This window comes from Desulfovibrio sp., assembly GCF_034006445.1.
Lineage (GTDB): Bacteria > Desulfobacterota > Desulfovibrionia > Desulfovibrionales > Desulfovibrionaceae > Desulfovibrio.
The window spans coordinates 1-57,671 of record NZ_JAVESS010000017.1 but is presented as its reverse complement, the minus strand read 5'-3'; the positions used below and the strand labels follow the sequence as shown (position 1 = coordinate 57,671).

The following is a 57,671-nucleotide window of genomic DNA, read 5'->3' as shown; positions in this document are numbered from 1 at the left end:
GCCGCGCCTTTTCCATGGCGTCCACAGCCTTGGCGCGCCCGACATAGTCGGGGTCTTTGCGCGACAAAGTGTATTCCGCCAGTTTGAGGGGGTTGGAGCGCAGCGACGATGTTTCGCCAGAGGGGATAAGTTCGTCCGTGGTGGTCACGGGATCGGTGATGACGCTGGCCACCTGGAGCAGCAGATGGTCGGTCAGGGCGCTCATGGCGGGCCAGTCCGCGATATTGGGGCCAAAGATCAGGGGCACTTCGGGCTTGGGATGGCCAAAGCCGTTGTAAACGCGGCGGTGGTAGATGAGCGGCTCGAAGCGGTAGTCGAGGTTCACGTCGGCAAGGCCGGACGCTGACCAGTCAAGGTCGGTGGCCGGGGTCAGGCGGCCGCCGTTGGCCGCCGTGGCGGCAATGGAGCGGGCGTCCATAAGGGCCACGGCTGAAAGCTGTCCGTTGGCGGGCTTGGAGCCTTCGCGGTTGGGGAAGTTGCGTGTGGTGTGCCGGATGGACAGCGCGCCGTGCGCCGGGGTGTCGCCCGCGCCGAAACAGGGGCCGCAGAAGGCGTTTTTGAGCACAGCGCCAGCGGCCATGAGCTTGGCCGTGGAGCCGTTGTTGACCAGGGCCAGGCCCTGCGGTTCGCTGGCAGGGTAGACGGACAGGCTGAAGGCCAGGTTGCCCGTGCTTTTGCCGTCAAGGATGGCGGCGGCCAGCGTGATGTTTTCAAAGCTGCCGCCAGCGCAGCCGGCGATAATGCCCTGATCCACCCACACGCCGCCGTCGCGGATCTTGCCGCAGAGGTTCAGCCCCCTGGCGGCGTCGCCAAACTGTTTGCGGGCTTCGTCTTCCACCTGGGCCAGCAGCTCGGGCGCGTGCCGCACCACTTCAACCACGGGGTAGGCGTTGCTGGGGTGGAAGGGCAGGGCAATCATGGGCACGATCTTGCCAAGGTCGATGCGGATAAGGCCGTCATAACAGGCCGGGCCTTCAAGGCGCAGTTCCGCGTAATCATCGGCGCGGCCGTGCTTTTCAAGGTACTGGCGCACCTTGGCGTCCGTGGTCCATATGGACGAAAGACAGGTGGTTTCCGTGGTCATGACGTCGATGCCGCAGCGGTATTCCACAGAAAGGCCTGCAACGCCGGGGCCCATAAATTCCAGCACCTTGTTTTTCACAAAGCCGTTCTTGAACACGGCGGCGATAAGAGCCAGGGCCACGTCCTGCGGGCCGACGCCGGGGCGCGGCTCGCCTTCGAGCCAGACGGCGATTTTTTGCGGATTGGTCACGTCATAGGTCTTGCCAAGCAACTGCTTGACGAGTTCCGGGCCGCCTTCACCAATGGCCATGACGCCCAGAGCGCCGTATCGGGTGTGGCTGTCGGAACCAAGAATCATGCCGCCGCATTTGGTCATCATTTCGCGCACGTACTGATGGATGACAGCAAGGTGCGGGGGCACGAAGATGCCGCCGTACTTTTGCGCGGCCGCGAGACCGAAGAGGTGGTCGTCCTCATTGATGGTGCCGCCCACGGCGCAGAGGCTGTTGTGGCAGTTGGTGAGGGCGTAGGGCACGGGAAATTCCGTAAGGCCGCTGGCACGGGCCGTCTGGACAATGCCCACGTAGGTAATGTCGTGGGAAGCCAGGGCGTCGAAACGGATGCGCAACACGTCTTCGCTCTGGTCAACGGTATTATGTGCGGCAAGAATGCGGGCGGCCAGGCTGTTTTTGCGCGCGGCTTCCACGTCCACACCCTTTGCGCGGGCCTCTTCGGCACTGCGGATGGTGTTTCCGTCAATGACAACGGCATTGCTTATGAGTTCAATCATGGTGGCAGACCTTCCTGCTGGGTTTTGGAGTCGCTGGCGCGACGCTGGTTAGCGGGACTGCGCCGCGGCCAGTTTGAGGCCGAAGGCTATGAAGATGAAACCTGTGAAGCGTTGCAGCCAGAGCTGAAAACGGCTGTTTTCAAAAATGTGGCGCACACGGCCCAGCATGTAGGCCAGGGGCACGAACCAGAAAAGGCACAGGGCCGACATGATGCCGCCAAGCTCCAGAAACTGGGGCGCCAGCGGGGCGTGGGGGTCAGTAAATTGCGGCAGAAACGTCAAAAAAATGATGACTGCCTTGGGGTTAAGGGCATTGGTCAAAAAACCCTGACAGAAAAACGACCACCATTGCCGGGACGAAAGGCGCGGTGCCGCAACAGGGTTTTCAGCCGTTCCGGGAGCAATTACGTGAACGTCTGCGGGAGCGCCTGGGCGGGCATCAGCGGGAGCAATAGCGCGGGCCGTTGCGGGAGCGCCTGGACGAACGTCTGCGCGGGCATCTCCGCCGTCGCGCGGCGCGGTCTTTACCACGGCGGCGCTGACGGCTCCGCTGTGGCGCAGGGCCTGGACGCCAAGCCAGATAAGGTAGGCCGCGCCCACATACTTGAGCACGCTGAACCACAGAATGGACTGGGCGATAATGGCGGATATGCCCAGCATGGCGGCGGTGGTGTGCACGCAGATGCCAAGGGCCACGCCACAGGCCGCAGCCTGCCCCTGCGGGCGGCCGTTGAGCAGCGATATCTTGGCGATGAGGGCAAAGTCCGGCCCTGGCAGCATCACCAGTATGGCCGCCATGGGTATGAAGAGCAGCAGGTTTTCCAGTGAAATCATGACAACAACCTTGGCGGTGAAAAGAAGGATGTACTGGTGCAAGGCGCTTTGCTCGCCCTGGTGTGCGCTGTAACGGGCCATGACGGGCGCGCTGTCAGCCATGAGCGTGTGCGCTGTCGGCCGTGCGCATATCTCCTCTCTGCGCTGCCCCGTTTTACCGCTGTAAAGAGAAGGGATGCCCCGGTTGCGGCCCTGCCGCAGCAGGGCCAGACATGGGGGCCTCCCTTCTCTGGTAGGGCCTGCTAGAGATATGCTCCGATGATGTCGCCGAATTCCTTGCAGCCCACCACGCGGGAGCCGGTGACCTGTGCGGCCAGGTCTTCGGTGACGGACTTGCCCGTGATGGCCTTGCCCACTGCCTCGCGTATGCGGTTTGCCGCATCGTGCTGGCCCAGGTGTTCCAGCATGAGCGCCCCGCACAGGATGACGCTGCCGGGATTGGCCTTGTCCTTGCCTGCAATGGTGGGAGCTGTGCCGTGGGTGGCCTCGTAAAAGGCGAGGGTGTCGGACATGTTGACGCCGGGGGCCAGGCCAAGGCCGCCCACCTGCGCTGCCAGCGCGTCGGAGATATAGTCGCCGTTGAGGTTGGGGGTGGCCAGCACCTGATACTGTTCAGGACGCAGCAGGGCCTCCTGGAACATGGCGTCGGCTATGCGATCCTTGACCACCAGACGGCCGGGCACGGGCTCTTTTTCAGTGCAGGTGAGGTCGCCGAATTCCTGCGCGGCCACATCGTAGCCCCACTGGCGAAAAGCGCCTTCGGTGAACTTCATGATATTGCCCTTGTGCACAAGGGTGAGGCTTTCCTGCTTCTGGTCCAGGGCGAAACGCAGGGCGCGGCGCACAAGACGCTTGGAACCGGCTTCGGTCATGGGCTTGATGCCCACAGCGGCATTGTCGTTCACCTTGGTCACGCCAAGCTCGTCACGCAAAAAGGCGACAAGCTTGCGGGCTTCGGGGGTGTTGGCGGCAAATTCCACTCCCGCGTACACGTCTTCGGTATTTTCGCGAAAGATGACCATGTTGACGCGTTCGGGGTGCTTGACCGGGGTTTCCAGGCCCTCAAAGTGCCGCACCGGGCGGATGCAGGCATAGAGGTCAAGGGTCTGGCGCAGGGCCACGTTAAGGCTGCGCATGCCCGTGCCCACGGGGGTGCCCAGAGGGCCCTTCATGGCGAGTTCGGCATGGCGCAGGGCTTCAAGGGTGGCGTCGGGCAGGGGGTGGCCCGTTTCTTTCACGGCTTTGTCGCCGGCCAGCAGTTCCACCCAGTCAAGAGTAAGGTCGGCTCCGGCGGCGCGGATGGCCCCTTCGATAACCGGGCGGGCGGCCTGCCAGATTTCCGGGCCGATGCCGTCGCCTTCAATCCAGTACACTGTCTTGCGCATGTTCCCCTGTCCTTTTGAGTGTCAATAAATATAAGGCAGGCCGGGCACCTTGAATCAGAGTAACTTTGAGAATGTTCATTCTCAAAGTTCAAGACACGCTCGCTTCGGTGCTTAACCGCGCAAGTAAATAGCGCTGGCACCTTTGCGGCGGGCGTCTGCTCCCGCAGCCGCCAGAGCAGTTTTAAAGTAAAACTGCTCTTAGCCCGGCCCATCTGAATAACGCTAGTCGCCGTCGTCGTGCTCGTCCACTTCGTGCTGGAGAGAGCGCGCACGCTTGAGCAGTTCCTCGAGCTGGATGTCCACGCCGATGACGCCCACAATCTTGTCCTTTTCGTCAGTGACGGCGCAGGACACGGTGATGATGAGCTTGCCCGTGAAGTGCGACTGGTACACGTCCATAATGTGCAGGTCGCCGCTCTGCATGGGCATCTTGAACCACTGGCGGCCGGAGAAGTCGTAGCCGATGGGCAGGGCTTCGTAGGTTTCCTTGTACACGGGGTCGGTGATGGCCGAGCACTTGAGGCGGCCCTGGGCGTCCGTGAGGTAGCAGTACTGGATAAAGGGATATTCGCGTACGAATTCGTCCAGTCTGCCGCAGGCCTTTTTGCCGAAGTCCAGCAGATCCTTGTTGCGCACGAGCCGCACAATGATGTTGGCGGCCAGTTCGCCCGCCAGCTGCTTCATGTGGTCGAATTCCGAAGCAAAGAGTTCGGGCATGAACTTTTGCACCAGCGCTTCCATTTCTTCGTGCGAGAAGTGGGTGGTGCGCCCGGTCTCTTCGTAAACGGCCATGATGGCGTCGTAGATGCTGCCCACGGCAGGATGCTTTTTGGAGACCTGCTGGTCTTTTTCAAGATGGAGATTGGTGTTGATCCAGTACGCCACGCCGGCGCGGCCCGTCTTGTCGGTGATGATGATGGGCACGGGACGGCCGAGCAGATGGTTGGTGTCGAAGATATTGTAGATTTCTTCGTTCTTGGCCAGGCCGTCGGCGTGTACGCCCGCGCTGGTGGCGTTGAAGTCGCGTCCCACAAAGGGATAGTTGTGGGGGATGCGGTAGTGCAGTTCTTTTTCAAAAAACTGGGCTACTTCGTCCAGAATGGTGGTGTCTGCCGCAGCATCGTCGCCCGTGAGGGAGATGTACTCAATGAGCAGGGCTTCCAGCGGGGTGTTGCCGGTGCGCTCGCCAAAGCCGAAAAGCGTGCTGTTGACCGCGCCGCAGCCGTGCAGCCACGCGGTGACGCCGTTGACCAGCACCTTGTGGAAGTCGTTGTGGCCGTGCCATTCAAGCCACTGGCCGGGTACCCCTGCCTCATCGGTAAAGGCGCGCACGATGCGCTGCACCGAGCGGGGCAGCGCCGCGCCGGGGTAGGGCACGCCATAGCCCATGGTGTCGCACAGGCGGATTTTGACAGGCATGCCGCTCTGGCTCGAAAGTTCCATGAGCCGCTGGGCAAGGGGCAGGCAGAAGCCGTAAATGTCGGCCCTGGTGATGTCCTCAAAGTGGCAGCGGGGTATGATGCCCCACTCCAGCGCCTGTTCGGCCATGCCCACATACATGTCCATGGCCTGCTGGCGGGTTTTGCCCAGCTTGAGAAAAATATGGTAGTCCGACACGCTGGTGAGCATGCCGGTTTCGTCAAATTCCATATCGCGGGCCAGCTTGAGGTCGTCCTTGGTGGCGCGTATCCAGGCCGTCACCCGGGGAAAGCGGTAGCCCCTGGCGCGGCACACGTCGATGCACTTGCGGTCCTTGGCGGAATAAAGAAAAAATTCCGAGGCGGTGATGAGGCCGGTTTTGCCGCCAAGACGATGCAGAAAGTCAAACATCTTGGCCACCTGCTTGACCGTATAGGGCGGGCGCGCCTGCTGGCCGTCACGAAAGGTGGTGTCGGTAATGCGCATCTGTTCCGCAGGGCGCGGAGCGAGCAGCACTTCGTCAAAGGACGTGCGGCAAATACTGGTATAGGGAAAAAGTTCGCGGTAGAGCTGGGGTTTTTCAGGCTCCTGCATGATCAGGGTGCGGCTGCCTCCGCTTTGATGGATGATATTGCTCATATGCTCCCGCCGGCTCGCGCTGTGCGCGCGGAAAAAAGTTGTCCGTGGAGCACTTTTATAGCGGCTTCGCGATTCCCCGTCCAGTATGCGCGGGGCGCGCCATTTCGTGGGTAGTGCGCGCCAGGGCCGCCATAATGAGGCAATTTAATTAAAGTATATTATTCAGCATGTTGTGTGCATGCGCGGCCGCCCAAGGCGGGTAATATCCGCATGCGTCCGTGTATGGCGCAAGTCGGTAAACGGGCGCTTGCGGGCTTTTCAGGTAAAATACGCATTAAAATGAGAGTCGTATGGCGGTGTCGTTACGCGGGCACTTGCCAGAAAAGCAAAAATAAAGGATTGTCCCTCTCGAAGGCGCGCGGCGGTAAGGCTTGTCTGGCGCGACTTCTGAAGGAGCAGGCATGTCGGATTGTGTGCGCTACCCAGCGCCGGGCTGCGTGGTGGAATATATGGAGGGCAATGCTGTTCAGATTGCCCTGATTACCGAAGAGGCCGGGGGGCGTTTGCGCCTTCTTTTGCCCAACCGCCGTGAAACGCGGCTCAATGCCTCGCGTCTGCTGCCCTGGCTCGGCCCCTTGCACGGGGCGGATCTTGGCCGCGACGAGGCTGTGCGCCTGCTTGAACAGCATAAAAAATGCCGTGAGGATCTGGCCAGCGACGTGCCCGTCATGGACGTGTGGGAGCTGGCTCAGGGCGAGGTAAACGTGGCTCCTGCCACGTGGTTTGCCGAGCTTTTTACCTCCGACCCCTCTGCGGACCAGGTGTCCGCCTATGGCCGCGCCCTGCTGGCGTGTAAAAGCCACTTTCGCTTTCAGCCGCCGGACTTTCAGGTCTTTCCCGCTGACATGGTTGAAAAACGCCTGGTGGAAGAAAAAACCCGCCTTGAACGTGAAGCCCTCATAGCGGGCGGCGCGGCCTTTTTGCGCATGCTCTGGGACGTGGCCTGTCGCAAGCGCGAACTGCCGCCGCCACCGGCGGAAGGCGCGAGCAGCGGCGAGTGGCCGTCCGCAGACGTTGCGGAAAGTCTTGAAGAAGTGCTGCGTTCCCGCATGGTTGATCCTGAAGGGCAGGAGTTCGATGCCCTGTGGCGCACCCTTGGCAAGGGGCTGCCCGATGTGCCCCATTTGCCCCTGCAACTGCTGGTGGCCTGGGGCAAGGTGCCGCCGCACTACAATTTCTGGCTGGACCGCGCTGGCTTTGCCCCCGGCGACGACTGGTGGACGGCGTACCGCGATGAAGTGGACGCGCTGGTTCACGCCGCCGAGAGCGGCCAAATGCCCGATGCGGCGCTTTTTACGCCTGCCGCGCCGACGCCGTGCATGTGCGACGATGCCGCCGCGTCCATCCCTGCTGCCGCCCCGGCGATTTCCCTGCTTTTTGAACCCGGCCCGCTGCCCGAAAGTCCCCTGCCCTTTGTCAGCATAGACAGCGCCAGCACCCGTGACGTTGACGACGCCTTTCATGTGCAGTCCACGGATGACGGCTATCTGTTGACGTTGGCCCTGGCCTGCCCCGCCCTGTACTGGCGCTTTGGCGGCGCTCTGGACAGAGCGGTGCTGCACCGCGGCACCAGCATCTACCTGCCCGAAGGCGACTGCCACATGCTGCCGGAAGTTCTGGGCACGGCCGCGTATTCGCTGCTGGCGGGCACGCCGCGCCCTGCGCTGTGCGTGGAGATTCCGGTGGACGCCCATGGCCGTTACGGCTCGTGCCGTACCTATCTGGCCCGCGTGCGCCTTGCCGCCAACCTGACCTACCGCGACAGCCAGGCCGTGCTCAATGCCCAGTCCGAGGGCGTTGCCCTGCCCGACAATCCTGCTGCCGCGCATGCCGGGCAACTGTCCGTGGGGCTTGAACTGGCCCGCAAACGACAGAACGCCCGCATTGAAGACGGGGCCGTGGTGATGGACAGGCCCGATCCCGTCATATCGCTTGAGGGCGAGGGGGCCGACGTGCGCGTGCATGTGGGGCCCGACTACTGCGCGCCCGATGCGCAGATGCTGGTGGCGGAAATGATGATTGTTGCCAGCGCCGCTGTGGCCCACTGGGCCAGGGAGCGCGGCATGGCCATGCTGCACAGGGTGCAGGACGTGGTTTTGCCCCGTGAATACGCTGGCGTCTGGAGTACCCCGCAGGACATGACGCGCATAATGCGTGCGCTGACTCCTTCGGGGCTTGAAGTGCAGGCCCGGCCTCACGCGGCTCTGGGGCTTGATCGCTACACGCCCGTGACCTCGCCCCTGCGCAGGTATCCTGATCTTGTCAACGAGGCTCAGGTAGTGCATTTCTTGTGTACAGGACAACCCCGCTGGAGCGAAGACGCGCTTGTGAGCCTTTTGCACGCGCTTTCGCCCGCACTGGACGGCGCCGGACAGGTGCAGCGCTTCCGCCCGCGTTACTGGAAGCTGCTGTTCTTTCGGCAGCAGGGTGACAAGGTGTGGTGGTCCGGCGTGATCACGGAGGAAAACGACGCCTTTGTGAGCGTGAGTCTTCCGGATCAGGGCATGTTTGTGCGGGGCAGGCGTAAGCTTTTTGACGACAGGGCGCACCCAGGATTGCAGGTGGATGTGCGCATCGGCAAGGTACACCCCCTGTATAACGAGATCATGATTCTGGAAGCGGCCACCACAGGGTAGCGCGAGGGCGCTTGCCCCGCCTGTGTGGAATGCCCGTTGTCCGGGCGGCTCGTGGCGAGGTTATTGACCGTGTGCCTTGCGCGCCGCCGGAGAGCTTTACGGGTGATGACAGCGATGCTGGTAAACAAGCCCCAAGGAAACGCTGATGTATTCCGTTTGGCGGTTTTGCTTCACTTTTTTTTAAACAGTCGAGGACGGAAGAGTCCACTTCTGCTTGAAAAAAGATCGCGCCTTGCCAAAGAAAATACCTGCGCGTTTCCAGGATGCTCTTTAATCAGTGCTTCCCTAACAGCATATGGCGGAGAGAACCATGCTGGAAGTTTTATGGATTGCCCTGGCCTATGTACTCGGCTCCGTACCGTGGGGACTGGTCATTGCCAGAACATTTTGCGGCCTTGACCCCAGAGAGAGCGGCAGCCGCAATACCGGAGCAACCAACGTGGCGCGCCTGTGCGGCTTCAAGTGGGGCGTGGTCACGCTGTTGTGCGACGTGCTCAAGGGCGCAGTGCCCGTGTGGCTGGCCTTCAGAGTCAACGCCTCCCCGGTTTTTGTCAGCATTGTGGCCCTGGCCTGCGTGCTGGGCCATGTTTTTTCCTGCTTTATGAAGTTCAGGGGCGGCAAGGCGGTGGCCACAAGCATTGGCGTGTTTCTGCCCCTCGCCTTATGGCAGCTGCTTGCGGCTTCGGTGCTGTGCCTCCTGGTGATCTGGCGCAGCGGCTTTGTGTCCCTGGGTTCGCTGACGCTTGTCACGGCCCTGCCTGTGGCATTGGCCGTCAGCGGCCAATGGACATGGCTGCCTCTGGCCCTTGGCGTCTGGGCTGTGGTGGTCTGGAAGCACAGGGAAAATATCGCCCGCCTGCGCGCCGGAACAGAAAAAAGCTGGCAGAAAGGCAAGAGCCAGTGTGACGCTCCCTGCGCTCCGCAAGGCAAAGGCCAGGACGAAAAATAGCGCCCCGCCCGTAGGGCTGGAGCGCCGCATATTTTGGATTGCCCCGCGCCTTTTGCGCAGGGCGGGTAAAAAGCCTCGGAAAGCGGCTTCGGCAGCAAGCGTTTTTGCAGCCGAAGGTGGGGGAAGAAAGGTTTTTTACGCAAAGTCTCTCTTCCTCCGGCTTGCCAAGAAGGAGTTCGTCTTATGTCCCACGCGGATTTTCCGGCCTATCGCGGCCGCATGGAGTATGTCTGCCTTGACTGCGGCGCGCGCTACCCCGGCGACGACCTGCTATACACCTGCCCCCAGTGTGGCGGTGTTTTTTTGCTGGAAAACCTCGATTTCGCCAAGCTCAAGGAGCGCAGCGGTCAGGAGTGGCGGCAGGTTTTTGATGACCGCTGCGCCACCCGCGTGACGGCCCTCAAGGGCATTTTTCGCTATTACGAACTACTGGCCCCGCTGCTGGACCAGGACGACATCGTCTATCTCGGCGAAGGCATTACGCCCATTGTGGAGGCTGCCCCGGCCCTTCGTGATCAGGTTGGCGTGTCCTTTGCCTATAAAAATGACGGCCAGAACCCCAGCGCGTCCTTCAAGGACAGGGGCATGGCCTGCGCCTTCAGTTATCTGAAGTGGCTCTGCCGCCGCAACAAGTGGGACGAAGTGCTCACGGTCTGCGCCTCCACGGGCGACACGTCGGCGGCCGCCGCCCTGTACGCCTCCTATGTGGGCGCTCCCTTGAAGTCCGTGGTGCTTTTGCCCCACGGCAAGGTGACGCCGCAGCAGCTTGCCCAGCCTCTTGGCAGCGGCGCTACCGTGCTGGAACTGCCGGGCGTGTTCGACGACTGCATGAAGGTGGTGGAGCTGCTGGCTGAAAACTACCGTGTGGCCCTGCTCAACTCCAAGAACGGCTGGCGCATTCTGGGGCAGGAATCCTATGCCTACGAAGTGGCCCAGTGGTATGGCTGGGACATGACCGACCAGTGCCTTTTTGTGCCCATTGGCAATGCGGGCAACGTCACGGCCATCATGTGCGGGCTGCTGAAGATGCTGGATCTTGGCATCATTACCAGCCTGCCGCGCATTTTCGGCGTGCAGTCCGAGCATGCGGACCCCGTGTGGCGCTACTATGACGCCCCCAAGGGTTCGCGCCACTGGCAGCCCGTGACCGTGCAGCCCAGCGTGGCCCAGGCGGCCATGATTGGCAATCCCGTGTCCTTCCCCCGTGTGCGCATGCTGGCCGAGCGCTTTATTGAAGCTGGCGGCGAGCGTGCTTTCCAGGTGGTGCGCGTGACCGAGCAGCAGATCATGGACGCCATGATTGTTGGCAACCGCCACGGCCATATCGCCTGCACCCAGGGCGGCGAATGCCTGGCTGGCCTGCGCAATGCCCGTGCCCTCGGACTTGTGGGCGACCACGAGCATGCCGTGCTGGACGCCACTGCCCACGCGCTCAAGTTTGCCGGTTTTCAGGATATGTACTTCAATGACGCCTTCCCGCCGGAATACGGCGTCACGCCTGACAAGAGCCTTGCCAACATGCCGGAACTCCTGTTGCCCCAGAGCGCCAGGGTTGGCCGGGAAGTGGCGGAATTTGCCAGCATGGGCGCGGATGCCGTAGTGCGAAGGCTCAATCTGCAAAAAAAATAGGTATTTTAGATCTTGTTTGATGAAATGCGGTGGCGTAACAGTAGTTGTGCCACCGCATCTCTTTTTGTTTGTACTCCGGATCGACAGAACCGGAATACAGGCATGAACTTTAGAGCAGTTAGCCCATGTAATTGGTTAACTGCTCTAGATCATAGTAACTTTGAAATGCTTTACATTTCAAAATGTTTATTCAGCAGAGCTTTATCCGTGGCTTTCTCCGTCGCAACGGCTAAAGCTCGGCTGCATCCACCCCACGTTGTGGCGCTGCACGAACGTGCAACGTCAGAGCAGAGGCATGAACGCTGCCAACTTCTATAAAGAGAGGAAAGGATGTTTTCCAGTATCAGGACGGCAATGCTGCTGCTTGTGGGAGGGGTTGTCATTGTAATCCAGTCCCTGCTTATAGGCGTCGTGGTCAAGCTCAGTCACGACTCCAGTCTGGAAGTGCGCACGCACGAGATGTTCCTCATGGCCCAGACCATTTCAAAATCCTTGTCCGACTTCGGCCAGCAGCAGGCAATGCTGGTGCGCGGCGTGGCAAAGGCCCCAAGGGTGAAGGATTTTCTGCTTTCTGGCGCGGGCATCGAAGGCGCGGCCACCTTTCTTTCCGTCATGTCGCAGGCGTCATCGGATGTGAACACGCTGTACCTCTTTGACCGTCAGGGCAAGCAGCTGATCGTCCGTGCGCAGGGCAAGGACGGCAAACTCAGCGATCTTGCCGACCGCGCGTATGTTCAGGCGGCCCTGGCTGGCAAGGACGGCTTCAGTTCCTCCGCCACCACGAGCTATGCCACGGGCAAGCTCATTGTCAGCGTGACCGCGCCGGTGCGCGATGACAGCGGCAAGGTCATTGGCGGCGTGGGCATGTCCTACGCCATTGAAGGCCTCATGAAGAACTACATTCAGAGCATCAGGCTGGGCAGCGCGGGACATCCCTTCGTGATCTCGCCCGAAGGCATCGTGATCGGGCATCCCGACAATGAGCTTGTTCTCAAGAATCTCGCCGCCGAGTCCGGTATTGCCGACATGCTCAAAAGCCCCTCGGGTCAGGGCCTCACCTACACGGACAGCAGCGGCCAGCCACGTATGCTGGCCTGGGCCAGCGTGTCCAACTGGAACTGGATTGTGGGCGTGACCATGACCACGGCTGAAATTGAGGCCCCTGCCCTTGAACAACGCAATATCATGCTGCTCATGGGCGGCATTGCCGTGGCGGCGCTGATCATCATCACCCTCATTGCCCTGGACAGGATAGCTGTGCGCCCCCTGCGCCAGTTGCAAGGCTATGCGGCCGAGGTGGCCGAGGGCAGGCTGGACAAGACCTTGCTGCTCAGATCGCGCAACGAGATAGGCAGACTGGCAGAAAATCTGCGCACCATGGTGGCAAGCCTCAAGGACATGATAGCCCAGGCTGAGGAAAAAACCAGCATGGCCAAGCTTGAGTCCGACCGCGCGGCACAGGCTACGGTAGAAGCGCAGAAAGCCCGCGCCGCCGCAGAAAAAGCCAAAGCCGAAGGCATGCTGCATGCCGCTTCCAGTCTTGAGGGAGTTGTGAAGGCCATTACCGATGCTTCCGGAGCGCTGGCGGCCCAGGTTGAGCAGTCCAGCAAGGGGGCCGAGCAGCAGAGCGCCCGCGTCAGTGAAACGGCCACCGCCATGGAGGCGATGAGCTCTACCGTTACCGAGGTGGCCCGCAATGCTGCCGAGGCCGCTACCTCGGCGGATCATGCCAGATTAAGGGCCACGGATGGGGCCGATGTGGTTTCACAGGTCGTCAACGGCATCGGACATGCCCAGGCGCAGGCCACGGAACTCAAGGAAGACATGAACGCCCTGGGCAAACAGGCCGAAAGCACGGGGCAGATACTCGGCGTTATTTCAGACATTGCTGACCAGACCAACCTGCTGGCCCTCAATGCCGCCATAGAGGCCGCCCGCGCTGGCGAGGCCGGGCGCGGCTTTGCCGTGGTGGCGGACGAGGTGCGCAAACTGGCCGAAAAAACCATGAGCGCCACCCGCGAAGTGGGAGCGGCCATTATTGAAATACAGAACGGAACCCGCAAGAATGTGGGCCACGTTGAGCAGGTGGTGAACAGGATAGACGAAGCCACGGCCCTGGCCGGAGCCTCGGGCGAGGCCCTGCGGGAAATAGTGTCCCTGGTGGAAACGACGTCCAGCCAGGTGCGTTCCATCGCCACGGCGGCGGAACAGCAGTCCGCCACCAGCGAGGAGATCAACCGCTCGGTGGATGAAGTGAACCACATCTCCGCTGCAACCTCCGAAGCCATGCGCTTGTCGACGTCGTCTGTGGCCGAGCTTACACGCCAGGCGCAGGTGCTGCGCGAACTCATCGAAAGCATGAAGAGCGAAGGCAGGGGATAGCGCCAATATGGCGTAAGCCTGCTCTGGCGTCGCAAATACTGTCAGCCCCTTCAGACTGAATGTGCCCCGGCCTGCGTACAAAAGCGCATGCCGGGGCGTTTTTTTGCGTGAGAACAGCTGTGCCGAGGCCGTGGAAGGCGGGGCCGACCGCGACGGCATATAGCCGCCTGCCGACCCTTCCGCAAATGTTCATAGGACTGTCCCCGTCGGGACATGCCCGTGGGGACATGCCCTCAGGCTTAGGCCCGCAGGCGTAGGCCCTCAGGTTTGGCCCCTCAGGCTTGGGCCCTCAGGCGTAGGCCCGCAGGATCAGGCTGGCTGCGCTGCCGGGGTGCAGGTCATTTCCTCGCCATAGGTGTGGGTGCGGTTGCGCCCGGTGGATTTGGCGTCGTACAGGGCCGCATCGGCGTTGCGTACCAGCAGCTTGCCGTCGCTGCCTGCGTCCTTGCCGGGCACAAGGCTGGCCACGCCCAGGCTTACGGTCACAAAACCGTTTACCGGGGAAGCGGGGTGGGGCAACTGCTCGCGTTCTATCTCATTGTGTATGCGCAGGGCCACGGCACGGGCCGTGTGCGTGTCTGCTCCCGGCAGAAGCAGCGCAAATTCCTCGCCGCCGTAGCGGGCGCACACGTCTGTGGAGCGGGCGGCCCGCGTCATGGCGGCGGCCACGCGCTTGAGGCATTCGTCGCCAGCCTGATGGCCGTAATTGTCATTATATATCTTGAACTTGTCCACATCCAGCATGATGAGTGCCAAGGGCTGCTGCCGCTCCTGCGCAAAACGCCAGAGGCCGCGCAGGCTGTCGTCAAAGGAGCGGCGGTTGCGCACGCCGGTGAGGCCGTCCACAAGCGACATCTTCTGAAAGCGGTCATGCTCGGAAACCAGCTTGTTGGACTGTATGGTGGCCTTGCTCAGATAGGTGCTCAGATTGTCCAGTGCGGAGGCGATGTTGCGTATCTCCACAATGCGGCTGCGTGGCAGAAGCAGCTTTTTGACGCCTGTGCCCAACTGATCGAGATAGGCCATGATGCCGCGCAAGGGGCGCGCCAGTTGCAGGCGCAGAATGGCGTAGAGCGCGGTCATGCCCGCGCCGAGAAAAAGAAAGCCCAGCAACAGCCTGTTTTCAAAATCGTGCGCCAGGGCGGCGGTACGCCGCAACTGCCCGTGCATTTCATCAGCAAGGGGGTTACGCGCCTCGATGCTGGCCAGAGCAGTGGTAAAGTCGGTCAGGGCCGCGTCCATGGCCATGCGCACAGCAACAAGACGTCCTGCGGCATACGACGTGGCGCTGACGTTGGCGGTCTGGTCGCCGTGGTCGCCGTCGTGCCGCAATCCTGTTTTCTGCGCCACAGGCGGGTGGTTAAGCGCGGCTTCCAGATCGTGCGCCTGGGCGTGCAGGACAGCCAGCCGTTCAAGCGCGTTCACGGCTTCCTCCCAGTGCTGGCGCTGCACAATGGCCCCCTTCGGCGGCGCTTTGCGCAATTGCGCTATGGCCGCCTGCACGTCCTCACGGCTCTGCGTGCCGGACTCTGCAAGCACCACTTCGCCCAGAAGACGCCACAGGTCTTTTTTCTGCCTGTCCACCTGATCAAGGGCTTCGGTAAGGGGCAGGTACGCGCCGTAAATTCTGGTGCTGGCCACGCTGATGTCGCGCGCCATGTTCATGTAATAGAAAAAACTGGCCGAAAATATGAGGCCCAGCACAACGATGCCGCTGCTGAGAAAAGCGTTGATGCCTATGCAGGCGTCCTTTTTGTCGTCGGGAGCCATGTCAGTTTCCCATCCAGGCGCAGTAGGTCTGGTAAATGCCCACGGCCATAGCGAAGGCCAGCAGGGTATTGAAAATGATGCTGAAGAAAACCCATTTCCAGCTGCCGGATTCCTGTCGTATGACCACAAGGGTCACAAAGCAGGGCGCGTACAGCATGACGAAAACCAGCAGGGCCAGTGCCGAACCCTGATTCCAGCTTGGGTCCTTGCGCAGAAGCTCTGCCAGCGAAACGTCGTCGTCAGGATCCTGCTTGCCAAGGGCGTACGCCGTGCCCAGGGTGGAGATGATGGCCTCCTTGGCGGCAATGCCGCCGATGAGCGCCACGTCCGTGCGCCAGCTGAAGCCCGCATGCTGCGTCACGTCCTCAAGCCATGTGCCCAACTGCCCGGCGAGAGAATGGCGGAGCCTTTCGGCGTTCAGGGCTTTCTCGGCGCTGGCCAGCCTGTCCGCAAGGTCGGCGTGCGCGTCTTCGGCAAGCTCCGGGTTTTCCAGGGCCGCTGACAGCCGGGCCATATCGTTTTCAAAGGGCAGGGCCAGTTGCGGATCAAGGGCGGGAAAGGTCATGCCCGCCCAGATGAGCATGGCCAGGGGCACAAGCACTGTTCCGGCCTTTTTCAGGTACATCCAGGTGCGCTCCCAGCAGTGGATGCAGATGCCGCGCACTGTGGGCAGGCGGTAGGGGGGCATTTCCATCACAAGGGGGGTGGCCTCGCCCCGCAGCACGGTCTTGCGCAAAAACAGCGCCACAAAAAAGGCGAAGGCCCACGAAAGAAGGATGATCATGAACATCATGTTGGCCGCGTTTTCAGGAAAAAACGTGCCCACCAGCAGCAGGTACACGGGCAGTTTGGCCCCGCAGGCCATGTAGGGAAGGGTGAGCATGGTGGCCAGTTTTTCCTTGGGGCTGCGCATGGTGCGCGTGGCCATGACGCCGGGGATGGCGCAGCCCCCGGCAATGCCGCCGGAAATGATGTAGGGCATCACCGACGCGCCGTGCAGGCCGAACATCTGAAAAACCCTGTCCGCGATATAGGCCATGCGGGCCATGTAGCCGCTGTCTTCCACAATGGCGATAAGGGCGAACATGATGAGCACCAGGGGCACAAAACTGAGAACGCCGCCCACGCCAGCGATAAGGCCGTCAATGATGAGGGACGACAGCAGACCTTCGGGCAGGGCCGAACCGACCATCTCGCTCAGCAGGGAAAAGCCGGATTCCAGCCATGCCTGCGGGTAGGAACCGACCACAATGGTTATCTGAAACATGGCGTAAAGCACGCCCAGCATGATCAGCGCGCCCCAGAGGGCGTGCGCCAGCACCTTGTCCAGCCGGTCGCTCATGCCCAGGCGCTGGCGGTTGCCGGTTTTGCTGATGCAGGCGCTGGCCACCGTGCGCACAAAGGCGCTGTGCCCGTCTGCCACAAGACCTTCAACGTCCATATCCTGTGTGCGCAGGGTCTGGTGCAGGTCGCGGCAAAGGGCTTCAAGCCAGTCAGCCAGGGTAGGATCCGCGGCGTGTACGGCCCGGAGAGCCTCCGGGTCGCTCTGGGCAAGGTTCAGGGCCAGCCAGCGCGGCGCGCAGTGGGCGTAGGGGGAAGCGGCCATGCGGCTGCTGCCCGCGATGAGTTCTTCCATCTGGGCCAGGGCCGGGTCCAGCACGGGGCCGTAACTGATACGTAGGGCTTGTGTTTTCAGGCGGGGGCAAAGCGCGTCCTGCGCTCCGGCCAAGGCTGGTTCGGGGTAAGGAGCGGGGCCGGGGCAGGGAGCGGGTTCGGCGGGGTCGGGTTCCGCGTCGGCCAGGGCGCGTCCGCGCGCCGCATCAAGAGCCTCGTGCAGGCCCTTGCCGCTGGTGCCCACCGTGGGCAAGGCGCTTGCGTCCATCATGCTGGAGAGCCGGGCAAAGTCTATTTCAATGCCTGCGGCTCTGGCCTCGTCCATCATATTGCAGGCCAGTACCACGGGCAGGCCCATTTCGCGCAACTGGGCCGTGAGCAGCAGGCCGCGCTCCAGGATGCCCGCATCCACCACATTTATGACGGCCTGCACCGTTCCGCTGAGCAGCACGTTGCGTGCCACCACCTCTTCCTGCGAGTAGGCCGAGAGCGAATAGGTGCCCGGCAGGTCCACAAGCACCAGCTTTTGCCCCTGATGGCGGATAATGCCCTCTTTTTTTTCAACAGTGACGCCGCTGTAGTTGCCCACATGCTGGCGCGCGCCGGTGAGGGCATTGAAAACCGTGGTTTTGCCGCAGTTGGGATTGCCCGCAATGGCGAACCGCAAAGCATAGGTAAGGCCGCCAATATTGGCGCGCGCGCTGGCTGCTGAAGGCAATACGGCATCAGCAGAATAGGATTCCGACATTATGGCGCTCCTGTGGTTGCCTGTGGCCTCCGCAGTGCGAAAGTCGCTGACAAGAAGCTGGTGGGGTATTTTTCGAAATTGAAATCTATTTTCAAAAATGGACGAAGTCAAGCAATGCTTGCGGGAAAGGAAAAAATCGCGGGGGGCAAAGTTGGCGGCTGCATTGGCCACATTGACGTTTCGTCCACCTTTACGGTAGATGTCTATACTTAAAAAAACACGGGAAACCATTGCCCTTTCCCGCATCCCCTTGCACGCCCGCAAGGCAGACATCTGCTTTCATCGGTGTACGGGCCATATGTGGTTTCCAGGGCTTATCCGCTGGGGCGTCTGGTAGTTGAAAGTATTCATTGGCACTGTTTGCAAGTGCCCGTGGCACTCGCCAGGGTATTTTACAATCAAAGCTCAGGAGAGCATATGCGTAAGGTGGTTGTAACTGGGTACGGCATCATTTCACCTTCAGGAAATGACGCCGAAACGCTTTGGAAGAACATCTCGACCGGCACGTCCGGCATAAAAAAAATTGAAGACCCCGCCTTTGCGGAAAGCGCGTCACGGGTTGGCGGCGTTATCGGGGACTTTTCTGCCGAGGCCTATCTGGAGGCCAAGGAAGCGAAGAAGTACGACCGCTACATCCAGTATGCCTACGCGGCGGCAAAGCAGGCCCTTGATATGGCCAATCCCGGCGACGACTGGGACGCCGAACGCGCGGGCGTATATGTGGGATCGGGCGTTGGCGGCATAGAGACCATCATGCGCAACCATGAGGCCTTTCTTGCCAAGGGCGCGCGCCGCGTGTCGCCCTTTTTGGTGCCGATGATGATCAGCAATATGGCCTCGGGCGTCATTGCCATCAAAACGGGCTTCAAGGGTGCGAACTACGCGCCGGTTTCGGCCTGCGCCACCGCGAACACCGCCATTGGCGAGGCATTTTTGAGCATCAGACACGGCTATGCCGACATGATGCTGGCCGGTGGGGCCGATGCGGGCATCCATCCCTTTCTGTTTGCCGGATTTTCAAGCATGAAGGCCCTGACCACCAATAACGACCATCCGACGCAGGCCAGCCGTCCCTTTGACCGCGACCGCGACGGATTCGTCATGTCCGAAGGGGCCGCCGTGCTCCTGCTTGAAGACCTTGAGCACGCCACGCGGCGCGGGGCCACCATTCTGGGCGAAGTGGCGGGCTACGGCGCTACCTGCGACGCGGGCCACATCACCTCGCCGGATTTTCACGGTGCGGCCCGGTCAATGAAGATCGCCATCAAACAGGCCGGAGTGACTCCCGGCGACATTGGCTATATCAACGCCCACGCCACCGGCACGCGGGAAGGCGACAAGTCTGAAGCCAAGGCCATTGGGGATGTTTTTCAGCAGTGCCTGGACAGCGCCCGTGTGAGCGCCACCAAGTCCATGACGGGCCATCTTTTTGGCGCGGCGGGCGGCATTGAGGCGATCATCACCCTGCAGGCCCTGCGGCACGGGTTGCTGCCGCCCACCATCAATCTGGACAATCCCGACGACGAGTGCGGCCTGAACCATATCCGCAACGTGGCTGTGAAGTCCGACATTACCTACGCGCTTTCCAATGCTTTTGGCTTTGGCGGGCACAATGCCTCGGTGGTTTTCAAAAAGCACGAGGGATAGAGCCTTTTTACCCCCTGAATTTGCTCCGGCCATTGCCACAGCACCGTTCAGGATACAACATCTCTGCGATACAAAAGGGCGCAGCCGTGAGGCTGCGCCCTTTTGCGTTAAATTACGATAAAAGTTTTAGGGGGAGGGGGTGTGGGGGAGGAGACCCTTTTGCAAAAGGGTCCCTCCCCCACAAAGCATTCCAGCACATCCCAACAACACCTCTCAAACCAAGCCCGCTCTAACCTTCGCCTTGTAAGGCGGCGCGGATGCGGCAGACGCCGCAGGTCTCGCCGGAGGACGTGGGGTAGCCGCAGAGGGTGCAGGGGGCCAGTTCCAGGCCTTCTTCGGCCTCACGGCGGGCGAAGACGGGCCGTCCGCGTGCGAGAAAGCCCTGATAGAAATCGAGTTTGCGGCCGGGCATGGCGGCTTCGAGGTTCTGCATCAGTCCCTTGAGGGTGGTGAAGCTTGCTCCGGGGCTGTAGGGGCAGGGCGCGTAGTGGTTTTCGATGCCCATCAGGAAGGCGTAGTTGGCTGTTTCAAATTCCGAGAGCCGCCAGAGGGGTTTGACCTTGCGTGAAAAGCCGTGCTCGCTGTCCAGCAGTGGCCCCTGGTCGGAAAGGTAGGCTGTGTCCCAGCGCAGGGTATTGCTGAACAGGCGGGCCACCTCGTCATCGAGGTTATGGCCTGTGGCCAGGGCGTCAAAGCCTTCATCCAGGGCGACCTTGTTGAAAAAATGGCGTTTGATCTTGCCGCAGGCGGAGCAGACGGGGCGGTTCAGGCGTTCTTTGACAGCCGGAATGGGCAGGCCTTCGGCGACCATTTCCTTGACCATCAGATTGAGGCCGTGCTTGGCGCAGAAGCGCTCCACCACGCCGCGCGCGGCTGCGGAGGAAACGGGAATGCCAAGGTCGATGTGCAGGCCCGTGACATTGTAGCCCTGAAGCGACAGCTCGAGCATGAGGGCCAGCGAGTCCTTGCCGCCTGAAAGCGCCACCAGCACGCGCTCGTCGCGGGTGAAAAGCTTTTGGCCTTCAATGCCCCTGGCAACCTGGCGGGAAAAAAACGTCTTGTAGCAGTCGGGACAAAAGGCGGCATTGTGGCTGCGCAGGGCAACCACGGCCTCGGCTTTACAGATCTTGCACTTCATCGCTGTTCCTGGGCTGTATGTAAAAATTAGATGTCACGGTATTTCAGTAGAGAAATCTGTTCACGTCCGGGGATTGCCTGTGACGGGCATTGCCGGATCCAGCCAGCCAAGCTGGCGGCACCAGTGCTGATACAGGGTGCAGGTTCTGACAGCAAAGGATTCAAGTCCCACATGGTCGCGCAGGGACTGGCTGGCTTCAACGAGCCTGCGCCGCAGGGGCGCATCCTGCATGATGTCGATCATGGCCTTGGCAAGGGCCTGGGGATCGTTTTCTTCCACCAGCAGCGCCACGTCAGCCGGGTCATTGTTGTCAAGGCGCAGGCGTTCGCGGTGCAGGGGGCTTGCGCTGCACACTGTGGGCAGAAAGGCCGCCACGCCCGCCCAAAGGTTTTCGGGCAGTTCTTCTGGAGAAGATCCTGGCGCTATCCAGGCATGGCAGTGCCGCAGAACCTCTGGCAGGGACTGCTCGTTGAGCAGGCACAGGCGCGAACTGACGCCGAGGTTTTCGGCCTCTTCCAGCAGTTCGGCATAGCGTGGGCCGCCCCCCAGCGCACGTACTTCCCAGGTGGGCAGATCGCCGCGCTGCCAGATGGCCGCCATGGCGCGCGTCACCAGTTGCGCGCCGGAGCGCGGCGTCAGGGCGTCGGCCAGGGCAAAGATAAAGCGTTGCTCGCGGGATTGCGCCGTTTTTTCTGCAATGGGTTCAGACGATTGCGTCTGCTCCCAGGGCGAGGAGGGCGCAAAGTCGTCCAGGCTCATGCCGGGGGCAACCAGGGTGAGGAGGTCGCCGTCAAGGCGCAGCGTCCGCCCTTTTTCGCCGTATTCCGCCAGCGGGGCGGCATTGTCGGCATCTGCACGAGCCTTGTTGTCGGGAGAGCAAGCGCCCCTGTTTGCCACTGCTTCCGGCATGATGTGGGCGGGCATGCGCTCCAGTATGTGCTGTGAGCCGCAAAGGGTTTTATGCGCGGCCAAAAAGGGCTTGCCCGTCATGCTCTGGGCTGCGGGCGGCCGCAGCAGAAAAGCGTGCGCCAAAAGGGTTGCGCCGGGTTTACGCATGCGCAGGACGCTGCGGCCGAGGGCCATGGCGTCCTGACCGAGCGTCTGCACCAGCAGGCGGGCATGCCTGCGCTGCCAGCGCCACAGCTTCCACAGATTGAGGGGGTTGCGCACGCTCGCGCCGCTGACGGGAATGACGGGCAGATTGAGTTGCACGGCGCGGCTATGCAGGCTGGAATGCTCAATGCAGACCAGCATGGGGGCAAAGTTGCCGCCGTCGCGCATGCTGCGGGCCAGCGCAAGGGCGTGTTCCTCTTCCATACGGGCCGTGCGCATGGGCGAACCAATCTCGGCCCAGCGCGCCTGTTCGTCAGGGGTGGCGGGGCCGGGTGTGGTGTTTTGCAGGGCTATGAGCAGAACACGCATCAGAAGGGAGTGCCTTGTTGCAGCAGGTGGTCGAGCAGGGCCGTATGCAGCCATTGGGCCACGGGGCCGGGTTTGCCGCGCCATGCGCCATGACCAACGGGGATGCCGTCAAAATGCGTAACGCCCACGCACAGGGTGGAACTGGTGAAAAGCAGCATTTCACGGGCAGTGGCGATTTCGTCCTTGTGGATGGGCCGTTCCAGTACGGGCAGGGGGTCGGGAACGCGCCGCGCCGCCAGTTCAAGGGCCGCCAGCATGGTGGTGCCGGGCAAAATGCGCCTGAGTTCGGGGCAGAGCAGGCTGCCGTGGGCGTCCACAAGGCCCACGTTGGCTGTGGCGGCCTCGCCCATGAAGCCGTTTTCGTCAAAGGTCACGGCCACGTCCATGCCTTTTTGCGCGGCTTCCATCGCCATGAAGACATTGGGCAGATAGTTGGTGTTCTTGATGCGGGCGAGGTATTCCTGCTTGGGCGGAATGTCGCTGGTAAAGGCGGTGAGGCCCTTTGCATAAAAGGCTTCGCCCGCGAAGTTTTTGCGCAGGGCCACAATGTAAAGCCCGGCCTGCGGGCATTCCGACGGGCTGATGCCGAAACCGCCGGGGCCTCGGCTCAGGAACACGCGCATGTCGCCCTGCTCGTTTGCTGCGGCGCGGGCAACATCCAGAATGATGGCGCGCACTTCGTCCCAGGAGCAGGGCGGCGTGATTTTCAGGGCGGCTGCGCCGTCCTTGAGGCGGGTCAGGTGCTGGTCAAAGCTGAACAGCCTGCCCTGGCGGTAACTGATGCTCTCAAAAAGGCCGTCGCCCCTGTGGCAGATGTGGTCGTCCAGAGGCAGGAGCAGCAGGCTGGCGTCTGTGCAGATATGCCCCACCCTGTGGTCATAGAAGGCCAGCACGTTCTCTGTTCCGGGTCGGGGGGCGGCCAGCAGGGCCGCAAGGTATGTCTGGGCATCCACTGCTTTCAAGGGGGGTCTCCTCAATGGGCGGACGGGATTTTCCCCGCCCGCCCGCTGAAGGCGTATTTGTATCTGGCGATGCGAACGCGCGTATAAACGCAGCCGTTCTACGCCATGAAGACGTTTTTGTCCGCCACGCGCACAAGTTCGCGCTGCACAAGCGCTTCGGCGATCTGCACGGCGTTGAGGGCCGCGCCCTTGCGGATGTTGTCGGCCACAATCCACATGTTGAGGCCGTTTTCAATGGTTTCGTCCTCGCGGATGCGCCCCACGTAGGTGGCGTCCTCGCCCACGCAGTAGCCGGGCATGGGGTACATGAGCTCGCGGGGATTGTCGAACACGCGCACGCCGGGGGCCTGCGAAAGCATGACGCGGGCGTCGCGGGCCGATATTTTCTTCTCCGTCTCGATGTTGACGGATTCCGCATGGCAGTAGAACACGGGCACGCGCACGCAGGTGGCCGTAACCTTGACCGAAGGATCGTTGAAAATCTTGACGGTCTCGTGAACCATCTTCATTTCTTCCTTGGTGTAGTCGTTTTCAAGGAAAACGTCGATGTGCGGCAGGCAGTTGAAGGCGATGCGGTAGGGATAGGTCTTGTTTTCGGGGTCGCGGCCGTTGAAAAGGTCACGCACCTGCCGTTCCAGCTCTTCAATGCCCTTCTGCCCCGTGCCGGAAACCGCCTGATAGGTGGAAACCACGATGCGCTTGATTTTCGCCGCGTCGTGCAGGGGCTTCAGCGCCACAACCATCTGGATGGTGGAGCAATTGGGGTTGGCGATAATGCCCTGGTGCGCGTCCAGCGCGCTGGCATTTACTTCGGGCACCACCAGAGGGCAGCGGTCGTCCATGCGCCATGCTGCGGAATTGTCCACTACAACACAGCCCGCATGGGCCGCATGGGGGGAGAATTTTTGCGAAGCGGCGCCGCCAGCGGAGAAAATGGCCAGATCAATGCCTTCAAAGACGTCTTCTTTCAGCTCTTCAACAGTTAGCTCGCGCTCGCCAAAGGGCACCCTGGTGCCAGCCGAACGGGCGGAGGCAAAGGCACGTACTTCGGTAGCGGGAAATTCGCGCTCGTGAAGGGTCTTGAGCATTTCACGGCCTACGGCGCCAGTGGCGCCCACAACGGCAACAGTCAGCTTCTTGCTCATGGTCTTTCGCTCTCCTTGGGGCAATGCCCGGCGACCTTACGGAGCCGCCGATAAAAAGGGCGCGGCGTGTGCGCGCGGTGAGGCGGAAGTATAGCCTCCATTGCGGCAAAAGTGAAGGGCGGGCTTGCTGCAAAAACCGTTACGCTTGAAGTTGTGTTCTGGAGCTGTTGTGTTCTGGAGTGATGGTATCTTGAAATGCCTTGTGGGGGAGGGACCCTTTTAAAAAAGGGTCGCCTCCCCCACGCCCCCACCCCCTAAAATTTTTATTGTTTCTTAGTATGTTGCAAAAATTTTTAGGTTTAAAGCGGGGGGCGGGCGGCTGGCCCGTGGTGTGCAAGAGGCGGGGGGGGGACGAAAAAGAGCGCATTGGCGGCATAACACCGCAAAGTTTATCTGCTCCCAGCAAGGGACACGGCGGCGGCAAACAGCGGCGGCAAACGGCGGCGGCAAACAGCGGCGGCAAACAGCGGCGGCAAACGGCGCATGCCCCCTTACGGCGCGCGCCAAATGCCACAGCCGCCAGAGCAGTTTTATGGTGAAACTGCTCTGGCGGCTGTGAGTGTCGGTCTTTTGTCCCTGTCAGGGCCGCATTGCCGTGGGGTTGGCCATGTTCGTGACGAAGCGTGGCGCATTCCGTAGAGTGGCGCGCCCTGGGCGCGTTGATCTTCCGGGCAGGGCCTAGAATTCCAGATTGCCCGGCGTACGCGGGAAGGGAATGACATCGCGGATATTGGTGATGCCCGTGAGCATCATGAGCAGGCGCTCGAAGCCCAGGCCAAAGCCCGCATGGGGTACGGTGCCGAAGCGGCGCAGATCAAGATACCACCAGTAATCCTCGGGGTTCTGCCCCATTTCGCGGATGCGCGCCTCAAGCCTGTGGAGGCGCTCTTCACGCTGGGAACCGCCGATGAGCTCGCCAATGCGGGGTACCAGCATGTCCATGGCGGCCACGGTTTTGCCGTCCTCATTTTGCCGCATGTAGAACGCTTTGATATCCTTGGGATAATCGTAAACGATCACGGGCTTTTTAAAGTGCTCTTCGGCAAGATAGCGCTCGTGCTCGGTTTGCAGGTCAGTGCCGAAGGACACGGGGAAGGTGAAATCCTTGCCGCATTTTTGCAGAATTTCAACAGCCTCTGTGTAGGGCACGCGGGCAAAGGGCGCGGCCAGCATGTGTTGCAGACGTTCGCGCAGGCCCTTGTCCACAAAGCTGTCAAAAAGGTTCACGTCGTCTTCGCAATGCGTCAGTACGTGGTTCACCACATGGCGCGTCAGGCCCTCGCCCAGTTCCATGAGGTCTTCGATGTCGGCAAAGGCCATTTCTGGCTCGATCATCCAGAATTCGGCGGCGTGACGCGGGGTATTGGAGTTCTCCGCCCGAAAGGTGGGGCCAAAGCTGTATACGCGGCCAAGGCCCGTGGCCAGGGCTTCGGCCTCAAGCTGACCGGAAACCGTGAGGTTGCACTGGCGGCTGAAGAAATCCTCGCCAAGATCCTTTGCGCCGGGCTCAAGCGTGGTCACGCGGAACATTTCGCCCGCGCCCTCGCAGTCCGCTCCGGTAAGCACCGGGGTATGGACAAGGGAGAAGCGGCGGCCGCGAAAAAATTCGTGCACGGCAAAACCGGCCTCGGAACGGATGCGGAACATGGCTCCGTATTTGTTGGTGCGCGGGCGCAGGTGGGCGATGGTGCGCAAAAATTCGTCCGAATGCCGCTTTTTTTGCAGAGGAAAGCTCTCCGGGTCCGCAAGGCCGTATACCTCAACGTGCTGCGCGCGCACTTCCCACTTTTGCCCCTTGCCGGGCGAGGGCACAAGCTCGCCCGTGATGCGCACGGCCGCGCCAGTGGCCGCGTCGCCAAGGCCTTCATGGGCTGGCGTGCCCGTGTCCACTATGCACTGCATGTTGGTGAGGCAGGAGCCGTCGTTGATTTCAACAAAACTGAAATCCTTGGCGTCACGGCGCGTGCGTATCCAGCCGCACAGGGCAATGGCGGGCTGTGCCGCTTCGGAATTGAGAGCGTCAATAATCAGGGTTCGCTGCATGGCGGGGCTCCTCGGTGGGAAAAGAATTTGCGCAAGTGTAGCGCTTCCGGGGGACGGGCTCAAGAGCGTATGCGCGGGCCGGGCCAGAGCAGACGCGCGGCCGACCACATGCGGCGGGTGTACGGCGGGCGTGCGGCTGGTGTATGGTTGGTGTACGGCGGGCATGCGTCCGAAAAATACTGCGGATATGCGCCCTACATGCGCCCGACATGCGGTAAATCTGCGCCCGACATGCGCCTGCGTGTGCCCGACGTGTGCCTGCGTGCGCCCGACATGCGGCAAATGTGCGCCTGCGTGTGCCCGACGTGCGGCGGGTATTGGCGGATGTTCCACAGGTGGGACGGTTTTGCGCGCCCCGCCTGTGGATCTCTCGTTGAGGCGGATTTTGCCTGAAATATTTCAGAATATTCTTACAAGAACGGCCCCGGCGAACAGCATGGCAACCCCCAGCAAGCGCAGCAGCGACGCCGGATGCTCGGGAAAGCCCACCAGAGCGAAGTGGTCAAGAATGACAGAAACCGCAAGCTGCCCCAGCAGCATAAAGGCCGTCATGGTGGCGGCCCCCAGTTTGGGGCCGAGCATGATGGTGCAGGTGACAAAGACCGTGCCGAACAGGCCGCCAATCCACAACCACCAGGGCGTGGCGGCTATTTCGCTGATGCCCGGCCAGCTTTGGCGCGTGACGAGGCTGTATATCCAGAGAGCCAGCGTGCCCACGGCAAAAGACACAAGGGACGCCTGCATGGGGTCGCCCAAAAAGCGCCGTAAAAGATTGTTGATGCCTGCCTGTACGGGAATGCACCCGCCGCCGACGACGGCCAGAAGAAGCAGTAGACTTTTCATGCTGGCTCCTAGAGCAGTTTACGAATGAAATGAGTTAATTGCTCTGCAAGGATTTTTCTAAAATCCTTACCACGAAATGCGAGCAGGCGGGCTTTTGCCTGCCGTACGCGAGTATTTCAAGTGTTACATGCTCCGGAGCAATTTCACTCTGATGGCTGGCGCAAACCACGTTTTTCGCCAGAATGACGCGTTGAAACAAAGAGTGTTTCAAAAGCAAAATGCTCCAGTTTGATGCTAACGGAAATACGGGGCTGATGCGTGTTGCACGGCTTTGCAATATGGGCAAATTGGACTACGGTACAGAGCCATTAATAAAAAATCCATTGGGCCATTATGAGCAAGCAAAGCATTACAACCGAACTGGCGGTTCTGGGCGGCCTGTCGCTCAAGCCGGGCAGCATGGGCCGTCAGTTGGCCGCCCGCCTGCGTGAAGCCATTGAAACCGGCCAGCTTTGCCCTGGCGACAGGCTGCCCGCCAGCCGTATTCTGGCGCGCAAGCTGGGGCTTGCACGCGGTACTGTGGCTGATGTCTACAGCCAGCTTGTGGCCGAAGGTTATCTTGAATCCCGCGTGGGCGCGGGCACGTATGTGGCCCGTGATCTGGGTACAACGCCCTTTGCGGCAATCCCACAAGGGCTTGCCCGGAGCAGGGCGGATATGGCTGTTCCGCCGCACTGGCCCACGGCCCGTCCGCCGTTCCGTTTTCCTGAACATCTGGAAAGGACGCAGGCCGACATGCCGCCCAATGCGCGGCGTTTTGCCGCCTTTGCCGGGCGCTTCGCCCCACAGCCGCTGGTGCCCTTTTCAGTGGCTGTGCCATTGGCGGGTATTGCCCCGGATCATACCTGGCGGCGGTTGGGTAACCGCGTTCGATCCGGCATGGAGGCCGCCCCCACAGGATATGAAGACCCCTGCGGCCTCATGCCCTTGCGGGAGGCCATTGCCGCCTATGTGCGCAAATCCAGGGCCGTGATCTGCGGGCCGGAAAATGTGATCATCACAAACGGTGCACAGCAGGGGCTCTATATCACGGGGCGTATCCTGCTTGGGCCGGGTGAACCCGTGTGGGCGGAAAATCCGGCCTATCCCGGACTCATGACCGTGCTTGAGGACGTGCAGGCGCGTATATTCCGTATTCCTGTGGACGGGCACGGCATAGACGTGTCGGCCGGAGCGGCCCTGTGCCCCGAGGCCCGCGCGGCTTTTGTCACCCCTTCGCACCAGTTTCCGCTGGGAATGGTCATGAGTATGACCCGCCGTATGGAGCTTCTGGCCTGGGCGCGCACCTGCGGGGCCTGGCTTGTGGAGGACGACTACGACAGCGAGATGCGTTTTTCCGGCCAGCCTTTTCCCGCGTTGCAGGGGCTTGACCCGCAGCGCGTCATCTATCTCGGAACCATGAGCAAGGTGCTTTTTCCCTCCCTGCGCATAGGCTATGCCATTGTGCCGCCGGATCTGGTCGAGGCCTTTGTGGGCGCGCGCACGCTTATGGACAAGCAGTCGCCCACGGCAGAACAGCATGTTCTGGCCGCCTATATGAGCGAGGGATATTTTGAGGCGCATGTGCGCCGCATCCGCAAGCTCTATGCCCAGCGCAGGCAGGTTCTGCTGCATCTGCTGCGTGCGCGCCTTGCGGACTGGGGCAGCCCGCAGTCCGGGGAGCAGGGCATGCACCTTGTTTTCTGGCTGTCCGCTCAGGTGGACGACGTGGCCGTGGCGCTTGCGGCGAGTCAGGCTGGGTTGGCGGTGCGTCCGCTTTCTCCCCTGTACGGGCGGGAAACCGGCAGGCCCGGCCTCATGCTGGGCTTTGGGGGATTCAGCGAACAGCAGCTTGAACAAGGGGTGGAAAAGCTGTGGTCGGTGCTGGAGCGCTATTGCGGGCGGGCCTGATCCGCTGAACGCGCATATTTCAAAGGCAATCCGCTTTGGCCGGATGCTGGCGCTTTTCTTTTTTCTAAACTTTATATAGACTCAAGAAAGATATGTCCTGACGCCGCGTCCGCATGGGCTGGCAGGGTCAGAAACTGTCATACACTCCGCATGTTGAGGTGAAAGGCATGAAGAAATTTTTTGGCATTCTGGCCCTGTTCTGCGCATTGACGATGGCTGGTGCAGCGATGGCCGCTACGCCTCAGGCGGGCAAGCCCGTTCAGGACAAACCCGAAAAAGGCGCGGACCGCGTGACGGTTGTAAGCGTGACCCTTGATGGCACGGACAGCATTGGCGCGCGCCTGGGCACAAATCTGAAGGAACGCTTCAATAAAAGCAGCCTCTTCACCCTGAATGATGATGAAGAAAAAGACGTGCCCAAGCTCTACGTCATGGTTGAAACCAAGCCGGAATTTTCCAGCCGCCCCGGTGTGGGGTCAGTGTATTCCGTGTGCTGGGTTTTCAAGCAGGGCAAGGGGTATCTTGGGTATCTGCTGGCCCGTGATCTTGGGACCATCAACTATGAAGATGTGGACGGGCTCGTAGACAGGCTTGTGGAGCGCACTGACGGCATTGCCGCCAAGTACAGCAGTTTGTGGAAATAAGCGCTCCGCGCTGGCATAGAAAAGTTTTTTGTTTCGAGTGATTGTTTGTGCCCCGTAGGGGTGGTACCCCGCAGGGGGTGTAAAGGCTCTCCGTTGGGGGGCCTTTTTCTTTTTATGGTGTTTTGGCCACCTAGGCAGGTGTTCTGAGGAAAGCAAAGCAGAGCTTGTCCATTGAAAGGAGGCTTCTGTGCCCTGCGGGCACGGGAGCTTTTCTTTTTATACTGTTTTGGCCGCCTGCGCGGCGTGCGGCAAGGCGGGGACTCGCGCAGCGGGCACTCTAAAGACAACTAAGCAGGGCTTGTTCTTTGAGGTGCGGTTTGTGTGCCCTGCGGGCACGGGGGCTTTTCATTTTTGTTGTTTGGGCCGCCTCCGGCGGGGGCAGAGGGGGCCTGTGAAGGGGGCTGCGCCCCCTGGCGAGGCCCCCTCTGCACTCCCCCCGTTTACCCCCCAGAGCTTTCCAATGACCGCAGATTGGCGAGGGCTGCACGGCTTTTGCTCCGGGAGCTTCCTCGCTGCGCTCGGGGATCTCCCTGCGCGCCGTGCAATGCCAGCGTGCGCCTTCGCGCTGAATGAATATCCGCAAAGGCGTATTGTCGGCTGTAGGGAGTCTCAAGTATGATGCCTGGTTGTTAAGGACGCCACGTAATGATGGAAGGGTTGAGCCTTGGGGCTGGCTTTGAAAAAGTCTTCTGTGCCCTGCGGCACGGCGCTTTTTCTTTTTTGTTGTTTTGGCGCCTTGGCGGGCGACGTTGAGATGAGGTTTTTGTGCTGGCGCAGCTAGAGAAAGTCAGGGCTTGTCCTTTGAGAGTTGTCTTCTGTGCCCTGCGGGCACGGGGACTTTTCATTTATTTCGTTTGGGCCGCCTCCGGCGGGGGCAGAGGGGGCCTGTGAAGGGGGCTGCGCCCCCTGGCGAGGCCCCCTCTGCACTCCCCCCCGTTTACCCCCCAGAGCTTTCCAATGATCGCAGATTGGCGAGGGCTGCACGGCTTTTGCTCCGGGAGCTTCCTCGCTTCGCTCGGTGATCTCCCTGCGCGCCGCGCAATGCCAGCGTGCGCCTTCGCGCTGAATGAATATCCGCAAAGGCGTATTGTCGGCTGTAGGAAGTCTCAAATATGATGCCTGGTTGTTAAGGACGCCACGTAATGATGGAAGGGTTGAGCCTTGGGGCTGGCTTTGAAAAAGTCTTCTGTGCCCTGCGGCATGGCGCTTTTTCTTTTTTGTTGTTTTGGCCGCCTCGGCGGGCGATGTTGAGATGAGGTTTTTGTGCTGGCACAACTAGAGAAAGTCAGGGCTTGTCCTTTGAGAGTTGTCTTCTGTGCCCTGCGGGCACGGGAGCTTTTCTTTTTATGCTGTTTTGGCCGCCTGCGCGGCGTGCGGCAAGGCGGGGCCGGTTATGGGGCTGCGCCCCCTTCTCGGCCCCCCTTGCATCCCCCCCGAAGCACCCCCCTGTCCAACCCTGACCAACAATTTCCTTTTTTCGGGGGCGGCTACGCACGAACCTCGCCGACGTGTCGGCTTCGGTTCTTTATGACGCCGCCCCCGGCATTCGCCCGCGCCCTGCCTGAGAAGCAGCACAGACTTGAGTGCGTTGCCCGCGTGACAGCAATATTAGAGCATTTTAGCTTTGAAAAAGTGTAAATGCTCTAAGGCTGTGCGGACGTGCAGCGCGCCACAACGTAGCGCGGATTCAGTCGCATGTCGTATTTTTCGGAGGAATGAAAACTTTGAAATGTGAAGCATTTCAAAGTTAATCTGTCCTAGCCACGCGGCAAAATCATCAGCACAACGACCTATTACCAGCAGTCGGACGTCATCCTTAAAATTCAATACAGCCAACGAAATGCACTCACTGGCTCTCATTCAGGGCGAGACCTTACGCTGGCATTGCGCGGCGCGGAGGGAGATCGCCGAGCGTAGCGAGGAAGCTCCCGGAGCAAAAGCCGCGCAGCCCTCGCGGAATGTTGGGAGATGGAAAGCCCTTGAGGGCTATCCCGTGGGAGTGGGGATATACGACAAGCCCGGCGGGGTCGTCCGGGGGGAGTGCAGAGGGGGCCTCGGAGGGGCGGCAGCCCCTAACAGGCCCCCATCTGCCCCCGCCGGAGGCGGCCCAAACACCATAAAAAGAAAAGCCTCCGTGCCCGCAGGGCACAGCAACCTCCTCTCAAAGGACAAGCCCTGCTTTGCTTTCCTCAGCGCGCCCGTCGCGCCTACCCCAAACACTCCACCCGCCGGAGGCGGCCCAAACAACATAAAAGAAAAGGCCCCGTGCCCGCAGGGCACAGCAACCTCCTCTCAAAGGACAAGCCCTGCCTTACTTTCTCCAGAGCGCCCGCCGCGCCTACCCCAAACACTCCACCCGCCGCAGGCGGCCCAAACAACAAAAAAGAAAAGCCTCCGTGCCCGCAGGGCACACAAGCCTCCTCTCAAAGGACAAGCCCTGCTTCATTCTCTCAAGGAATACCAACAGCGCAAGCCCATCCATCTGCCGCCCGCCGCAGGCGGCCCAAACTAAAATAAGGAAAAGCCTCCGTGCCCGCAGGGCACACAAGCCTCCTCTCAAAGGACAAGCCCTGCCTTACTTTCTCCAGAGCGCCCGCCGCGCCTACCCCAAACACACCGTCCCCTGCGCGGGCGACCACACAAAAATTCAAAAATATAAGTGCCTTGGAGCGGATTGACCTAGAAAAAGCGTAGCTACTCTAAAAACCAAAGCCGTCCAGCTCATCCCCTCGTTGCTGCGCTGCCGCCAACTCTTCAAGCGTCAGAGGATCATCATGAAAAACATAGCGATTCTTGCCAAGCTGCTTGGCCCGGTATTGCGCGTTATCCGCTTTTTGCAGCGCGTCTTCGTAGGTGGTCTCGCTGCCGTCAAACACATAGATGCCAATACTTGCGGTGATGTCCACGGCCTTGCCGTCCTGCTCAAAATGCATTGAAAGCGCTTGCAGCACGGATTCTGCCCGCGCGGCTATGGCGTTGCGGGTAATGCCCATGGCAAAGACGCAAAATTCGTCGCCGCCAAAGCGCCCCACGGCATCGGCATTGCGGAAGATACGCTTGAGGGCATCGGCGGCTTCGGCCAGGGCGGTATCACCCACAATGTGCCCCAGGCTGTCGTTAAGGGCCTTGAAGTTATCCAGATCCAGAAAAAGCAGGGCGTATGTTTTGCCGTCCAGGACGGTGGCCGGCAGACTCTGCATTACCCGTTCGCGGAAGGCGGTTTTGTTATAGAGATCAGTCAGGCTGTCGCGTTGCGAAAGACGCTCCAGCTCCGCCCTGCGGCGCACCTCCTCGTCAATATCCACGATCTTGCCAACGATGCGCAATGGGGCGTCGTTTTTGCTGATGCGGGTGGTCTGCACCCGACACCAGATATAGCGCCCCTGGGCTGTGGGAATGCGCATAACGCCAAAGACCGTGCGCTCGCGGGAACGGACGCGCCGCCGCATTTCCGCGAGGGCGGGCAGGTCGTCGGGATGCACGACCTGATCATTGCGCGGGCGGCCGTCAGGAGCGAACAGCGGCGTGCCTTCGCGCCCGAACTTGCTGAAAAAATTTGGCGAACAGGTGTACTGCCCTTTTTCCGTGTCCACATCAAAAATGATGTCCTGCGATTGCTCAAGAATGATGCGGTACCGTTCTTTTTCCTGCTCCAACTGCTCGTTCATGCGCTTTTGTTCGGTGATGTCAACGACAACGCAATCAAGACATGGCTGCGCGGCGTCATGCGCATCGCAGGCCCATGTGCACCGTAACAGCGCGGGCAACCACAGGCCATCTTTGCGGCGCAGGTTCAGTTCCATGCTTATGGTTGCGTTTTCCTGCCGCTGCTGCTCAAGCCGTTGATACAGATGCTCGGCTTCGGCCGGAAGCATAAAATCGGCAAGACTCGGTTTTTCCGGCGGATTGTCGCCATAATCCAGCAAGTACCAGAAGCCGCTGTTGGCATTGCGGATGTCCAGCCGTTCATTGGCCGCAAGGCTGATAACGCCGCCGTTGATATTGTTGGTAATATTGGTCAGGCGACGTTCACTCTTTTGGGCGAGGCTTTTATTTTTGCGGCGCAGGTACAGAACATAGGCAACAAAGGCCAGGGGAAAGAGCAGCAGTTCACCAGTGACCGCCAGCAGCGTCCGGTGTTCGTAGGCCATGTCTTTAAGGCTCAGAGGCCCTGCCACGGCAGAAATGTTTTCGGAAATGATCTGGCTTTTGCTTTTTTCGTCCACCTCCATGATCTGCTTGTTGATAAGACTCAGCAGGATAGGCGGCACGGTCGCGTTAATGCCCACCCGGGCTTCTTCAATGCCGCTGCACCCTTGCAGGGCGGAGATGTCTTTAAAGCGTGGCCTGGTCAGAAGGTAATCCACTTCAAGCGTGTTTTGCAGCAGCAGGTCCGCCTTGTTTTCGACAACCGCATTCAGGCAATCTTCTGTGCTGTCAAAGAATTGCAGGCGCGTGGAGGGATAGTATGTTTCCATATACGCGCGGCCGCCAAGCCAGTTTTGCGGCAGGGCAACGGCCAGGGACGTAGCGGGCGGGATTTCAAAAAAATTTTTGCCGTACAGGTTGAGCCCACTGCGCAACAGGGGCGCGGACAGCGTATAGACGGGGTTGCCCTTGGCACAGGGGTCGAACAAGGCCCCGACGCACAGGTCTATCTTGTCGCGCACAAAGTACTCGTCAAGATTTGCGTCCCCCAGGTTCATAGGCACAAAGGTGAAGCGCAGGCCGCTGGTGCGGCCAATGAGGCGCAGAATATCCGGCAGAATGCCCCTGGCTTCGCCAGTTGCAGGGTCAAACCAGGACATGGGCTTGCGGTTCGGGGGAAACCCCACCCGCAGGAGGGGACTTTCTGCCACAAAGTCGCGTTCCGCCTTGGTCAGAGGGGTCTGGTAGCTGCGCCACATGTGGGTATGGGCCAGCCGGCTTTCCAGGTCGGGCTGCTCCAGCTTCAACTGGGCCATGGCCTGTTCCAGTTCGTCCATCAGGGCGTGATTGGAGCGGTTGCCGATAAAGAAAAAGGGCAGGGGATTAAACTTGGCAAGAATGACTTCGTCATCCCGAAGGGCGGTCACTGTAGTGAGTATGGCGTCCAGCTTTTGCTCAGCCAGGGCTTGCCGGAGTGCGGTAAGGTCCCTGAACGGAAGGAGCGGCGGCGGCGTGAAGCCGTGCTGCCTGGCATAGCTGGCAAAGTTTTTGTGCCACGGGGTTCCTGCGGCAATGCCTATGCGCAGATCTGTGAAGTTATTGAAGTCTTCATAGGCAAAAGGAGTGCCTTTGGGTGCGATGAGGGCGGTGTAGGTGGTGCCGTTGGCGTAGGGGGAGTACAGGAAGCGCTTGCCGCGTTCAGGGGTGAAGAGGGCGCCGCCCATAAGATCGATATGCTCTTTTTCAAGAGCATCAGCAGCCTCCTGCCAGTTGTCGAAGTGAACGTATTCCACCCGCCAGTTGGCATATCTGCTCACCTGCTCAAGATAGTCAACAGTGTAGCCAACGGCATGGCCGTTTTCCATGCGGTGAAAGCCTGCAAGAGGAAAGATGCCTACCCAGACTGTGCGTGAGGCGGCATGGGACAGCAGGGGCGCGGCTGCCTGCAACAGGCAGAAAAACACCCAAGCGAGAAGCGCCAGGACGCGGGAGTTCCTGTGCATGTGCCCTTGTCCCCCATTGAAGCCTGCGTACCCGGCCGGTTGCCTGTGCGCCGGTGCAGTGTACATTTATTCTGGAAAGACGTGTTGTCACGCGCCAGTCGCTGGAGCAGTTTACGGATGAAAAAGGTAACTGCCCGGCAAGGAATTTCTTGAAAGTCCTTGCCATGAAATGCGAGCAGGCAGGCTTTTGCCTGCCGTACACGAGCATTTCAAGTGAATACCTGCTCACGCAGCCGCCAGAGCACGAGGAGTACAATTTACAAAGTAAATTGTCCTAAGCCCCAAGGCGCAGCGTGTGTATACGCATGGCCAGGGCTTCAACGGCCCGTGCGGGCGTAAGTCCGTACTGCAGAGCGTCCTGCGCTTCGGTCAGCCATTGGCAGACAAGCGCCAGGCCCTGCGATCCCAGAGAAGACAATGCAGAATCAAGTGGAGAAGATACGTTGTCATGTAATGTTTCTGACATTAGCCGGTTTATGGATTTCTGGCAACAGAGCATGAGACGCCCGGCCGTGGCGGCGTCCATGGCTCCCTTGGCCGCCAGGGCGTCAAGAAGCCCCTGGCCGCTGACAAGAAATTGCGCCAGCTTTTCTTCCCATGGGCGCATGTCTTCGTCCGTGGCGCGGCTGTCGGGCCATGGCAGGGTGAGGCAAAAGGAGCGGGAAACCAGGGTGGGCAGGAGTTGCTCGCGCTGGGGGGCAAGCAGGACAAAAACAGTGGTGGCGGAGGGTTCTTCAAGGGCCTTGAGCAGGGCATTGGCGGCTTCATCACGGGTAAGGCTCAGGCCCGCAAGCACGACAACCCTGCGCCCTGCGCCGTGTGGCGCGTCGCGCAGGCGGCTTTTAAGCTCCCGCACGCGCTCCATGTTGAAGGCGCGTACGGGGCCGGGATTTTCTTCGTCCTCACGGTTGCTGATGCGCCCGTCATAGGCGGCAAGGTCAAGGTGCTCGCCCGTTGCCGTTTGCAGGCAGCAGGGGCAGGCGAGGCAGGGCGAGCCCGTGGCCGAAGCCTGGGGGCAATTGATGCGCGTCGCCCAGTACAGGGCCATGTCGCGCCGCTGGGCTTCGCTGCCGCCTTCAAGCAGCAAGACCTGTGGCGGTGCGGCCCCAAGACGGTTCAGCACTTCCTTGAGCCGGTCAAAGGCCGGAGCGGCAATGGCCTGAAGCAGAGGGCCGTTCATGAGCGCACGGCGACCGCGCCTCAGCGCACGATGGTCTGCGTGCGTTCGGCGCCCACAGAGACAATGCTCACCTTTACGCCGGTAAGCTCCTCAATACGGGCGATATAGGAACGCACGGTTTCGGGCAGATCGTCATAACGGGTGCAGCCGGTGATGTCTTCTTCAAAGCCGGGCAGGTCTTCATATATGGGGGTGACCCTTTCCAGCGCGCCTTCTTCCTGCGGCGTATAGTCGAGCTTGCGGCCATCGAGTTCATAGGCCACGCAGATGCGCAGGCCGGGCAGGTTTTGCAGCACGTCCAGCTTGGTCAGGGCAATGTCCGTCATGCCGCACAGGCGCACGCTTTCACGCAGGATAACGGCGTCCAGCCAGCCGCAGCGGCGGGGACGGCCAGTGGTGGCCCCGAATTCGTGGCCCTGGGTGCGCAGGTAGCTGCCCGTGTCGTCAAGCTGCTCGGTGGGGAAGGGGCCGGAGCCCACGCGGGTGGTGTACGCCTTGACGATGCCCACCACGCGATCCAGAGCCGAGGGGCCGACGCCGCAACCGGCGGAAGCGTTGCCCGCCACGGTATTGGACGAGGTCACAAAGGGATAGGTGCCGTGGTCGATATCCAGATGGATGCCTTGAGCGCCTTCAAAAAGAATGTCGCCGCCCTCGGCCTGCACTTCCTGCAGGCGGTCTTCCACTTCGGTGAGATAGGGGGCAATGCGCGGGGCCAGAGCCAGCAGTTCTTCGCAGACAGCGGCTTCGTCCATGGGCTCAAATTTGTAGAGGTCGCGCAGCAGGGTGTTTTTTTCCTGCAGGGCGTGGGCCACCTTGGCGCGCACCAGGGCCGGATTGGTGAGGTCGCCAGCGCGCAGACCTATGCGGGCGGCCTTGTCTTCATAGCAGGGGCCGATGCCACGGCCGGTGGTGCCGATTTTGTGGGCGGCGCGCTTGGCTTCGCGGGCTTTGTCCAGGCTTTTGTGGTAGGCCATGATGAGGTGGGCTTTCTTGCTGATGCCGAGCCTGGCAGGGGAAACGTCAATGCCCTTGGCGGCGAGATGGTCCACCTCTTCAAGAAATACAAAGGGATCAAGCACCACACCGTTGCCGATGAGGCAGATTTTGCCTTCGTGCAGGATGCCTGAAGGGATCAGGTGCAGAATGGTTTCCTTGCCCTGAACCTTGATGGTGTGACCGGCGTTGTTGCCGCCCTGAAAACGGACGATGGCCCGGCTCTGGGCGCTCAGCATGTCAACGATTTTGCCCTTGCCTTCGTCGCCCCACTGTGCGCCGATGATTACCGTATTAGCCATGGTATTACCTGCCTGAAACGCCGCGGCCGGGGCGGCGTGCTGTCATGAGGAAAGTGTCGCGCGCTTGTGGGCGCAACGAATGACCGCTTTGTCAAAGTGCCAAAAACGGGACGCAAAGCCTTTCATGGTACCTATCTCGGATGCAAATACAAGTCAAACGTTCATAATGGCTTGAAACCGAACAGGCATATGCAGGAGGCAGAGCCGCGCCGGGCCTTGTGTCGGGTCATGTGTCGGGCTATGCGCAAAGCCTTGCGCAGAGCCTTGCGCAGGGACTTGCGCCGGGCTTTGAGCCCAATGCTGCGCCCAGTTCTGCGCCCAGTTCCGCGCTCAGTTCCGCGCTCAGTTCCGCGCCCCAATATGCTTCCAGATATGCGCCCAATGCTGCGCCCCGTTGTGTGCAGGGTTGCCCGGCGGCCGGGATGTCTTGCGCCAAACCTTGCGCCTGCCGTGCCAAAGTCCCGGTTCAGCTTTCGTCGTTTTCGTTGTTTTCGTCGTCCTCTTTGAGGGGGCGAAAATCCAGAACCCTGCAACGGTGTTCCGGCGCGGGTTCCTGCGGCGCTTCAAGGGAGAAGTCCGGGGCAAGGTTGGGCATCTGCGGGTCAAGGCCTTCACGCCCCTGGCTCTGACGCGACCAGTGGAAGTTGAAAAGCTGGTTTTTCCAGCGTTTGGCCTGAATAAGCGAAAAAATGAGAGTGGCTTCTTCCCACCTTTTGGTGGGTTCAAAGCGGCTGGTTGTGGTGGCGTATTTGCTCCACAGCGACATGAGCGACGCTTCGTCAATAGTGTCCAGTTGCTGTGCCAGCCGGGCGAGCAGTTTTTCCATATGTCCTCCGCTGATGCGGGTCGGCAGCGCCAAGCGGCGGCCCGCGTTGTGAGCCCTTTGGGCGACAAGGCAATGTAGGGCCTGGCTCGATTTTCGTCAACGCGCGCAGCTTTGTCGCCGTGAGCGGCTTTCGGGGTCTGGTGGCGCGGCCCGTTTTGTGCTATGCAAAGCCCTCACCTGACCAGCGAACATCTGGAGGAAGCATGTCGGATCTCAAGGCCATGTACAGCACTGTGCGCAAGGACGCTTTTCCTGAAACCATGACCATTCTTCTTGGCGACGAGAAGCTCGTATTTCAAAAACGTGTCTGGACGCTGGACGGCGAAGAAAAAGGCCTGCGCTACGGGGAAAACCCCGATCAGCCCGCCGCCCTCTACGCCCTGAAAGAAGGCTCCATCACCTGTGGCGGCCTTGAGTGGCGCGGCCCCGGTCACGGCATTGTTTCGGCCATGACCGAAGCGCAGATGATCCAGGCGGGCAAGCACCCCGGCAAGACCAATCTGACGGATGTGGACAATGGCGCGAATATTCTTCAATACCTCGCCGATCGTCCGGCCGCCATCATCCTGAAGCACAACAATCCCTGCGGCGCGGCCTGGAGCAAGGACGGCGTGGCCGTGGCCCTTGAAAAGGCCTTCTGGTGCGATCGCATCGCCGCCTTTGGCGGAGCGGTGGTCGTCAACCGCCCCTTCACCCGCGAGGCGGCTGAAATCGTCGCGGCCAACTACTTTGAAGTGGTGGCGGCTCCGGCCTTTGAAGAGGGCGTTGTGGAAATCCTCAAGGGCCGCAAAAACCTGCGCATTATGGAACTGCCCGGTCTTGGCCGCCTTGAGGAACTGACCTCTTCCGCCTTTCTTGACATCAAGTGCCTGTCCGACGGCGGCATTGTGGTGCAGAAGTCCTTTGTGAACCGCATTCTTTCCGTCAAGGATTTTCTGCCCGCCACGGCAACGACAAAAGACGGCCTTTCGGTGACGGCGCGCGCGCCCAGCCCGGCGGAACTTGACGACCTGCGCTTTGCTTGGGCCGTGGAAGCCGGGGTGACGTCCAATTCGGTTATTTTTGTGCGCGACGGGGCAACCCTTGCCATCGGCACCGGCGAGCAGGATCGCGTGGGCTGCGTGGAACTTGCCATCCACAAGGCGCACACCAAGTATGCGGACACGCTGGCCTTCCGTGAACTGGGCATGACTTTGTACGAACTCAAGCTCAAGGCTGTTCAGGATGCGGGCATGGCGGAAAAGCTGGCCGACATCGAGCGGCGCACCGAAGAGGCCCGTGGCGGACTCATTGGTTCGGCCCTGGTGTCCGACGGGTTCTTCCCCTTCCGTGACGGCGTGGACGTGGCTTTGGCGCAGGGCGTGGCGGCCATTGCGCAGCCCGGCGGCTCCATGCGCGACGCCGAAGTGATCATGGCCTGCAACGAGGCTGTGCCGCAGGTGGCCATGGTGTTTACGGGGCAGCGCTCCTTCAAGCATTAGAGCAGTTTACGAATGAAATGAGTTAAATGCTCTGCAAGGATTTTTCTGAAAATCCTTGCCGCGAAATGCGAGTAGGCGGGCTTTTGCCTGCCGTACGCGAGCATTTCAAGTGTTAAATGCTCTAGACAGTGTCGTCACGAGCGCCTTTTCAGGCATCTCTCCGTCGAACTGCGCCTTTTATTCCGGTCGAGTACCATCAGAGTACACTCCCTGCATAAAAGGCTTGTTCTCCTTGATATGACTGGAAATTCATCTCGTGACTACACTGTCTGGATGTGATGTTCCAATAGGCTGTTCAGCCTTTCCCTCTCTCGGTTTGCTGTTGTTTGGTAATTCCAGCTTTACCGATTTTGGGAGGGTGAACAACCTATTGGAACATTACACTTAGGTATCCCTGGGGATGCGCCCACGTGAGGGCACATCCCCACCGGTTGAAGTCGCCTTTCTGTCCCGGCCATTACGCGGAGCGCCATGAGCCATCAGCCCACATCCCCCACTTTCAGTCAGCGCGGAGTCATGCCCCGCCTGTGTGTGACGGCCCTTTCTGGCGGCGGCGGCAAAACCCTGCTTTCACTGGGTTTGTGCCGAGCCTTTGTGGCGCGCGGCGTGGCGGTGCAGCCCTTCAAAAAAGGGCCGGACTATATTGACGCCGCCTGGCTGCGCCTGGCCGCCGGAGTGCCCGCCACCAATCTTGATCCCTATTTTCTCGAACCGTCGCGCCTGCGCGCGCTTTTTGTCCACACCATGCGGGTAGCTGCCGCGCGGCAGGCCAGCGGCAGTCATGCTGGCAGCCATGCCGGCAGCCATGCCGACAGCCTGGCCGACAGCCTGGCCGACGGCCTCGCCGACAGCCCTTCAATGGCGCGGCAGGGGCGGCTGCTCGGCCTGCTGGAGGGCAACCGGGGCTTTTTTGACGGCATGGACGCGCGCGGTTCCTGCTCCACGGCGGAGTTGTCCCGCATACTGGCCTGCCCTGTGATCATCAGCGTTGACTGCACCAAGATGACGCGCACGGCGGCGGCTCTGGTGCGCGGCATGCTGACCTTTGAAGAGGGCGTTACTTTCGCGGGCGTGATCCTCAATCAGGTAGGGTCGGCGCGACACGAAAAGATTTTGCGGCAGGCTCTGGAAGAGCATACGGACGTGCCCGTGCTCGGCGCGCTGCCGCGCCTGGCTGAAAATCCGCTGCCGGAGCGGCACATGGGCATTGCGTCCTGCGGGGATGACCTCTCGCCGCAGGCGCAGCAGGTACTGGACACGCTGGCGGCCTTTGTGGGCAGTCATGTGGATATGGACCGCATCATGGCCGCTGCCCAGAGCGCTCCCGATCTGGAGGCCGAAGCCTTTTGGCCGGAATCATTGGGGTCGCAATCCTTGGGGCCGCAGTCCTTGGAGCCTGAATCTGCGCGGCCTGAATCTTCGTGCCCGGAATTTGCGGCTGTGTCTGCTGGCGTTTGGGTTTCTGGCGAAGAAACCGCTGCGGCAAAGGGCGTTCACGCGGATGCCGCAACAGGGGATCACGCGGCTGCCAAAACACGAGGCACGCCGCCGGTCGGGCAAGGAGCCACAGGCCGCAGGCCGCGCATAGGTTACGTGCGCGACGCCGCCCTGTGGTTTTACTATGAGGAAAATCTTGAGGCCCTGCGCCGGGCCGGGGCCGAGCTTGTGCATCTGTCCCTGCTGCCCGGAGTGGATGCCGGGCACGGCGGACACGGGGGCGCTGGCTGGCCGCAGGTGGACGGTCTGTATCTTGGCGGAGGCTTTCCCGAAGACCATGTGGAGGCCCTGAGCGCTTCGCCCCTGCTGCGCCAGTTGTCGCAGTGGGCAGGGCAGGGCATGCCCATCTATGCCGAGTGCGGGGGCTTTATGGTGCTGTCGCGCGGCATTGAGCGCGAGGGCAAACTGTGGCCCATGAGCGGCATTTTGCCGGTGACCGCTGTTTTTTGTCCCAAGCCGCAGGGGCTTGGGTATGTTCGCGGCAAGATAAGCGCTGCGAACCCGTTTTTTGCGCTGGATACGGAACTGCGCGGGCATGAGTTTCACTACTCCCACTGCCGTTGGGAAGATCCGGAGGGTATGCCGCCCGGTTTGACCTCGGAATCCACAACGGAATCCACAACGGAATCCACAACGGAATCCATTGCGGAATCCACTGTGGAACCCGATACGGAAGCCGCCAAGGGATCCGCAACAGAATCCACCACGGAAGCCGCCACGGAATCCCCAAACGGGCTGCCGCCAGTCGGGGTGCCGCCAAACGGGCTGTCGCCAGGCGGGCTGCCACCAGACGGGGACGGTCGCCCCTCGTTGCGCTGGGTCATGCAGCTGCACAAAGGTCAGGGCATGGGGCCTGCGCCGGGTCAGGAGCCGCAAAGCCCGCGCGGGCGCGGCGCGCAAAAAATCGATGGCCTGGTGTTCCGCAATGTGTGGGCCTCCTACACCCATATTTTTGCCCCCGCCGCTCCGGGCTGGGCAGAAAATTTTGTGGCCGCAGCCAGAAGCTTTGCCGCGCGGGACGGGAACACCACCCATGAGTAGCACGGCCAGCAGTGCGGCAAATAGCGCGGCCAATTGCGCGACCAATTGCGCGGCCAGGGTTTCCGTCATCATTCCGGCCTGGAATCTCTGGGACATGACCGCCGCGTGCCTGCGCTCGCTGGCCGAACATACGCGCCATGAAAACATCGAAGTGGTGGTTGTGGACAACGGCTCCACCGACGCCACGGCCACCGAGTTGGAGCCGCTGGGCAGGGCCCTCTTCGGGGCGGATTTTCGTCCCGTGCGTCTGCCCGAAAACCAGGGATTCGCCCGAGGCTGCAATGCCGGAGCCGCTGCCAGCCAGGGTGATCTGCTCTTTTTTCTGAACAATGACACCACGATGACGCCGGACTGGTTGCCGCCTTTGCGGCAGGCGCTGGAACAGCCGCGCGTAGGGGCCGTGGGGCCGCTTTTGCTCTATCCCAACGGCACCGTGCAGCACTGCGGCATCTATTTTACGCCCTTTATGGCTGTGGGCCATCTTTACGAGGGCTTTCCCGGCGGGCATGCCGCGCCGCGCAAAAGGCGTCCTCTTCAGGCCATAACGGGCGCGGCCCTGCTGCTGCGCAAGAGCGTGTTTATGGACTGCGGCGGATTTTATGAAGAATATTGCAACGGCTTTGAAGATATGGATCTGTGCTGCGCGCTGCGCGCGCGGGGCTACAAGCTTGCCGTGGAGGGCGGCAGCGTCATTGTGCACCATACCAGCCAGACGCCGGGCCGCTTTGACCACAATACGTTTAATGGCGAACTGCTCATGCGCCGTCACGGCGGCAGCCTCAAGCCGGACCTGCACACCCTGGTTGCCCTGGACGGCTATGAACTTGCAATGGGGCCGGACCTTGACGTCTGGCCCGTGCTGCCGGACGCGCAGGAAGAGCGGCGCAACAGGGATTTTGACGCGCTTTCGGCCAGCGAAGAGACTTGTCGGCTGATGCTTGAGCAGGAACCGCTTTGGCGGGGCGGCTGGTATCGGCTAATGGACATGCTTGAGGCTGGCGGAAACGCGCGTGAAGCTTTGCACTGCGCTGTGCGCTGCGCCATGTTTTTTGGCGACGCGGTTTCACGCCAAAGACTGCTGGCCCTGACCGCGCGGGTGGAAGGGACGGACAGCGCCGCTTCACTGAGTGCGGTCATGAAGACGGACGCCTTTGGGACGCAGGCGGGGGCCTCTGCTGGCCACTCTGCAGACACGATTGCTGGCCAGTCTGCTGAGCCAGGTGCCCAGACCGCGCGCACGCCTGCCGAATCCGGCGGTATGGCTGGCGGCATAGCTGATATAACCAAGATAAAAGTGCAGCAGGCCAGACGCGCCGCCTATGCGCGCGGGGATGGAATGCTGGCCGGGATTTTAAATCAGTGGCTTATGCGTTACGGCAGGCCATAAAAGAATTTCGCAGTGCTGGCCCTGCAAGGTCAAAAAAGGCTCCCCGGTACGCCCGGCGGGGTCTTTTTTTGTCTGCAACAAGCTAATTTTTTTGATTTTGTCCATCATGCACTGTCCTTTTTCAAAGGTAAAATGCTCTCTGCTGAATGCGTTTAAGGAAAAAAGGCAGCTTGACAATATTGATTGTTAAATACGTCAAAGCCAGAAAAACAAGCCAATTGTCATGTTCTATTGGGGTTAAAAACCATTTATCTATAATAGATTCAACAAGATATTTCTATACCCATTGACGCAATGGCAAATAGGCATTATTCTTAAAAGCGATGGGGTATCCCCAGCTCGCGAACTGCAAAGTCATTTGCTCGCCCTGTTTTTTCGAACGCCGCGCCTTTATTCAAGTGTATGCGGCCGGGGATATTCTCCCCAGAATCAGACGACGCCTCTGCATTCTCCTTCCTTATCCGCCGTGCCTGAGGGCATATTATTGACTCCAGAGTTCATAGGGAGCCACTATGATTATTTCTCAAATTTCACGTCCTGGCCCAGGCCAGATAACTACCATACACGCTGCTGCGAGTGACAAGATCATTCTCGACTTTTCAACGCAAGGCATCACGTTGTCGCGCGACGATAACGCTTTGATTTTTACATTTGATGACGGTGCCGTCATTCGGCTTGATGATTTTTATGAAAACTATCGTGCTGATAATGTTCCTGAATTTGAAGCTGATGGTAAGCTGGTTTCCGGCGCGGAATTTTTCAGCGCCCTTGGGCCTGACCTGATGCCAGCGGCTGGCCCTGCCCCTGTGGAGCGCAGTTCCCATTCCGCCGAGTACGGCGATTCCGCCCTGCAGGGCGGGGTAGACCACCTGGATGGACTGGATATGTCTGTTCAGGGAGTATCAGTTGCGGACGGCGCCTTGCAGTATGATTTCGCCCTCACTGCTGCCGGGGATGCAGATTTTGGCGGCAGCCCCGCCCCCACTCCCACACCCGCCCCCGAACCGCCGCTGTTCCCCTCCGGGCCTTTTGTACGCGCGGTGCTGTATTCCCCCGGCAATTCGAGTGATCCCGTAACAACCCCCGTGTTTTTTGGCGGCAACGGCACATCCCCTACGGCTGTGGCCCCCGGCGACATTGATTTTGCGGGTTCTGCGCCCGGGGCCCGGTATGGCGTGACAGTTTCCCTGCCTGCCGGGTGGTCAAGCTCGTGGGTGGACGTCAGCTTTAACAGCATTACCGGTCGTCTGGAATTCCGCCTCACCGCAGATGGCGTGGATGAAATGCAGCGTCTCGGCCTTGAGGATGAAAGCCTGGTGGACTTTGTTCATGTCACGGTTACAGACCGCACTTCAGGCGATACCTTTGAATACAATGTGGAAGTTGTGGCCACAGACAGCCAGATTTTTGATTCGGCGGCTCATGACAGCAAGTATGGCGGTGAGCATCTGGATAATATTGGCGAATTCCATCAGGGCCAGAATAACGGGGGGAGCTATTCCGTCATATCCTCAATGCAGGATGATGAAATCATCATGAACGAAACGGTGATCGGCGGCAGCTCCATACACGCCAGCGGCTCGGCCGACCCTGCGCAGATGGCTGATGACTTCAATACCATCAAGCTCAACGCTGGCGTTGCGAACACCACACAAGACTCCATCACGCATATCACTTCCGCCGACGGCACGCTTGACGTGGCTGAGGGCGTAATCGTGCAGGGCCGCGGGGCCGAGAACGTCATTGCTATGGGCAAGGGTTCGGTTCATGTCCAAAACGCCTCAGGCGACGGCGTGTCCGCTGCCGACGGCGGCAAGAATACCATCAGCGGCGGCCAAGTGGTTGTTGATGCACAAGGCAGGGGGCTTGTTGCAGAGAATGGCGGCTCCAACACTGTTGTATCCAGCGGCGATGTGGCCATAAACAGTTCCTCAACCTCCGGCAGCGCCTATGGCATGACTGCGGTGTCCGGCACGGCAACTGTCACTGCGGCGAACACCATCAAGGCCGATGGGCGGGTTGACGTAAACGCTACGGGCAACGTGGCTTCAGCCATGTACGCCACCGGTGCGCAAGCCGCCAACAGCATCACCGCCACCAGCGGCGATGTGACCGTCAGTGCCGCCGGTACAGGCAGCGGCTATGGTAATGGCTTCGGCTACGGCATGAATGCCAGGGATTCGGGCAGCAACAGCATCATCACCGGCAGCGGCGATATCAAGGTGTCGGGCAATTCCGCCTCCACCACTAGTTATGGCATGTTTGCCAATTCTTCCGGCAGCAACGCTGCCGCTACAACCAGTGGAAATGTGACCGTGTCCGGCGTTGGCACTTCCGGCACGGGTATGCATGCAACCACTTCAGGCACCAGCAACGCCATTTCCACAGAGAGCGGCGCGGTGAACGTATCGGGCAATGCCGCCAACGGCAACGGCTACGGCATGTCGGCCACCATTTTTGGCGGTAACTCCATCAGCACGGAAAACGGCTCTGTGAATGTGTCGGGTATTTCAAAGACCAACGATGGGCTTGGCATGACTGCCGTTTCTTCCGGCAGCAATACCATCACCACAGGGAGCGGCGATGTGGCCGTGTCTGGCAACGGCGCTTCCATCGGATCCGGCATGGCCGCTTCTTCCGGCAGCAATACCATCACCACTGCAAGCGGCAACGTAACGGTGACCGGCAATGCCGCACCCAGCGTCGGCCACGGCATGTATGCCAATTCTATCGGCAGCAGCAACGCCATAAACACGGAGAGCGGCGATGTGACCGTTACCGGCAGCGGAAAATCCGCCTACGGTATGTATGGGGCCAGCTCCGGCAGCAATGCTGTGTCTACGGAAGGCGGCAACGTGACTGTATCGGGCAATTCAACCGGCCCTGTCGGCAGCAGCTTTGGCTACGGCATGTATGCGAACGCTGGCCATAACTCCATTGCCACAGAAGGCGGCGACGTGACCGTTACCGGCAGCGGAAAATCCGGCTACGGCATGCACGCGGCTTCTTCCAGCAGCAATGCCATTGAGACGCAGAGCGGCAACATAACCGTGACCGGACAGGCGGACAACTACGGCTATGGCATGTATGCCAGTGGCTCCGGCCACAACGTCATCGAGACGCAGAGCGGCTTTGTTACCGTTGTCAGCAATGGTTCCGGATCTGACATACATGCCGTCTACGCCATAGGAGCCGGAAGCACGAATACCATCAAGGGCGGCCTTGGCAGCAGCGTTGCGCTTGAATCCACCAAAGAAGCCCTGAACGCCCAGGGCGGCGGCAAAAACTTCATTACTGGCGGCGATGTTTCCGTGCAGACAACCGCATCCAACAGCAAAGCCGTTTACGCCACAGGCTCAGCCAGTGAAAACAGCATTGACGCGCTGCAAACTGTCACCATCACAAGCAACATGCATGGCGTTTCCGCCAATGGCGGCGGCCGCAACAGCATCAAGGGCAACGACATCACCATTGAGGCCGGCAACAATGCCGATGCCTACGGCGTATATGCAACGGGCTCCGGCACCGCCAACGCGATTACCGCCCGGTCGGGGCTGGTAACAATCAGCGCGGGCAAGCACGCCCTGTTTGCAGAGGGCGGCGGCACTAACACCGTTACAGGTGATGGGGGCATGCATGTCAAAGGACTGGAAAGCGGGCTGTATGCCCTGGGTTCCAACAGTACCAATACGATTACCGCCACCGGCGGGGGCATCGTCATTGAGGCCGCAAACAGCAACAGCTATGCAATGAGAGCGGAGAACAAAGGCGTAAATACCGTGATCGGCACTGAATCTGTTACCCTCGGCGGCGGAAAGTTCGGCATGCACGCCGCCGTGGACGGGCAAAACAGCATTACAGGCAATGGGGTGGACATCTCGGCCACCAACAACGCCCTTTATGCCCACGGCAGCAACAGCAAAAATATCGTCAATGCGGGCAACGGCGCGGCAACCCTCAGCGCCGACTCTGCCGTGTCCTCCTTTGCGGGCGCGCATAATATTGTTACCGGCGCCAGCGTTGATATTAAGGGAAAAACCAACGGACTTTTCTCCTCCAACGCAGGAAGCAACAACACCGTTACCACCAAGGCTGACGGCGCGGTTTCCATTACTGCGGGCCAGCGCGCCATGCATGTCGAATCTGGCGGCAGCAACAGGATCGAAACAGTGGACGGCAACGTAACTGTTATCGGCCAGGGTACAGGTTCAGCCATCGGCTACGGCATGTCTGCCATGTCTGGCGGCAGCAACACCATCACCACTGAAGGCGGCCATGTAAGCGTGTCAGGCAGCGGCGGCTCCGGGTTTGGCATGGTTGCCAAAGGCGGCGGCGTGAACGCGATTGAGTCCGCCATCAACTCGCCCCTGACCGTGACCATCACGGCATCGGCAAATACCGCAGAAAAAGCCATTGCCATGTGGGCCGAGGGCGGCGGTTCCGTAAACCGCATCACAGGCCATTCCCAGGCGGGCGGTACGGGCGACAGCATCACCCTGAACGCCAACAACGGCCAGGGCATTGCCATGCAGGCCACCAATGGCGGCAAAAATATCATCACCACGGGCGCTGGCAATGACAGCGTGACCATCAACGGTAAAGTCGTCGGCGATGGCAATGAAATCGACCTGGGCGGCGGCAGCAATACCCTGACTCTCAACGGAGCGGTGCAGCCCGGCAGCCTGAATGTCGTTGCCACAGGCGGAACCTATACCCTGATACTTCAGGAGTCCGATGTTGAAAGCTTTGCCGACCGCTATGGCGACTGGCTCGACGATATCGTGGCCAACAATCTTTTCAGCGGGCTTTCAAGCATCTGTTTTGAGGGTTGGGGCGAGGGCGACCAGTCCGCAGAAGAACTGGCGGAATTTATGGCAACCTTTGGAGATACCCTTAACACCCTCCACGATGCGGGCGTTGCCATTGAACCTGAGGCACTTTCTGACTACCTGGCAAACCCCAGCTCCGCCTCCAGCCCTGCGGCCCTGCTTGCGGAAACCGGCGCGGAACACCATATGCAGGATGCCCAGGACGCGCAGCATGCCACAACCGGGCATGACGCCAGCACGCAGGAAACAGCGCTGGCCGCTCATGATGGTTCGGTTCTTGTGACAGGCGATGGCAGCGAGGTAGCTGCTGTCAGCGTGCAACCGGGCACTACTGCGCTGCATGCGGATATTCATGCGCCTGACGACATCGCGCAGCCAGACTTTGCTGTTGGCCAACACGCAGTGGAGACGGCACAACCGCTTTTTGCCTTTTTAAATGCCCCTGGCGCAGACGCGCACGTGGACACGTCCGCATATGAGGGGGACGCGCCCCTGCATAACGGCTACCTTGGCAGTGGAGAAAGCCAAAGCGGCAACGCCGGGGTTCAGGGTGAGATCGCCTTGACCCATGGCGATGAGAGCCTTGACAGCCTGTTTGCGGGCATTGGCCAGCAGCTGGCGGAAAATGGCGGGCACGGCCTCTGGTATGTTGAATCGGGCTCAGTTCTGCATGAAGTGGCTTTGGTCGACATGAGCAAGATTATTGTTCAGGGCGGCTCCGGCGAACATGCCGCTGAGACGTCTTCCATTATCGGGGGATATGCACCCATGGGGCAGAACGTCGGCAGCGCCCCCACTGTGATGGATTCCAATCAGGAAACGATGGACAACGCCGCACGGGAAATGGCGACATACTAGAACTGTTAACGCTTGAAATGCTCGCGTATGGCAGGCAAAGACTGACAACGTGCATTTCAAGCGTTAACGGCCTAAAAGATGTCGGCTTGCGGCATGCGCATAATATGCGGTATTTATGTGTCTTTTTCTGTGAGGTTCAGTGCGGCCGGGTGTGCGAGGCAGCGTGCATCTGGGTAAGACTGCGAAGACAGCAGGGACGAAAAATGCCACGCAAGGCACTAAGTATCACTTTTGCTTCAACAAAATTTATATAAATAAAAACAAATTCTTATAAGCAGTCCTGCGAGAAGAAAATAGCTTTGCAAGTCTGGAAACATATAAAATAGTTTTTTCTATGTTGACGTAAACGCTAACAGGTCTTACTGTTAGGGCGATGGGTTCTTCCCAGTACGCGAACAGCCGCATCCATTTGTTCGCCACGTCTTTCCAGGGCCGCACCTTTATCTGAGGGTATGTGGCCGAGGATATTCTCCCCAGAATCAGACAACTTCTCTGTATTCTCCTTTTCTATCCCCCCCCGCCTTAAGGCATATCAACGACTCCAGAAATCATGGGAGGCGACCATGTCCCTTTTTCAAATTTCACGCCCTGAGCCAGGTCAGGCACTTGTCATACACGCAGTTGCAAGTGATAAAATTACGCTTGGTTTTTCGACTGAGGGCGTTACGTTGTCGCGCGACGACAACGCGCTGATTTTTACGTTTGACGACGGCGCGGTCATTCGGCTTGACGATTTTTATGCCGAGTATCGCGCGGATTCTATCCCCGAGTTTGAAGTTGAAGGCAGGCTGATGTCCGGCACGGAATTTTTTACTACTTTCGGGCCTGATCTGATGCCGGGAGCAGGGCCTGAACATGCGGTGCGTAATGCGCACGCGGTTCAGGCAGACGGCGACTCCAGCCTGATGGGCGGGTTGGATCACCTGAATGGCCTGGATGCCTCAGCACAGGAAAAATCATCTGCAGCGGACGGCGGCATACAGTTTGATTCCGCTCTGGCTGCTGGCCACGGGCCTGCTGACCACGGTTCGGGTTCGGCAGACCCCGAACTCCCGCCGCCTGCTGAGCAGGGCTTTGTGCGCGCTGTGCTCTATTCCCCTGGCGATCCTGGCGATTCTGTATCCACCCCCGTATTTTTTGGCGGCAATGGCGTGGATCCTAAAGCCATTACACTTAACGGTTATAATGAATCAGGGCGCTATGCCCTGTACACTGTCACAGTTTCCATGCCTGAAGGATGGTCAGACTCGTGGGTAGCTGTCAACGTTGACAACTACAGTGACAGGCTGCAATTTTCCCTCACCCCAGATGGCGCGGCTGAACTGCAGCGTCTCGGCCTGACAGATAAAAACCTGGCGGGCCTTGTTCACGTGAAGGTTACTGAGCAGGCTTCAGGCGGCACTTTTGAATACGACGTGGAGCTTGTGGCCACGAGCAACCAGAATTTTGATTCCATAGAGTATGACAGGCAGGGCGTCGGGCATCATCTTGAAAGTATAGGTGAATTCCATCAGGGTCAGCATAATGGTGGGGTTTATTCCATCATATCTTCCTCGCGGAATGATGAAATCATCCTGAACGATAACGTGGGCGGCGGCAGTTCCATCTACGCCAGCGGTTCGGTTGACCGCGCGCACATGGCTGACGACAACAATATCATCAACCTGAACGCCGGTGTTGTGAACACCACACCGGGCGCCAGCACGCATGTCATTTCTGCCAACGGTGAGCTTTGGGTGGGAGGCAGTGTTGCTGTGCAGGGCAGCGGAGCCGAGAACGTCATTGCTATGGGCAGGGGTTCGGTCGATGTCTATAATAAGTTCTCTGGTGATGGCGTAAGCGCCGCCCATAACGGCAAGAATGACATCAGCGGCGGCACCGTGGACATCACGTCATTAAGTGGTAAAGGGTTGGCCGCGTCAAATGGAGGGGCCAACGACATCGCCACTGGCGGCCATGTGATTGTTCGCGGCACCACCTCTGGCTCCGACTCCAAAGTCTATGGCTACGGCATCTCTGCCTCTTCCAGCGGCACCAACAGCATCAATGCCGACAGCGGCAATGTGACTGTTACCGGCACTGGCTCTGGCTCCGGCTCCCGCTACGTCTATGGCTACGGCATCTCTGCCTCTTCCAGCGGCACCAACAGCATCACCACAGAGAGTGGCGATGTGACCCTTACTGGCGAAGGCCTCGACTCCAATCGCGGCTACAGTTACGGGTACGGCATGATTGCCGAGGATGCCAGCAGCAACACTATCGCCACTGACAGTGGCTCTGTGACCGTTACCGGTAGTAACAGCGGCTATAACAGTTGGGGCGTGGGCGGCGGAATGCGTGCCGCTTCTTCCGGCAGCACCACCACTGGCAGCAGCAACACTATCACCACCAACAGCGGCTCTGTGACCGTTACTGGCACCAGTATCGGCTCTGGATTTACTTACGGCATGAATGCCGTTTCTTTCGGAAGCAACAGTATTACCACTAAGAGCGGCGATGTGACCGTTGCCACTAACGGATCCGGCTACGGCTACTTTGCCGGCGGCACCGGCCTCTCTGCCGATGAGCACAGCAGCAACACTATCACCACAGACAGCGGCTCTGTGACAATTAACGGCACCGGCGTCACGCTTAGCGACGGTTTAGTTGCCACTTCATCCTCCAGCAACACTATTACCACCGGCAGCGGCGCTGTGACCGTTAGCGGAATTGGTATCAGAGGCGGCAGCGGCACCGGTATTCTTGCCGGTGTTGGCGGCAGCAATAGCATCACCACTGACAGCGGCAACGTGACAGTGTCAGGCACGGGCGCAGCCTTTGGCCGTGGCATGTTTGCAACAGATGGGCACAGCACTGTCACAACCACCAGCGGCGAGGTGAAAGTGTCAGGCTCCGGTGCTGACAGCGGATACGGCATGTTTGCAGAAGATCAGGGCGTAAACACGATAGAGTCCACCGCCGGATCTCCCCTCACCGTGACCATCACCGCATCGGCCGATACCGCTGAAAAAGCCATTGCCATGTGGGCCGGGGGCAAGTACGGCGGCGGCGTAAACCGCATCACAGGCCATTCCCAGGCGAATGGCACGGACAGCGTCACCCTGACTGCCAACGACGGGCAGGGCATAGCCATGCTGACCGACAATGGCGGAAAGAATACTATCACCACAGGCGCTGGCGATGACAGCGTGACCATCAACGGTAAAGTCGTCGGCCCCGGCAATGAAATCGACCTGGGCGGCGGCAAGGATACCCTTACTCTCAACGGTGCGGTTGAGGCTGGCAGCCTGAAAGTGTCTTCAGAGGGGGGGACCTATACCCTGGTACTTCAAGCGCCCGACGCTGAAAGCTTTGTCGCCCGCTATGGGGACTGGATCACGGCCATTGGCGCTGATCCGCTCATTGCAGACGGTCTGAGGGGCATCAGTTTTGTCGGTCTGAATCTTGCCGACTTGCCTGCTGACTTTATGACAACCTTTGGGGAGCTTTTGGATAAAATCCACACTACTGCGGGTGCGGAAGCCATTGTTCCTCCGGAACTTTTAGGCATGCTGACAGGGCACGACTCCGACTCCGGTTTTGCGGCTTCGTTTGCACAAACAGACGCAGAACACCAGACGCAGGACGCGCAGCATGACGCAGCGGGGCATGACGCCAGCACGCAGGATGCCCAGCATGCCGCAACCGGATATGACGCCAGCACGCAGGATGTGCAACATGCCGCAGCCGGGCATACTGACAGCACGCAGGAAGTGCAGCATGCCGCAGCCGGGCATGACGCCAGCACGCAGGAGACACCGCCCGCCACTCATGAGGGTTCGGTTCATATGGCAGGCGATGACAGTCAGGTGGCTGCAGCTGCCGCCAGCGTGCAGCCGGACACTGCTGCGCTGCATGCGGATATTCTTGTGCCTGACGACATCGCGCAGCCAGACTTTGCTGTTGGCCAACACGCAGTGGAGACGGCACAACCGCTTTTTGCCTTTTTAAATGCCCCTGGCGCAGACGCGCACGTGGACACGTCCGCATATGAGGGGGACGCGCCCCTGCATAACGGCCACCTTGGCAGTGGAGAAAGCGGAAGCGGCAACGCCGGGGTTCAGGGCGAGATCGCTTTGACCCTTGGGGATGAGAGCCTTGACAGCCTGCTTGCGGGTACCGACCTGCACCAGGCGGAAAATGGGGATCACGGCCTCTGGTACGTTGAATCGGGCTCAGACCTGCACGAAGTGCCCCTGACCGATATGAGCGAAATTATTGTTCAGGGCGGCTCCGGCGAACATGTTTCTGATGCTGGCGTAACTACTGAAGAATACGCACATTTGGAGCAAGAAGTCGTCAGCGCCCCCACTGTGATGGATTCCAATCAGGAGGCCACGGACAACGCCGTAAGGGAAATGGCAAACTACTAGAGCATCTTACCTTTGAAAAAGTGTAAATGCTCTAACGCTGCACAAAAGGGCAGCGCGCCACAACGTGGCTGAATGAACACTTTGAAATGTGAAGCATTTCAAAGCTAATCTGCTCTGGATCTGTTAACGCTTGAAATGCACGTTGTCAGTCTTTGCCTGCCATACGCGTGCATTTCAAGCGTTAACGGCCTAAAAGATGTCGGCTTGCGACACACGCATAGTACACTGTATTTATGTATCTTTTTCTGTGGGGTTCAGTGCGGCCGGGCGTGCGGGCAGCGTGCACCTGGATAATGCTGCGAAGAAAGCAGGGCGAAAGATGCTATGCAAGGCATTATTTATCGCCATTAATTTCACGAAATATTATATCAATAAAGACTGCTTGTTATCATCAGCCTCACGGAAAAAAATAGCTTTACAAGTTGGCAGCCATATAAAAATAGTTTTTTATATGTTGACGCAAGCGCTAACAGGTCTTATTGCTAGGCCGATGGGTTCTTCCCAGTACGCGAACAGCCGCTTCCATTTGTTCGCCATGTCTTTCCAGGGCCGCACCTTTATCTGAGGGTATGTGGCCGAGGATATCTTCCCCAGAATCAGACAACTTCTCTGTATTCTCCTTTCCTATCCCCCCCGCCTTAAGGCATATCAACGACTCCAGAAATCATGGGAGGCGACCATGTCCCTTTTTCAAATTTCACGCCCTGAGCCAGGTCAGACACTTGTCATACACGCAGTTGCAAGTGATAAAATTACGCTTGGCTTTCCGATTGAGGGCGTTACGTTGTCACGCGATGATAACGCACTGATTTTTTCATTTAACGACGGTGCGGTCATTCGGCTTGACGATTTTTATGTCGATTATCGCGCGGATTTTATCCCCGAGTTTGAAGTTGATGGCAGGCTGATGTCCGGCACGAATTTTTTTACTACTTTCGGGCCTGATCTGATGCCGGAAGCAGTGCCTGAACATGAAACGCGCAATGCGCACGTGATTCAGGCATACGGCGACTCCAGCCTGATGGGTGGGTTGGATCACCTGAATGGCCTGGATGCCTCAGCACAGGAAAAATCATCTGCAGCGGACGGCGGCATACAGTTTGATTCCGCTCTGGCTGTTGGGCATGGGCCTGCTGACCATGGTTCGGGGGCTCCCGAACCCGAACTACCGCCGCTTCCTGTGTGGCCCTTTATGCGCGTTGTGTTCTATTACCCTGGCGATCCCGGCGATGCCGACGCTAAGATATCCATTCCCATGTATTATAAATACTATTATGGGGGCGCTCAAAGCATTAATCCTGAAGAACAATATTATACTACAAGTGGCGAGCACGGGAACATGTACGCTTTCACGGTTTCCATGCCTGAGGGATGGTCAGCCTCGTGGGTAGATTTCAACATTGGCACCGGCTATGGAGATACGCAAATTTCCCTCACACCAGAAGGCGCGGCTGAATTGCGGCGTCTCGGCCTGACAGGTAAAAACCTGGAGGGCCGTATTCACGTGAAGGTTACTAACCAGGTTTCAGGCGACACTTTTGAATACGACGTGCAGCTTGTGACCACGACCTCCCAGAATTTTGATTCCGTGGAGTATGACAGACAGAGCGTCGGGCATCATCTTGAAAATGTAGGTGAATTACATCGTGGTCAGAATAACAGCGGGGTTTATTCCATCATATCTTCCTCGCAGAATGATCGAATCGACCTGTACGATGAAGTGCGCGGCGGCAGTTCCATCTACGCCAGCGGTTCGGCTGACCGCGCGCATATGGCTAACGACAGAAATAGCATCATCGTGGACGGTATTAATAACAGCACGCCGGGCACCATCACGCATATCACTTCCGCCGATGGCACGCTTGGGACAGGCTATATTTATGCGTATGAAAGCGGAACTGAGAACGTCATTGATATGGGCAAGGGCCGTATCGAAACCTACCTTTCGGGTGCGATGCCTACTGGTACCTTCAAAGCCTGGGGGGGCAAGAATATCATCAGCGGCGGCGACGTGGACATCAGAGCATTTGTTACAGCGTTAGATACGATAGGCGGGACCAACGACATCACCAGTAGCGGTGGTGTGACTGTTGACGTTACCAACGATATCTATGCTGACATCGACGGCCCACACGCGAGCGCCGCCATCAAAGCCACTGGCCAACATGGCAACAACAGCATCAAGACCGACAGCGGGTATGTGACTGTTGTCGACACTCTCTCTGGCGGAAATTTCTCCCATAACTACGGCATCCATAGCGCTTACAACGGCAGCAACAGCATCACCACAAAGAGTGGCCATGTGATCGTTGACATCGATATGAACACTGTCGGGAATAACTTCGGCCGCGGCTACGGCATCGGCGTCCACTCCGTGGATAACAGCAACAATAATATCACCACTGACAGCGGCGATGTGACCGTTACCGGTAATAGCAACGGTATTGATAATCAGGGCGTGGGCAGCGGCATGACTGCCACCATTGACGACCCCCGGTCGGGCCAGGTCACCTCGCCCGACAGCGGCAACACGATCACCACCAACAGCGGATCTGTGGCCTTTACCGGCACCTGCACCGGCACTGGATCTGCTTACGGCATACAGGTCGATGGTTCGGGAACCAACCGTATTATCACTAAGAGCGGCGAGGTGACCGTTACCGGAGAAGATGCAGGCAACTCCGCCAAGGGCTACGGCATGAGTGCCTATGGTCGTTCCAACTGCAGCAACATGATCACCACCGACAGCGGCTCGGTGACCGTTATCGGCAAGGGCTCCGTGATTGGCGCGGGTATAGATTGCGGTGGTTATTACAAATGCACGAATATTATTACCACCGGCAGCGGCGCCGTGACGGTGTCGGGCACGAGCACAACCGATGGCCGTGGCATGAATGTGGCAGAAGGCTACAACACTATCACAACCAACAGCGGCGAGGTGAAAGTGTCAGGCTCCGGTGCTGACAGCGGACGCGGTATGTCTGCAGAATCTCAGGGCGTAAACACGATAGAGTCCACCGCCGGATCGCCCCTCACCGTGACCATCACCGCATCGGCCGATACCGCTGAAAAAGCCATTGCCATGTGGGCCAAGGGCGAGCACGTCGGCGGCGTAAACAGCATCACTGGCCATTCCCAGGCGGGCGGTACGGGCGACAGCGTCACCCTGACTGCCAACGACGGGCAGGGCATAGCCATGCTGACCGGCTATCTCGGAAAGAATATTATCACCACAGGCGCTGGCGATGACAGCGTGACCATCAACGGCGCTGTCACGAGCCTCGATCCTAAACCTGGCAGCGGCCCCGGCAATGAAATCGACCTGGGCGGCGGCAATAATACCCTTACTCTCAACGGTGCGGTTGAGGCTGGCGGCCTGAAAGTGTCTTCAGAGGGGGGGACCTATACCCTGGTACTTCAAGCGCCCGACGCTGAAAGCTTTGTCGCCCGCTATGGGGACTGGATCACGGCCATTGGCGCTGATCCGCTCATTGCAGGCGGTCTGAGGGGCATCAGTTTTGTCGGTCTGAATCCTGCCGACTTGACTGCTGACTTTATGACAACCTTTGAAGGGGTTTTGGAAGCAATCTACACTAGAGCGGGTGCGGATGCCATTGTTCCTTCGGAACTTATAGACCTCTTGCCAGGGCACGACTCCG

28 protein-coding genes and 1 pseudogene (1 of these 29 running past the window's edge) are annotated in these 57,671 nt (G+C 59.7%); 13 read left to right on the top strand and 16 right to left on the bottom strand.

The annotated features are described in order from the left end of the window. From RBR41_RS11815 to RBR41_RS11800, 4 genes are all read right to left on the bottom strand, one after another. A protein-coding gene (locus RBR41_RS11815; protein WP_320352812.1) for a hydratase crosses the window boundary here: on the bottom strand, window positions 1–1,813 show its 5' portion. 494 nt of this gene lie to the left of the window's left edge; the window shows 1,813 of its 2,307 coding nt (coding positions 1–1,813); it begins with the start codon at window positions 1,811–1,813; the stop codon falls past the left edge of the window. A 48-nt stretch (window positions 1,814–1,861) separates the two neighbouring features. Further along, entirely contained in the window at window positions 1,862–2,749 is an 888-nt protein-coding gene (locus RBR41_RS11810) for a LysE family translocator (protein ID WP_320352811.1), read from the bottom strand. Between the two features lie 140 nt (window positions 2,750–2,889). After that, the gene (gene icd, locus RBR41_RS11805) at window positions 2,890–4,032 is read right to left on the bottom strand and encodes an NADP-dependent isocitrate dehydrogenase (RefSeq protein ID WP_320352810.1); all 1,143 of its coding nucleotides are present in this window, start codon (window positions 4,030–4,032) and stop codon (window positions 2,890–2,892) included. 222 nt (window positions 4,033–4,254) lie between these two features. Continuing rightward, window positions 4,255–6,090, bottom strand: coding sequence for a cache domain-containing protein (locus RBR41_RS11800; protein ID WP_320352808.1), 1,836 nt, complete (start codon window positions 6,088–6,090; stop codon window positions 4,255–4,257). Between the two features lie 401 nt (window positions 6,091–6,491). Here RBR41_RS11800 and RBR41_RS11795 point away from each other — a divergent pair, with 401 nt between their 5' ends. From RBR41_RS11795 to RBR41_RS11780, 4 genes are all read left to right on the top strand, one after another. After that, window positions 6,492–8,726 carry a ribonuclease catalytic domain-containing protein gene (locus RBR41_RS11795; protein WP_320352807.1) on the top strand — a complete coding sequence of 745 codons (2,235 nt, stop codon included), beginning with the start codon at window positions 6,492–6,494 and terminating at the stop codon, window positions 8,724–8,726. 310 nt (window positions 8,727–9,036) lie between these two features. Next, entirely contained in the window at window positions 9,037–9,675 is a 639-nt protein-coding gene (gene plsY / locus RBR41_RS11790) for a glycerol-3-phosphate 1-O-acyltransferase PlsY (protein WP_320352806.1), read from the top strand. A gap of 183 nt (window positions 9,676–9,858) precedes the next feature. Beyond that, window positions 9,859–11,304 carry a threonine synthase gene (thrC, locus tag RBR41_RS11785; RefSeq protein ID WP_320352805.1) on the top strand — a complete coding sequence of 482 codons (1,446 nt, stop codon included), beginning with the start codon at window positions 9,859–9,861 and terminating at the stop codon, window positions 11,302–11,304. 330 nt (window positions 11,305–11,634) lie between these two features. Next, the gene (locus RBR41_RS11780; protein ID WP_320352804.1) at window positions 11,635–13,686 is read left to right on the top strand and encodes a methyl-accepting chemotaxis protein; all 2,052 of its coding nucleotides are present in this window, start codon (window positions 11,635–11,637) and stop codon (window positions 13,684–13,686) included. A gap of 309 nt (window positions 13,687–13,995) precedes the next feature. Here RBR41_RS11780 and RBR41_RS11775 read toward each other — a convergent pair whose 3' ends face one another. Both RBR41_RS11775 and feoB read right to left on the bottom strand, forming a co-directional pair. Then, on the bottom strand, window positions 13,996–15,456 hold the full coding sequence (locus RBR41_RS11775; RefSeq protein WP_320352803.1) for a diguanylate cyclase: 1,461 nt from the start codon (window positions 15,454–15,456) through the stop codon (window positions 13,996–13,998). A 1-nt stretch (window position 15,457) separates the two neighbouring features. Next, window positions 15,458–17,818, bottom strand: coding sequence for a ferrous iron transport protein B (gene feoB, locus RBR41_RS11770; RefSeq protein ID WP_320352802.1), 2,361 nt, complete (start codon window positions 17,816–17,818; stop codon window positions 15,458–15,460). A 417-nt stretch (window positions 17,819–18,235) separates the two neighbouring features. Between feoB and fabF the strand changes: the two genes are divergently transcribed. Next, window positions 18,236–19,465, top strand: a complete 1,230-nt coding sequence (fabF, locus tag RBR41_RS11765) for a beta-ketoacyl-ACP synthase II (protein WP_320352800.1) — start codon at window positions 18,236–18,238, stop codon at window positions 19,463–19,465. 229 nt (window positions 19,466–19,694) lie between these two features. Here fabF and RBR41_RS11760 read toward each other — a convergent pair whose 3' ends face one another. The 6 genes from RBR41_RS11760 to RBR41_RS11735 all read right to left on the bottom strand — a co-directional run bounded on the left by RBR41_RS11760 (window position 19,695) and on the right by RBR41_RS11735 (window position 27,018). Then, window positions 19,695–20,603, bottom strand: coding sequence for an ATP-binding protein (locus tag RBR41_RS11760; RefSeq protein WP_320352799.1), 909 nt, complete (start codon window positions 20,601–20,603; stop codon window positions 19,695–19,697). A gap of 60 nt (window positions 20,604–20,663) precedes the next feature. Continuing rightward, window positions 20,664–22,025 (bottom strand): glycosyltransferase, encoded by a 1,362-nt coding sequence (locus tag RBR41_RS11755; protein WP_320352798.1) that lies wholly within the window; start codon window positions 22,023–22,025, stop codon window positions 20,664–20,666. Further along, window positions 22,025–22,978 carry an aminotransferase class IV gene (locus RBR41_RS11750; protein ID WP_320352820.1) on the bottom strand — a complete coding sequence of 318 codons (954 nt, stop codon included), beginning with the start codon at window positions 22,976–22,978 and terminating at the stop codon, window positions 22,025–22,027. Before RBR41_RS11750 ends, RBR41_RS11755 begins: the two co-directional genes overlap by 1 nt. A gap of 107 nt (window positions 22,979–23,085) precedes the next feature. Next, a complete protein-coding gene (locus RBR41_RS11745) occupies window positions 23,086–24,132 on the bottom strand; it encodes an aspartate-semialdehyde dehydrogenase (protein WP_320352797.1) in 1,047 nt (348 codons plus the stop codon). Window positions 24,133–24,810: 678 nt separating this feature from the next. Next, the gene (gene asnS, locus RBR41_RS11740; RefSeq protein ID WP_320352796.1) at window positions 24,811–26,175 is read right to left on the bottom strand and encodes an asparagine--tRNA ligase; all 1,365 of its coding nucleotides are present in this window, start codon (window positions 26,173–26,175) and stop codon (window positions 24,811–24,813) included. 399 nt (window positions 26,176–26,574) lie between these two features. Then, window positions 26,575–27,018 (bottom strand): DMT family transporter, encoded by a 444-nt coding sequence (locus RBR41_RS11735; protein WP_320352794.1) that lies wholly within the window; start codon window positions 27,016–27,018, stop codon window positions 26,575–26,577. Between the two features lie 333 nt (window positions 27,019–27,351). On the opposite strand from RBR41_RS11735, the gene RBR41_RS11730 reads away from it, so the two are divergent. Next, complete coding sequence (locus RBR41_RS11730) at window positions 27,352–28,908, top strand: PLP-dependent aminotransferase family protein (RefSeq protein WP_320352793.1); 1,557 nt, start codon at window positions 27,352–27,354, stop codon at window positions 28,906–28,908. A 167-nt stretch (window positions 28,909–29,075) separates the two neighbouring features. Beyond that, entirely contained in the window at window positions 29,076–29,552 is a 477-nt protein-coding gene (locus RBR41_RS11725) for a hypothetical protein (protein ID WP_320352792.1), read from the top strand. Window positions 29,553–32,251: 2,699 nt separating this feature from the next. Here the strand turns inward: RBR41_RS11725 and RBR41_RS11720 are convergent. The 4 genes from RBR41_RS11720 to RBR41_RS11705 all read right to left on the bottom strand — a co-directional run bounded on the left by RBR41_RS11720 (window position 32,252) and on the right by RBR41_RS11705 (window position 38,507). After that, complete coding sequence (locus RBR41_RS11720; protein ID WP_320352791.1) at window positions 32,252–35,203, bottom strand: diguanylate cyclase; 2,952 nt, start codon at window positions 35,201–35,203, stop codon at window positions 32,252–32,254. Window positions 35,204–35,477: 274 nt separating this feature from the next. Continuing rightward, on the bottom strand, window positions 35,478–36,383 hold the full coding sequence (locus RBR41_RS11715) for a DNA polymerase III subunit delta' (protein ID WP_320352790.1): 906 nt from the start codon (window positions 36,381–36,383) through the stop codon (window positions 35,478–35,480). Between the two features lie 20 nt (window positions 36,384–36,403). Beyond that, window positions 36,404–37,681, bottom strand: a complete 1,278-nt coding sequence (locus RBR41_RS11710; RefSeq protein ID WP_320352789.1) for an adenylosuccinate synthase — start codon at window positions 37,679–37,681, stop codon at window positions 36,404–36,406. A 466-nt stretch (window positions 37,682–38,147) separates the two neighbouring features. Beyond that, entirely contained in the window at window positions 38,148–38,507 is a 360-nt protein-coding gene (locus tag RBR41_RS11705; protein ID WP_320352788.1) for a hypothetical protein, read from the bottom strand. Window positions 38,508–38,710: 203 nt separating this feature from the next. Between RBR41_RS11705 and RBR41_RS11700 the strand changes: the two genes are divergently transcribed. From RBR41_RS11700 to RBR41_RS11675, 6 genes and pseudogenes are all read left to right on the top strand, one after another. Beyond that, window positions 38,711–39,988 (top strand): IMP cyclohydrolase, encoded by a 1,278-nt coding sequence (locus RBR41_RS11700; protein ID WP_320352787.1) that lies wholly within the window; start codon window positions 38,711–38,713, stop codon window positions 39,986–39,988. 516 nt (window positions 39,989–40,504) lie between these two features. Beyond that, window positions 40,505–42,526 carry a cobyrinate a,c-diamide synthase gene (locus tag RBR41_RS11695; RefSeq protein WP_320352786.1) on the top strand — a complete coding sequence of 674 codons (2,022 nt, stop codon included), beginning with the start codon at window positions 40,505–40,507 and terminating at the stop codon, window positions 42,524–42,526. Then, the gene (locus RBR41_RS11690) at window positions 42,519–43,913 is read left to right on the top strand and encodes a glycosyltransferase family 2 protein (RefSeq protein WP_320352785.1); all 1,395 of its coding nucleotides are present in this window, start codon (window positions 42,519–42,521) and stop codon (window positions 43,911–43,913) included. Before RBR41_RS11695 ends, RBR41_RS11690 begins: the two co-directional genes overlap by 8 nt. Before the next feature lie 512 nt (window positions 43,914–44,425). Further along, on the top strand, window positions 44,426–49,600 hold the full coding sequence (locus RBR41_RS11685; protein WP_320352784.1) for a hypothetical protein: 5,175 nt from the start codon (window positions 44,426–44,428) through the stop codon (window positions 49,598–49,600). Window positions 49,601–50,163: 563 nt separating this feature from the next. Beyond that, on the top strand, window positions 50,164–54,012 hold the full coding sequence (locus RBR41_RS11680) for a hypothetical protein (protein WP_320352783.1): 3,849 nt from the start codon (window positions 50,164–50,166) through the stop codon (window positions 54,010–54,012). A gap of 679 nt (window positions 54,013–54,691) precedes the next feature. Continuing rightward, a pseudogene (locus tag RBR41_RS11675) lies at window positions 54,692–57,671 on the top strand (hypothetical protein); the annotation flags it as partial.

Excerpts from the sequence above, each read along its gene's own strand:
- RBR41_RS11810 (WP_320352811.1), bottom strand. The coding sequence starts at position 2,749 with ATGGCTGACAGCGCGCCCGTCATGGCCCGTTACAGCGCACACCAGGGC.
- icd (WP_320352810.1), bottom strand. The coding sequence starts at position 4,032 with ATGCGCAAGACAGTGTACTGGATTGAAGGCGACGGCATCGGCCCGGAA.
- RBR41_RS11800 (WP_320352808.1), bottom strand. The coding sequence starts at position 6,090 with ATGAGCAATATCATCCATCAAAGCGGAGGCAGCCGCACCCTGATCATG.
- RBR41_RS11795 (WP_320352807.1), top strand. The coding sequence starts at position 6,492 with ATGTCGGATTGTGTGCGCTACCCAGCGCCGGGCTGCGTGGTGGAATAT.
- plsY (WP_320352806.1), top strand. The coding sequence starts at position 9,037 with ATGCTGGAAGTTTTATGGATTGCCCTGGCCTATGTACTCGGCTCCGTA.
- thrC (WP_320352805.1), top strand. The coding sequence starts at position 9,859 with ATGTCCCACGCGGATTTTCCGGCCTATCGCGGCCGCATGGAGTATGTC.
- RBR41_RS11780 (WP_320352804.1), top strand. The coding sequence starts at position 11,635 with ATGTTTTCCAGTATCAGGACGGCAATGCTGCTGCTTGTGGGAGGGGTT.
- RBR41_RS11775 (WP_320352803.1), bottom strand. The coding sequence starts at position 15,456 with ATGGCTCCCGACGACAAAAAGGACGCCTGCATAGGCATCAACGCTTTT.
- feoB (WP_320352802.1), bottom strand. The coding sequence starts at position 17,818 with ATGTCGGAATCCTATTCTGCTGATGCCGTATTGCCTTCAGCAGCCAGC.
- fabF (WP_320352800.1), top strand. The coding sequence starts at position 18,236 with ATGCGTAAGGTGGTTGTAACTGGGTACGGCATCATTTCACCTTCAGGA.
- RBR41_RS11760 (WP_320352799.1), bottom strand. The coding sequence starts at position 20,603 with ATGAAGTGCAAGATCTGTAAAGCCGAGGCCGTGGTTGCCCTGCGCAGC.
- RBR41_RS11755 (WP_320352798.1), bottom strand. The coding sequence starts at position 22,025 with ATGCGTGTTCTGCTCATAGCCCTGCAAAACACCACACCCGGCCCCGCC.
- RBR41_RS11745 (WP_320352797.1), bottom strand. The coding sequence starts at position 24,132 with ATGAGCAAGAAGCTGACTGTTGCCGTTGTGGGCGCCACTGGCGCCGTA.
- asnS (WP_320352796.1), bottom strand. The coding sequence starts at position 26,175 with ATGCAGCGAACCCTGATTATTGACGCTCTCAATTCCGAAGCGGCACAG.
- RBR41_RS11735 (WP_320352794.1), bottom strand. The coding sequence starts at position 27,018 with ATGAAAAGTCTACTGCTTCTTCTGGCCGTCGTCGGCGGCGGGTGCATT.
- RBR41_RS11730 (WP_320352793.1), top strand. The coding sequence starts at position 27,352 with ATGAGCAAGCAAAGCATTACAACCGAACTGGCGGTTCTGGGCGGCCTG.
- RBR41_RS11725 (WP_320352792.1), top strand. The coding sequence starts at position 29,076 with ATGAAGAAATTTTTTGGCATTCTGGCCCTGTTCTGCGCATTGACGATG.
- RBR41_RS11720 (WP_320352791.1), bottom strand. The coding sequence starts at position 35,203 with ATGCACAGGAACTCCCGCGTCCTGGCGCTTCTCGCTTGGGTGTTTTTC.
- RBR41_RS11715 (WP_320352790.1), bottom strand. The coding sequence starts at position 36,383 with ATGAACGGCCCTCTGCTTCAGGCCATTGCCGCTCCGGCCTTTGACCGG.
- RBR41_RS11710 (WP_320352789.1), bottom strand. The coding sequence starts at position 37,681 with ATGGCTAATACGGTAATCATCGGCGCACAGTGGGGCGACGAAGGCAAG.
- RBR41_RS11705 (WP_320352788.1), bottom strand. The coding sequence starts at position 38,507 with ATGGAAAAACTGCTCGCCCGGCTGGCACAGCAACTGGACACTATTGAC.
- RBR41_RS11700 (WP_320352787.1), top strand. The coding sequence starts at position 38,711 with ATGTCGGATCTCAAGGCCATGTACAGCACTGTGCGCAAGGACGCTTTT.
- RBR41_RS11695 (WP_320352786.1), top strand. The coding sequence starts at position 40,505 with ATGCCCCGCCTGTGTGTGACGGCCCTTTCTGGCGGCGGCGGCAAAACC.
- RBR41_RS11690 (WP_320352785.1), top strand. The coding sequence starts at position 42,519 with ATGAGTAGCACGGCCAGCAGTGCGGCAAATAGCGCGGCCAATTGCGCG.
- RBR41_RS11685 (WP_320352784.1), top strand. The coding sequence starts at position 44,426 with ATGATTATTTCTCAAATTTCACGTCCTGGCCCAGGCCAGATAACTACC.
- RBR41_RS11680 (WP_320352783.1), top strand. The coding sequence starts at position 50,164 with ATGTCCCTTTTTCAAATTTCACGCCCTGAGCCAGGTCAGGCACTTGTC.